Source organism: Pseudomonas sp. zbq_18, assembly GCF_043102245.1.
Lineage (GTDB): Bacteria > Pseudomonadota > Gammaproteobacteria > Pseudomonadales > Pseudomonadaceae > Aquipseudomonas.
Map to the genome: position 1 here is coordinate 113,773 of NZ_JBICIT010000018.1, position 54,988 is coordinate 168,760.

The window sequence follows — 54,988 nt, forward strand, 5'->3', positions numbered from 1 at the left end:
CGCCTGGTGGTGCTGCGCGCCTACCCGCGCAGCGACCTGGTGCGGATCATGGGCTTCGTCACCATTCCCGGCCTGCTCGGCCCGCTGATCGGCCCGACCCTGGGCGGCTGGCTGGTGGAGTACGCCTCCTGGCACTGGATCTTCCTGCTCAACCTGCCGGTCGGCCTGCTCGGCTGCATCGCCGCACTGAAGCTGATGCCGGACCTGCGCGGGCCCGAGCGCAGCCGCTTCGACATGCCTGGTTTCCTGCTGTTCGGCGCCGCCATGGTACTGATCACCATCGCCCTGGAAGGCCTCGGCGAGCTGCACCTGCCGCACCTGCGGGTGATGCTCCTGCTGTTCGCCGGCCTGGCCTGCCTGGCCGCCTACTGGCTGCGTGCCGGGCATATCGAGCAGCCGCTGTTCGCCCCCAGCCTGTTTCGCACCCGCACCTTCGCCGTGGGTATTCTCGGCAACCTGTTCTCACGCCTGGGCAGCGGCGCCCTGCCGTTCCTGGTGCCGTTGCTGCTGCAGGTGGCGCTGGGCTATTCGCCGGCCGAGGCCGGCATGAGCATGATTCCCCTGGCGCTGGCGGCGATGCTGGCCAAGTCCCTGGCGCGCCCACTGATCGAGCACTTCGGCTACCGCATCATCCTCACCGGCAACACCCTGGCGCTGGGCCTTGGCCTGGCCAGCCTGGCGCTGGTCGACGGCGGCTATCCGACCTGGCTGCTGCTGACCCAGCTGGCCGTGCTCGGCGGCATCAACTCGCTGCAGTTCACGGCAATGAACACCGTGACCCTGATCGACCTCGACGACCATAGCGCCAGCAGCGGCAACAGCCTGCTGTCGGTGGTCGCCCAGCTCTCGCTGAGCCTGGGCGTGGCATGCGCCGCTGCCCTGCTCGGTGGCTTCAGCGCCAGCATCGGCCAAGGGGTCAGCAGTGTGCTCGGCGCGTTTCAGGCCACCTTCCTCTGCGTCGGCGTGCTGACCATGCTGGCGGCCGGCATCTTCCTGCAACTGGCCAGCGTCGATGGCCGCCGCGCGCGCATCCTGGCCAGCCGCCCCGAAGACTGAGGCGCCGAATGGTAGTGGCGCCGCTCCGCAGCCGGCCTAGCGTTAGATCAGGCAGAGGCCGGATGCACAGGAGTGCGCCGTCCCTTTCTCCCGCGTTGTTCTGCCCATCGCCGCCACGCTTCGGGAGAACAGCCATGCTCTTCATCACCAACCGCTTCCCCACCGCCTCGATCGAGACGGTGGCCGGTCGCCCCTTCGAGTTCGACCTGCGTAACAACGCCCCCAGCCACTCGGTGTACTTCTGCGAGCGCAAGAGCAAGAAGAAACTGATCGAGGTCGGCAGCCAGGCCTTTCTCGACCGCCTGCAGAAGGCCCCGCGCCGCCAGGTGCTGCTGTACATCCACGGATTTTCCAACCTGCCCGACGACATCTTCGCCGCGGCGCAGGAATTCCAGGATCTGTGCGACCTGAAGGACCCGAAGGAAGTGCTGGTGATCCCGGTCATCTGGCCCTGCGACAACGACCTGGGCATCGTCCAGGACTACTGGGACGACCAGAAATCCGCCGACTACAGCGCCATCTCACTGGCCCGCGCCCTCAGCCTGTTCATGCGCTGGCGCGACCGCCGCGAGGAAGCCGGGGAAGACAGCTGCCTCAAGCGCATCAACGTGCTGGCCCACTCCATGGGCAACCGGGTGCTGCGCGAGACCCTCTGCGAGTGGGACCGCTACGACCTGGCCAACGGCGTGCCCATGCTGTTCCGCAACACCTTCCTGGTGGCGGCAGACATCGAGAACGAGAGCATCCACCGCGGCCAGCGCGGCGAGCTGATCGCCCATGCCTCGCGCAACGTGGTGGTCTACTACGCCTCCGACGACCTGGCCCTGCGCGGCAGCAAGGCCGCCAATATCAAGAATCGCATCGCCTCGCGCCGCCTCGGCCACAGCGGCCCGGAAAACATGGATCTGGCCCCGCACAACCTGTACGCGGTGGACTGCGACGACGTGAACACCCGCTACGACATGCCCAAGGGCCACTCCTACTTCCGCAGCGACGCCAAGGGCCGCCCCGGCGTGGTGTTCGAGCACCTGTTCGAGTGCCTGCGCAACGGCCGGGTGTTTCCCCAGGACGAGGCCAGGCGCTCGACCATCCTGCGCGACCTGTCGCCATAACCTCGCCCGGCATGAATGCGCAGGCAATTGGAGCAGATAAAAAAAGCCCGCCGGGGATGGGCGGGCAAGCTAGGGAATAAACAGGCAGCCGGAGCTGCCAAATGCGCCATTGTCAGCGCAGGAGCATCGGGGGCAGGAACGTCAGAGTGGGCGCAGGTGGCGCTGGAAAAAGCGCTTGGCATCCTCGGCCAGATCGGGGGCAACGAAAGGCCCGGAGCACGCCACGCCGTCGACCAGCACATACCAGCAGACCAGATGGCCGCTGCTACGCAACGCCTCGGGGACGGCGCTGCCGATCATGGACATGATGTCGATACGGGGCATCTGAGTGATCTCCTGTGAACGTGGAGCCACTCTAGGCGGCAGCGGTTTCGAGCGGAAATCGCTGCTTTCGATAGTGCCTATGCCTGCGGCCGATATCAGCCGCTAGTGCCCATGCCGCATGCCGCTGGCCTGAACAATGCGCTGCGCCGGCACGCGCAGCTGGGCCAGCAGGTAGGTGGCGAAGTCAGCGGCATAAGGCTGCTCGGCGATGGCCTTTTCCATGCACAACAACCAGGCCTCGGCCTGAGCCGTGCCGATCGGCCACTGCGCGTGAAAGCTGGGAATGCCGATGGGGCCGTACTTTTCGGCGAACAACCGCGGCCCGCCCAACCAGCCACTGAGAAAGCACGCCAGCTTGTCGCGGGCCGAATCCAGGCTCGCGGGATGCAGGGCGCGAATCTCGACGGCCTCGGGCAGCTCGTCCATGTAGCGATAGAAGGCGTCCACCAGCCGGCGCAAGCCATCGATGCCGCCTGCGGCGCGATAGGAGGCGTCGCCGACGCCGTAGGTTTCGCTCATGTTCTGCCCTCCAGGAAAGGCAGAAATGTTAAGCGACCAAGGCTGCCGAGCCCACCCGCGGATGCGTCGATTGGCAGCGCGTTCGTGAGGTGATGCCCGAATGTCCACGAGAGCCCGAGCCAAGCAGCAGAGGCTTGCCCGATTCGCGGCTGAAGCCGCTCCCACACAAGCCCGGAACGTCCTGTGGGAGCGGCTTCAGCCGCGATCAACTCAGGCGGCACCGTGCCGTAGGAGGGGCCTTGGCCGCGACTCCTGTAGCGCCCCGTCAGGCGCCGATCACCCCACCATCCTCCCGGGTGATCATCACCGTGGTCGAGCGCGGGCGGGTCTGGCCGTCGCTGGCCGGGTAGCTGATGCCGGGGTGCTGGATATTGGCCCACATCGTCCGGCCGTCCGGGCTCCAGGCCAGGCCGGTGATCTCGCAGCCACGCGGGCCGACCATGAAGCGGCGCACCTCACGGGTTTTCGGGTCGGCACAGAGCATCTGGTTGCAGCCCATGGCCTGCATGGCCGTGTCGATATCGTCGTAGTCGGTCTGGATCCACAGGCGCCCGGCGGCATCGAACACCAGGCCATCCGGCGAGGAGAACAGGTCGCCGTCGATAGTGCCGGTGAGGTTGGCCGGCACCACCTTGCCGCCCTGGTCACGCGCGCCCTTGGCCTCGCCGGCCAGCAGAAACAGCTCCCAGGTGAAGGCCGTGGCGGTCGGGTCGGCGTCCTGCTCGTTGAAGCGCAGGATCTGCCCGTGCAGGTTGTGCGGCCGCGGGTTGGCCCTGTCGGTGGGCTGCTTGTCGCCACGCCCGTCGTTGTTGGTCAGGGTGACGTACACCTCGCGGGTCTGCGGATGCACGGTGGCCCACTCAGGGCGATCCATCGGCGTGGCGCCGGCACGGTCGGCGGCGGCGCGGGCGTTGAGCAGCACCTCCTCCTGGCTGGCAAAGCCGTTCTCCGCGCTCAAGCCATTCTGCCCGTGCACCAGGGCCAGCCACTGGCCGCTGCCGTCAGCATCGAAGCGCGCGGCGTACAGCGTACCGCTGTCCAGCAGATCGCGGCTGGCCTGGGGATTGGCCGCATCGAAGCGCCCGGCCGGGACGAACTTGTAGATGTACTCGCCCTTGGCGTCGTCGCCGGAGTAGTAGGCCAGGCGCCCGTCGTCGCCCAGGCTCAGCGCCGCGCATTCGCGGCTGAAGCGGCCGAAGGCGGTGCGCTTGATCGGCTGGCTCTGCGGGTCGAACGGGTCGATCTCCACCACCCAGCCGAAGCGGTGCGGTTCATTGACGTGGCCGCCATGGGGCTGGTCGGCATAGGGTGTGGCATCGAAGCGTGGGTCGGCGGTTTCCCAGGCGTAGTTCTTGCTCGTGCCCTCCTTGGCCAGGCCGTAGCGCTTGTGCGAAACCCTGGCTTCGTAATCCTGCTTATCGCGGTTGATGAAGTAGTTGTGCCAGTTCTCCTCGCAGGTGAGGAAAGTGCCCCAGGGCGTCCTGCCGGTGGAGCAGTTGTTCAGGGTGCCAAGCACTTCCAGCCCGCGCGGGTCGCTGGCGGTTTTCATGGCCTCCTGGCCGGCCAGCGGCCCGGCGATGCGCATCGGCGTGAGCATGCTGATGCGGCGGTTGTAGGGCGATTCCAGCACCCGCTGCCACTGGCCGTCGGCGCCCCGCTTCACCTCGATCACCGACACGCCGTGAGCCGCCTGCTCCTTGCGCACTTCATCCAGCGGGCGCGGCTGGCTCTGGTCGATCTGCCCGGACGGATGCAGCGGCGGGTTGACGTACTCGTGGTTCATCACCAGCAGGCCGCGGTCGGTCTCGCCGGGGAAAGCGAAGAATTCCATGCCGTCGTGGTTGTCGCCGGCCTGTTTGAGCTGGGCCTGCCAGTCGTCGCTGGCGTCCGGGTTCCAGGCCGGCGCGCCGGCTTCCACCGGGTCGCCCCAGGAGAAGAACGGTACGGCGCGGTAGCCCTCGGCGACTAGCACCTGGTCGAACTGCGGGTCGAGCTGTACGGGCACGCCGCGAAAATTCAGCAGCGGGCTGGCGCCGGCCTTGCTGCAGGCGCCGATGCCGCCGGCGAAGAAGCCCAGCGCGGCCAGGCTCAGGCCGCCCTTGAGCACGTTACGCCGGCCGGGATTGATCAGCTCGGCCAGCGGCGTGTTGGTGCTGGGGTTGATGGCGATGTCGTCGTGGGCTTCCAGGCGGGTGTGAAAGCGGCTGTGTTCGTTCATCAGGATCTCGATGGTTTTGTGAGGTCTCCCGGATTGCATCCGGGCTACGGATCTGGCCCTCTCCCCGGCCCTCTCCCATAAATGGGAGAGGGGGTGATCCGAGAGAGCTAGGCGATTTATTCGATGCGGTAGTGGAAGGTGTTCTTCACCCCGTCCACCGCCACCGCCTGGCCGTCGATGACGCGCGGCTGGTAGCGGAAGCTGCGCGCGGCGGCCAGCGAGGGGCGGACGAACAGCGGGTGGCAGTCGCCGACCACCTGCGGGTTTTCCACCCGGCCCTGCGGGGTGACCCGGTAGCTCACCGTGCAGTCGCCCTCGATACCCTTGTCCAGGGCGCGCTCGGGGTAATCCGGCGCTTCCTTGGCAATCGGCAGGTACTGGCGGCTGGCGGCGGCCGCCGCTTCGGCCTGGCGGGCTCGCTCGGCGGCCTGGGCCTGCTCCGCGGCCAGGCGCTGTTGTTCCTGCTGGCGGGCCAGTTGCTCCTGGCGCGCCTGCTCGGCACGCTCACGCTGCAGGCGCTGTTGCTCCTGTTCGCGCTTCTTTTCTTCCACCCGTTTGCGCGCCAGCGCCGCCTGCTCCAGGCGTTGTTGCTCGATGCGCGGGTCGGGCCTGGGCGCTTCCACCACGGGCTCCACCGGCTGCACCGGTTCCGGCACGGCTGGCGCTGGCGGAACCACTTCCGGCTGCGGCGGCGCGGGTGGCGCCAGGGTGATCAATTGAGTGGTCAGGGTGCGCACCTGCGGCGCCTCGGGCACGTCGCTCGGCCACTGCGCCAGCAGCAGGCTCAGCACCAAGGCATGCAGGCCCACCGCCACGACGCCCGCCGCCGCGTTGCGCCAGACCCAGGGGCCGGGCAGAGAGGGCAGGTTCAGGCTCGACGAAGACATCAGCGCGGCACTCACTGCGGCGCCTCGGTGATCAGGCCGAGGTTGCTCACCCCGCCCTGCTGCAGCGCGGCCATGCCGGCCACCACGCGGGCGTAGTCGACGTTGCCGTCGGCGCGGATATACACCTGGGTGTCGCCGTTGGCGGCGATCAGCGCGCCGACCTTGGCGCTCATCTCGGCCAGATCCACCGCGCTGTCGCCACGGCTGTCGATGTCCAGCTCGGGGCCGAGGTTCCAGTAGTAGCCACCGTCGGCCTGCACCGAGAGGGTAAGGATCTGCTGCTGGCTGTCCGTCGGCAGCGCCTCGGCGGCGACCTTGGGCAGCTCGACCTTGACGCCCTGGGTGAGCATCGGCGCGGTGACCATGAAGATCACCAGCAGCACCAGCATCACGTCGATATAGGGCACCACGTTCATCTCGGCCTTGGCGCCGTACTTGCTGTGCGGTTTGCGCATGACCCTGTCCTCAGGCCGCCTGGGACAGGTTCGGCGCGACCTGCAGCTTGCGTTGCAGGCGCCCCTGCAGTTCGTTGCCGAAGGCATAGAAACGCGCGCTCAGGGTGGCCACGCGGGCGGCGAAGCGGTTGTAGGCGACCACCGCGGGAATCGCCGCGAACAGGCCGATGGCGGTAGCGATCAGCGCCTCGGCGATGCCCGGCGCGACGGTCGACAGGGTCGCCTGCTGCACCTGGGACAGGCCGATGAAGGAATTCATGATCCCCCACACGGTGCCGAACAGGCCGATATAGGGGCTGACCGAGCCGACCGTGGCGAGAAAAGGCAGGCCCTTTTCCAGGCGCTCGTCCTGCTCGGCGATGGCCACCAGCAGGCTGCGCTCGACGCCGTCGATCACCGCCTCAGCCTGGGCGCCCGGCTGACGCTGCAGCTGGGCGAACTCGCCATAACCGGCGCGGAAAATCTGCTCCAAGGCCGCATCCTTGTCGGTCTGCTCGCTGCCCTCACGGTGCAGCTGGGCCAGATCGCCCTGCTGGCGGAAACGTTTGAGGAAGTCCCTATACAGGCGCTCGCAGCGGCCCAGCAACAGGCTGCGCTGGATGATCAGGTACCAGCTGGCCAGGGAGGCGGCGAGCAGAGTGAGCATGACCAGTTTGACCAGCAGGCTGGCGTCGTTGACCAGGCTCCAGACGGTCATCTGTTCGAGGGTGGCGTGCATACGTTGACTCCTGTGCATAACGGGGCGCGGCGCTGGCCTTACCCCGGCCCTCTCCTGCGGGAGAGGGTGGATGGGCGCTATTCGATTACGTGGCGGTTACCGGTTGATGACAGTCAGTCCAGCGCCAGGGCGCGGGCGACTTCACTCCAGGGCACCAACTTGAAGTTCTGCGTGGCCTCGGGCATGCGCTTGCGCCCGTCCTGCACCACCAGCATGCCCTGGCTCCAGGGTCCGCCGAGGTTGGCCGAGGTGACTTCCAGGCCGTCGGTCTCGGAGGCGCCGTCGATGCCCAGCGCGCCATTGATGCCAACCCGGAACGCCCCCTTGAGCGCATAGGGCGGCGCGGCATCGAGCACCACGTAGCTGTCGTTGCCCTGACTGGAGATCACCAGATAGTCCTGCTCACCGGCCTGGTAGAGCGCAACGCCTTCAACGTCGGCGTGCAGCACATCGCCGACCTTGAGCACGCTACTCAGCTCGGTCGGGCCATCGGCGCGGGCGTCCACGGCCCACACACCGGCATCCTCCTCACCGAGGAACAGGCGCTGGCGCTGGTCATCGGCGACGCAACCCTCGGGCTGGCTGTCCACCGCGAAACGCCGCACCAGCTCGCCTTTCACCTCGCCGCTGGCGCCGTCCAGGCGGTACTGCAGGAAGCTGCCGTCCTTGCCGTTGGCGAAGGCATACAGCTCGCCGGATGCCGGCTGGAACAGGCAGATGCCGTAGATCTCCTTGATCGGCGTGCGGATCTCGCCAGCCTCGCGCAGCTCCCCGCTAGCGCGGTCGATGGCGAACAGGTGGATGCTGTCGTGGTCGCGGTTGCTGGCCACGGCCAGGTCAACAACGGTGCCGCCGAGGTCGAAACCGGCGCGCACGTCGACGTTGTTCAGGCGACCGACCTGCAGTTCCTGCAGCAGCTTGCCGTCCAGGTCGTAGACCAGCAGGCCCTGCTTCTTGTTGGTACCGAGCACGCGCGACAGCGCCGGCTGCTCGGGGTGCACCCAGATCGCCGGATCGTCGGCGGCGTCGCCGTGGCGGCCGACCGGCTCGCTCTGGCGCAGGGCAGGGACATTCGCCAGCACTGGCGGCAGCTCGACGGCAGCCGGCTGCCAGTTCAGCTCGCCCTGATAGAAACGCCCGGCGCCGTCATCCTGCACCAGCAGTTCCAGGCCTTTTTCGCGGCTGCGCACGGCCAGGCGCTCGGGTTCTTCCAGACCCTTCAGCGGCAGGCTGGATACGGGCTGCCAGGCTTCGCCCTGCTGCTGGTAGAGGTGCAGTGAGGCGGCGCCAGGGTCCAGCGCCAGCAGGCCGCCAGGCACGCTAACCATGGCTCCGGGGCTGTTCTTGAGGCTGCCGAACGGCGCGCGAATATCCACCGGCACGCGGCTGGCATCGGCTTCCGGATGGGCCGGGTAGGCCCACAGGCCGACGTTCTCCTCATTGACGAACAACAGGTTGGCGCCATCGTCCGCCTGGCAGTACTCCGCCTGCGGCGGCAGCGGCAGGCCACGCACGCGCTCGGCGCGGGCGTTCAGCTGATTACCGCTGGCGACGAGCCACTGCTCGCCACGGCCTTCCTCGCCGACCAGAAACAGGAACAGGTTGGCCGCCTCGTCGCGGAACAGGCACAGCCCGGCCACGGCGAAGTCACGCGCCGGTAATTGCAGTGCCTGGCCCCACTGGCGCCCGGCGACATCCAGGCCGACCAGGGTGGCCTGCTGGGTACGGTTATCCAGGCTGGCGACCACGAGACGTTCGCCGGCAACGCGGCTGTCCAGCGCGGCAAAACTACCCGGCAGGCGCGCCAGTTCGGCGCCTTCGCCGTCGACCAGCAACAGGCCGCGCCGCTCGCTGGCGGCGATACGCAGATCAGCGCCGGCCGCCAGTTCGGCCGGCACGAAACGCAGATCCTCGGCCTTGATCTTGGCCGAAGCGCCCCAGGGGCTGAGCGCCAGTTTTGGCGTTGCCGCGGAGGCAGTCGATGGCAACTGCTCGCAGCCGGCGAGCAGCAGACTGGCGAGCAACAGGGAGCGGGAAAACAACGGATTCATGGGTATTCCTTGAGAACAAATCTGTATGCAGGCGCTGCCCCCTCTCCCCACGGGGAGAGGGTTGGGGATAGGGGGTTGTTCCATCCCTCTCCCCCCGCCCTCTCCCGTAAACGGGAGAGGGGGCTTATCGCGCAGCCCGCTGTATGGCCGACGCGCAGCAGGTCAATTTCAATTAGAAGTTGGTGTAGGTCAGGCCCAGCTTGTAGGTGGGCCCGTACTCTTCGTACTGGGCGTTGTAGGAGCGACTGCCGGTGTAGACGTAGTGGCTCTCGTCGGTGATGTTCTGCGCCTCGAAGCGCAGCTGCAGGCCCTTGGTCAGGAAGTAGCCGGCGCTGAAGTCGACGAACACCTGATCATCCACATGCAGGTCGTGCTGCTTGTCGTCGATGCTCGCCACTTCGTAGAGGTAGTCGGACTTGTAGTTGGCCGACAGGCGCAGGCTGAGCTTGTCGTTCTCCCAGCCCAGCATCAGGTTGCCGATCGTGTCGGACTGGAACGGCAGGTCGATGTCGCGTTCGAGGGTGCGGCCGCTGTCGGCATCGAAGCCGCTGATGCTGGCGTCGGAACGGCTGAAGGTGGCGTTGGCACCGAGCAGCAGGCCATTCCACGGCGCCGGCAGCCAGTCGAACTTCTGCGAGTAGGCCAGCTCCAGCCCCCACAGGTCGGCGCTGTCGCCATTGGCAAAGGTGTTGGCTTCGGAGAAGTCGACCCAGTCGCCGGTGCCGGACAGGTCGGCGTTGTAGACGAAGTTGTCGATGTCCTTGTAGAACAGGAAGGCCGAGACCACCCCGGCACGGCCCAGGTAGTGTTCGATGCCGAGGTCGAAGTTGCGCGACTCCAGCGGGTCCAGTTCGGGGTTGCCGAAGCTGGCCTCGTCGCCGTCGATGACGAAGCCCGGCGCCAGCTGGCCGAAGGTCGGCCGCACCACGCTGTTGGTCCAGGCGAAGCGCAGCTGGGTGTCCTTGTCCAGCTGGTAGCGCAGGTGCAGGCCCGGCAACCAGTGGTGATAGTCGTTCTTCGATTCGATGCTTTCGTAGTCACCATCGCGGATGCCGGTGCCCTTGGCCTCGAACTCGGTGCCCTCGTAACGCAGGCCGGCGATGATGCGCAGGTCGTCGATATCGAGGGTGTGCATCAGGTAGGCCGCATTGATGTCTTCGCTCATGTCGAAGTCATTCACCCGCGACTCTTCTTCGTTGTAGTAATCGGCGCGATCCAGGCCGCCGATCAAACTCTCGATGCGGTTGGCCGACAGGCCGGGGCCGAATTTATCCAGGCTGTAGTCGACCTGGCCCTTGCTGAACTGATCCATGTTCAGCTCGGCATCGCTGAACACATCGTCGAGGTCTTCGTAGGTCCAGATATCGGTGTCGTTGTCCTTGTCGCGGCGACTCAGCTTGCCGCCGAACTTGACCTGCGCGGCATGGCCTTGCAGCTCGTAGTCGCGGGCCAGGTCGAGCTTGATGTTCTTCTCGGTGTCGGTGGTGTTTTCCTCGGCCCACTCCACCTCATCGAGGGCGAAGTTGCTCGGATCGTAGAAGTCGTCGCCGATGTTCAGGCGCGGTTTCTTGCTGTCGCCGAAACCAGCGCCGGTGAAGTCGTCGAGCCCCTGGAACACCGCCCCGGCGATATGGCCGGGCGTGTCCTGCTCGGCCTCGCTGTAGCCAACCTGGCCCTGCAGCGTCCACTGGCCGATCAGGCGCTCGCCGCCGAACACGTAGGACTGGATCTCCTGGGTTTCCTCACGGTCCTTCAGCTCGCGCCAACCCTCGGCATCGCCGCTCTCGCCCGGCAGTTGCGCGTCGGCGAACTCGACGCCGGCGGCGTTGCGGGTTTCGGTGTCCTTGAAGCGGCTGTACAGGGTGCGCAGGTAGTAGCTGGAGTAATCGTCCGGGCGGTAATCGAAGTTCAGGCCCAGGCCGCTGCGCTCACGGCGGATGTCGTAGTCGCGCTGCTCCAGTTGTTCCAGACGAGCGCCGTCGTCGAAGTCCCAGTCACCGCCGGTCTCCACGTTGTCGGAGCCGAAGTCACGCTGCTGCCAGCTCAGCGCTGCGGCCACGCCGAAGTTGTCGATACCATCGCCAAGGCTGAAGCGGTCGCTGATCGCGCCGGAGAACTTCGGGCTGGTCTGCTCGGTGTTGTCGTCGTAGCTGGCCTCGCTGGTGCCGGTGTAAAACAGGCCGTCGTGGTCGAAGGCCGACAGGCTCTCCACCTCGATGGTGCCGCCGAGGGAGTTGGCGTCCATGTCCGGGGTCAGGCTCTTGACCACCGACAGCGACTGCACCAGCTCGGCCGGCAGTACGTCCAGGGCCACGGCGCGGCGATCACTCTCCGGCGCGGGTACCAGAGTGCCGTTGATGGTCACGCTGTTCAGGTCTGGCCCCAGGCCACGCACGCTGACGAAGCGACCCTCGCCCTGGTCGCGCTCGACGCTGACGCCTGGCAGGCGCTGTACCGCTTCGGCGGCGTTCTGGTCCGGCAGCTGGGCCACGCCGTCGGCGTGCACCACGCTCTCGATCTGGTCGGCGCGGCGCTGCTCTTTCAGCGCCTTGTCCAGGCTGGCGGCCTGCCCGACCACGTTGACGTGCTCGACCTGAGTCTCTTCCGCCGCCCACAGCGGTGTGGCGGCGATGGCCAACGCCAGGACGCTGATACGAAAGCCCGCCCGACGGGCATTGAGTTGACGCTTGTGCATGCTGATCTCCCCAGATAAGCCGGTTGGCCGGTAGCAATGACCGGCGACTGGGGGCGCAAGCTAGGAGTGACGCATGACGGTTACATGACAGAGCACGGCTACACCCAGCGAAACACGGGCCTTTGCCAGGGTTTACCCAAGCAATTGAACTGAAATGACCTGGCAGCTGGCTGCACAGGTGCGACATGTAGGTTGGGTCGGGCCGCGTAGGTTGAGCGCAGCGAAGCCCAACAGCCGAACACCTGTACAACTCCGCCGTTGGGCTTCATCGCTTTGCGACTCAACCCAACCTACGCCTGAAATATCGGCTCCCACAAGAGCCCTCGACCATCGAATGGCAACAAAAAATCCCTGAGCCAAATCGACCTCCCCCGCTGCAACCATTCCGTCATATGGCTCTGCTCTGCTGACGCGCAACGCTACACGGAGCCCTACACATGCCTTCCCTGCTCAGACTGCACCGCCTGAAACTGGCCGCCCTGCTCGTCGCCGCCAACCTCGCCCTGCTCCTGCACCTGGGCGCCGGACAGATCAAGCCGCTGGCCGAGTGGGTCTGGCTGGACATCCTCGGCGAAGGCGGCTCGGCCCTGCTGTGCCTGGTCTGGCTGGGCCTGGTACTGAAGAGCCGGCCCGCTGGGCGGGTCACCAGCTTCCTCGCCATGGGCCTGGGTCTGGTGTTCTTCTCCTGGTGGGTGGACGCCCTTGACGAGTTCATCAAGCTGCCCGACAGCATCAGCTGGGACCACTGGCTGGAGTCGGCGCCCATGCCTTTCGGCCTGGTGCTGCTGACCCTCGGCATCTATCACTGGCACCGTGAGCAGCTGGCCATCAGCGCGCAGATGGAAAAGCGCGAGCGCCTGTTCCGCGAACACCGTCTGTTCGACAACCTGACCCCGCTGAACACCGCCGAGTACCTGCGTCGTCAGCTGGATCAGGCGCTGGAGCACTCCCGCAGCGCCCAACAGCCGCTGTCACTGGTGATCCTCGACCTGGACGATTTCAGCCGCATCAATCACCTGCACGGCCATGCCGAGGGCGACCGTGTGCTGCAGGCGCTGAGCCAGTTGCTGCTGCTCAATCTGCGCCACCAGGACCTGCTCTGCCGCCTGGCCGGCGACCGCTTCGTAGTGCTGCTGCCCAACACCGGCGAAAGCCAGGCCCGGCAACTGGCCGAGGAGCTGCGCCAGGCCGTCGAGGCCCTGGCACACAAGGCCCGCGCCCATGGCGAGCGCCTGCAACTGCGCGCCAGCGTGGCCAGCGTGATGGCCCTGCAGGACGATGCCGAAAGTTTGCTGCAGCGCCTCAACCAGGCCCTGGCCCGCGCCAAGCAGCCTGCCTACCCACGCAGCGCCTGAGGCCCGAGCATGACGCTTAAGACCTGCTGGTACGAAAACGACAGCCGCTTCATTCCCGGCCACTGGCAGCCGGCGGTGCTGGTCGACCTGGCCTTGTCACGCGGCATCGACAGCCACCGCCTGCTACGCGGCACCGGCCTTTTCCACGAAGACCTGCTCGGTGGCCAGGCCCTGCTAAGCCCGCAGCAGTTCCTGCAGTTGCTCGACAACGGCGAGCGTCTGCTGGCGGCCGACGACACCCGCTTCCTGTTCGGCCAGCGACTGCTGCCCGGCCACTATGGCGCCGCCAGTCATGCGCTGCAGCACGCCGCCAACCTGGGCCAGGCGCTGGACATCCTGCGCCGCCAGCGCGCCCTGCTCAGCCCTCTGCTCAGCCCGCGTCTGCTGTTAGACGAGCAGCGCGTACACCTGTACTGGCTGGACAGCTGCGGCGCCGGCAATCAACAGCGCTTCCTGGTCGAGTCGGCGATGACCGCCGTGCTGGCCATGAGCCGCTGGCTGGCCGGCGCGCCGCTGCCCTGGCAGGTCAGCCTGGCCCGTCCGCGACCGCGCCAGGTGGAGCAGTACTGGGTGCATCTGGGCGAGAACGTGCGCTTCGAAGCGCCGATGGACCTGCTCAGCCTGCCGCGCCAGTACCTGCACCAGCCCTGGCCCGGCGCAGCGCAAACCGCCGGCCTGGTCGCCACCCAGCAGGGCGAGCAGCAACTGCAGGCACTGGGCTTCAGCGCCAGCCTGCTCGATCACCTGTACCGCCACCTGTTGGCCAACCTGCGTCAGCCACCGCAGCTGGAAAGCGTGGCCCTGGCCCTGGGCATGAGCCCCTCGACCCTCAAGCGCAAACTGCACAAACACGGCACGCACTTTCAGGAGCAGCTCGACCTGGCGCGCAAGCACATGGCGCTATATCTCTATCAGGTTCAGGGGCAGAGCAATGACGAGGTGGCGGCCTACCTGCAGTTCCACGACGCCACCAACTTCCGTCGCTCGTTCAAGCGCTGGACCGGCCTGGTGCCCAGCGCCATGCGCCAGCTCTGGCAGATAGGGTAAATGGGGGAGAAAAGAAGCGGGCGACGTTTGCCGTCGCAGAAAAAGAAAACCCCGCTCATGCGGGGCTCTGCAGACTGTTTCCTGACATCCGTGATCGGTGCGCCGTCCTGGCGAACAATCCCTCATGTCCCTGTTATTTCTGGTGCGCTTCCTGCGCTAAGTCCTTGAAAGCAAGATTAATCTTGCAGCTGGCAAGCTGACAGCAGCGTTCGCCGGCACACCGTGTAAGCCAAAGCTTACATTGCCACCGAGCGGGAAAGGGTTCACAAACGCCATGCGCCGGCTATGATCGCGCGCCCTGATCCTGCGCCAGCGCGCAACCGAGCCCGAACATGAAACCGCAACTGATCGCCGCCGCCGAAGTCGACCGCCTGGAAACCTGGAGCAAGTACAACAAGGACATGTGCACCAGCTGCATGTCCACCTGCTGCACCCTGCCAGTGGAAGTGCGCATCAGCGACCTGATCCGCATCGGCCTGGTCGACGAATTCGAGCGCGGCGAGCCGCCGAAGAACATCGCCAAGCGCCTGCAGAAGGACGGCATGATCGAACGCTTCAACGCCAAGTCGGGGATCTTCACCCTGACCCGCATGAGCAACAACGACTGCATGTACCTGGACCGCAAGACGCGCCTGTGCACCATCTACGACAAGCGCCCGGACACCTGCCGCAACCATCCGCGCATCGGTCCACGCCCCGGTTACTGCGCCTGGCGCCCCAAGCAGTCGTAACATCAGAATCTCCGACAGGCGCTGGCGGAATTTCGCCAGGTATTTCCTATCACCTGGCGAAAATCCGCCACCGCAGTGAGCGAGGCCCGCGAAAACAGTGGGCTGCAGGCGTTTTCCGAGCTGGCATCCGGGTTGCTATAGCTACCCCCGATGCCGCCCCGTCTACAGTGTTTAAGTAAGCGAGGCGTGCCACGCGCTTCGACCCAACAATCACAACAAAGGAAAACTCCGCATGTTCAAGCAGACTGCCATGGCGCTCGCCTGCGCCCTGTCCTTCGGCATTTCCAGCCTGGCCCAGGCCGCCGATCCGATTGTCATCAAGTTCTCCCACGTGGTCGCCGACAGCACGCCGAAAGGCCAGGGCGCGATCATGTTCAAGAAGCTCGCCGAAGAGCGCCTGCCCGGCAAGGTCAAGGTCGAGGTCTACCCGAACTCCTCGCTGTTCGGTGACGGCAAGGAAATGGAAGCGCTGCTGCTCGGCGACGTGCAGATCATCGCCCCGTCGCTGGCCAAGTTCGAGCAGTACACCAAGCAGCTGCAGGTGTTCGACCTGCCCTTCCTGTTTGACGACATGGCCGCGGTCGACCGCTTCCAGCAGAGCCCTGAAGGCCAGCAGCTGCTGACCTCGATGGAATCCAAGGGCATCACCGGCCTGGCCTACTGGCACAACGGCCTGAAGCAACTGTCGGCCAACAAGCCGCTGCTCGAACCCAAGGATGCCCGTGGCCAGAAGTTCCGCGTACAGGCTTCCGCCGTACTGGAAGAGCAGTTCAAGGCCGTGCGCGCCAACCCGCGCAAGATGAGCTTCGCCGAGGTCTACCAGGGCCTGCAGACCGGCGTGGTCAACGGTGCCGAGAACCCCTACTCGAACATCTACAGCCAGAAGATGCATGAGGTGCAGAAGTACATCACCGAGTCCAACCACGGCCTGCTGGACTACATGCTGATCACCAACACCAAGTTCTGGAACGGCCTGCCGGAAGACGTGCGCAGCGAGCTGGGCAAGATCGTCGTCGAAGTCACCGCCGAGGTGAACAAGCAGGCGGACGCGCTGAACCAGGGCGACAAGCAGCGCATCCTCGACGCCAAGACCACCGAGATCCTCACCCTCACGCCTGAGCAGCGTGCCAAGTGGCGCGAAGCGATGAAGCCGGTGTGGCAGAAGTTCGAAGGCGAGATCGGTCCTGACCTGATCAAGGCCGCCGAAGCCGCCAACCAGTAAGAGTGGCCCGAGCCACCCGTGTTGCGGGCACCTGCCCGCAACCACAGACCCTGCCGATAGTCCGTCGTGGGGTCTTGCCCATCACGCTGGAGAACCCAACATGACTGCCTTGCGGCGACTCTGGGATCACTTCGAGGAGGCCTTCATCGCCTTCCTCCTGGGGTCCATGACGCTGGTGACTTTCGTCTACGTCATCCTCAACAACCTCTATACCCTGTTCTACAACCTGGCCGACCGCTGGGAAGGGGCCAGCGAACTGCTGTTCGCCATTGGCGACATCATCCTCGAAGCCGCCCAGGCCATGACCTGGAGCAATGCGCTGACCAAGGCCCTGTTTGCCTGGCTGATCTTCTTCGGCCTGGCCTATGGCGTGCGTACCGCCGGCCATATCGGCGTGGATGCGCTGGTCAAGCTGGCACCCAAGCACATCCAGCGCGTGATCGGCGTGATCGCCTGCCTGTGCTGCCTGGGCTATGCCGCGCTGATCGGCGTGGCCAGCTTCGAGTGGGTGCAGACGCTGTTCACTGCTGCCATCGGCGCCGAGGATCTGGGCCACTACGGCATCATGCAGTGGCACATCGGCCTGATCATTCCGCTGGGTTTCGCCCTGGTGTTCATCCGCTTTGCCGAGATCCTGGTGCGCATCCTGCGCGGCCAGCAGACCGGCCTGGGCCTGGCCGACGAGGCCGCCGAAGCCGTCAAACTGTCCGAGCATGAGGAGCACAAACCATGACCGTGCTGTTCCTGTTCTTCATGCTGTTCCTGCTGATGTTCATCGGCGTACCGATCGCCATTTCCCTTGGCCTGGCCGGCTCGCTGACCATCATCTTCTTCAGCCCCGACTCGGTGCGCTCGCTGGCGATCAAGCTGTTCGAGACCAGCGAGCACTACACCCTGCTGGCGATTCCGTTCTTCCTCCTGGCCGGCGCCTTCATGACCACCGGCGGCGTGGCGCGTCGCCTGATCGACTTCGCCAACGCCTGCGTCGGCCACATCCGTGGCGGCCTGGCGATTGCCGCGGTACTGGCCTGCATGCTGTTCGCCGCACTGTCCGGCTCGTCGCCGGCAACCGTGGCAGCGGTCGGCTCCATCGCCATCGCCGGCATGGTGCGTTCCGGTTACCCGCAGGAGTTCGGCGCGGGCATCGTCTGCAACGCCGGCACTCTGGGCATCCTGATTCCGCCGAGCATCGTCATGGTGGTGTACGCCGCCGCCACCGAAACTTCGGTGGGCAAGCTGTTCATGGCCGGCGTGGTACCGGGCGTGCTGCTGGGCCTGACCCTGATGATCGCGATCTACATCGTCGCGGTGAAGAAGAACCTGCCGGCCCTGCCGCGGGCTACTTTCCGCGAATGGCTTGGCGCCGCGCGCAAGGCGATCTGGGGCCTGCTGCTGATGGTGATCATCCTCGGCGGCATCTACTCCGGCATGTTCACCCCCACCGAGGCGGCCGCCGTGGCGGCGGTGTACTCGGCCTTCATCGCCCTGTTCGTGTACAAGGACCTGCGCGTCACCGAGGTACCCAAGGTGCTGCTGGAGTCCGGCAAGCTGAGCATCATGCTGATGTTCATCATCGCCAACGCCATGCTCTTCGCCCACGTGCTGACCACCGAGCAGCTGCCGCAGCAGATCACCGCCTGGGTGATCGAGGCCGGTCTGACGCCGATCACCTTCCTGCTGGTGGTGAACATCGTGCTGCTGATCGCCGGCGCCTTCATGGAGCCTTCGGCGATCATCCTGATCCTGGCGCCGATCCTGTTCCCCATCGCCACGCAACTGGGTATCGACCCGATCCACCTGGGCATCATCATGGTGGTCAACCTGGAGATCGGTCTGGTCACCCCGCCGGTGGGCCTCAACCTGTTCGTCAGCTCCGCAGTTACCGGCATGCCGCTGACCGCCACCATCCGCGCGGCCCTGCCGTGGCTGATGATCCTGCTGGCCTTCCTGATGCTGGTCACCTACGTGCCCTTCATCTCCCTGGGACTGCCCAACTGGATCGGCATGAACTGACCCCGAGCTACTCAGCAACTTTGCCCGGCCTTGTGCCGGGCTTTTTTTGCGTGAGCCATAACGCCTTTCGGGCGACCGACTCTAGTGTGATGCCCGGCCTCCGACCGGCCCACTGAGCGGCGCGGCCCTGACCAACGCTGAAGTTAGCCGCCCACCCCAGCAGCGCCTGCCTTGTCGCTATAACAGCGTGATGCTGGGGCGCGCCGTGAAGAAAGGCGCTGAATTTCCCGGCAGCCAAACGCAGGCCGCCGCGGCGTGGTAGCCGGTTTGGCGCCAGGCACGGATATATCGCTACCGCGCAGCGAGCCCAAAAGAAGGCGCCGCCCTGCACTACCTGCAAGGCGGCGCCCGTTTTGCCGAATGGTGCGAGAGCCTGAGCCGCCACAGCGAACAGGCGCCAGCCCTGGCCGCAGGCTGGCTCAAGCAGTGGCTGCAGGACAGTTTGCTGGTTACCAGTCGAGCACCAGCCCCAGGCTGATGCCGTGCTGATCGTCATCGCCGCTGTGCTGGTAGCTGTAACCCAGCTGCCAGGCCAGATCCTTGGCCAGCTGCTGGCGCAGGCCGAGGGTGGCACGGGTCACATCGGCATCCGGCTCGTAGCCCTTGAGCTCAAAGTCCAGGCCGGAGACGCTGTTCAGCTGCATTTCCACGTCCTGCTGATCGTTCTCGAACTCGTACTCACGGGCGATCTCGCCGAACAGCTCGGCATCGGCCGCCAGGGCGAAACGGGCCTGCAGGCCAACCCCCAGTCGCTTGGACTCCAGTGTCTGGTCGTCATAGCTAAGCGCCGTAGAGCTGGCGCCGCTCTCGCGATAACCCTTGACCTCGGTGTGGGCGTAGTCGGCGCTGATGAAAGGGCGCAAACGCAGGCGCTCGCTTGCCGCCAGGTCGATACCCAGCCGACCGCCGATCGCCAAGGTCTGGCCATCGGTATCGCCCTCTTCGGTACGGGTAGTGATACCCAGGGCGAAGCGGCGCTCCAGGCTGTGATAGTCCAGGTAGCCTGCGCTTAACGTCAGGTCGCCCCACAACTGGCCATCGTCATACTGGGCGAAGGCACTGGCCAGGTAGCTGCGCAGACCGTATTCGGAATCCCGCGCCCCCAGCTCCAGATCCTGATCCTCCACCGCCAGCGCCAGGCCCAGGCGCCAGTCCTGATCCAGACGATAGCTGGCGCCCAGGTTCAGGGTCTTGCCCTTGCCATCCCCTTCGGCACTGGTATCGGCACCGTCAAAGTCGCTACGGCTGACGCCGCCGTCAGCGAAGCCACGCCACTGCCCGATCGCCTGCCAGCGCCCCCAGTCGCCTAGCCACTGCTGCTGGAGCTTGCCGCGCGCGTTATCCAGCGCGGTATCGGCGGCCTGCGGCAGCAGGCTGACTTCCCAGGGAGCAGCCAGAATCGACAAGCCCTGGTCAGCGAGGATCTGCTGCATCGCGGTAGTCGGGTGCACCAGATCGGCATAGATCAGCTTGCTTGGATCAGGTGTCGCACTCGTTGAGCCCCAGGTCGCGTTTTGGCAACCCGTGGCACCGGTAATTGCAGCTGCGTAAAAACAGGTTGCCGTCAGGTTCTGCCTGGCATCGAAACCGAAGGCAGCCGGACTCGCCAGCACCTCGCGATAGAGCAGCGGTACGTTGAGCGGAATCACCTCGGCGTCGACACTCACCATCTGCCGCACCAGCTCGGCATTGTAGGCCTGCGACAAGGCGAACTGGGCCTGGTTGAACGCTCCGCCCGTGCTCGGGTTAGGCACGTCGACCAACAGCGGCGTCATGATGTAGCGAGCACCGGCAGCCTGCAGCGCGCGCAGCGAGTCGCCCAGCCGAACAGCAGCGGCCTCGGCCGTCGGTACGCTGACCACCAGCCCCTGCAGGAAATCGTTACCGCCGCCATTGACGTAGAACAGCGTGTCGGCGTTCGCCACGCGCCCACCGACCAGATAGCCATCACGGGTACGCAGCGGAACGCCACCGGAAGCGACGACCGAGCCACCTGGCTGAGTAATGGAGCGATAGATCTGTGCAGTGGTGTAGCCGCCGACCGCCCAGTTGTCACCGTCGGCCAGCCCCTGACTCTGGCGCAGGGCACTGGTGGAGGCCGTTTGCTGGCCCAGACCAAGCCCTTCCCCTATCAGCATCGGTGAGGAGCTGCCGAATGCTTCACTGGAGAAGTAGCTATAGGAGGGCCCGATCTGCGTGGTGAAGCGGATCGGATTGCTACCGATGGCGAACTGTCCGGCATCACTCAGGCTGTCGCCGAATACCACCATGCCGTTGTATGCCGCGGCATGAATCGAAGAGGGGCCTGCCAGCAGGCAGGCGAGCGCCAGCGGCGTCAAAACTCGCTTCATGATCAGTGTCCCCGATTGTTCTTGTTGTGTTGGCTACGCCGCCGCGACTTTATGGACAGAACAACGAGAACGCACGATCACTCCACGCAAATTACCTACTAAGACTGACAGCACCAGCACCGAGCTAATCCCCGACGCAGTGGGGCTCACAGAGGGTGTACGCCACCCTCTACCGGCGCCTGTAGGACCAGCCCGCCCGCGGTGGTGGCCTTCGGTTTGATCAGGCTGAAGTCGATCAGGTTCTGTGGCTGGTGCGGATCGCCGATCAGCAGCGGCATCGGCTTGAAGTCACGGCTGACCAGGCTTTTGCTGGAGTCCAGCTCGGCAAAGCGCAGCCCGGCCAGCTCGGCCCAGGTGTGGATCAGGTTGGCGCTGCTGTAGGGGCGCTGCCGGGCAAAGCGATAGTCCTTGCCCTGCCATTTCGGCGACTGCCAGAGCATGAAGGGGATGGTGTACATCGGACTGGTCGGCGCAGCCTCGTTGCGCCCCAGCACCTCGGGCCTGGCGGCATCGAACACCGCCTCGCCATGGTCGGACAGGTACAGCAGGAAACCGTTGGGGTCGCTGGCGGCAAAGCGCTTGATCAGGCTGGAGACCACGAAGTCGTTGTACAGCACCGCATTGTCGTAGCTGTTGTAGGTGGGCAGTTGGTCATCGGTGACGTGCGCCGGCGCGCCGCTGCGGTCGGTGAAACGCTCATATTCCGGTGGATAGCGGTACTGGTAGCTCATGTGGGTACCGAGCAGGTGCACCACGATGAACTTGCGCGGCGCGGCGTCGGCCAGCACCTTGGCGAAGGGGTCGAGCACATCACCGTCATACTGGCGGGCGTTCTGCTCGCGGTTGTTGTTCAGGTAGACCTGCTCGTCGGCCTCCTTGGAGAAGGTGGTGAGCATGGTGTTGCGCTTGGTCATGGTCTGCTGGTTGGTGATCCAGTAGGTGCGATAGCCGGCCTGCTTCATCAGGCTGACCAGCGACGGCGTCTTCAGGTAGGCATCCGGGTGCTGCTGGTCGGCAAAGGTCAGCACCTGCTGCAGGGCCTCGATGGTGTAGGGGCGCGGCGTAACCACGTTATCGAACCGCTGCAACTGGTCGCGCAGCTTGTCCAGTTCCGGCGTGGTTTCACGACCATAGCCATACAGGCTCATGCGCTGGCGGTTGGTCGATTCGCCGATGACCAGCACCAGCGTCGCCGGCTGCCCCGCATGGGCATCCTGCAACGCGGTCAGCGGGGCGATCTTGCTGGCGCCGTCGAGCAGATCCTGCATGTTGGCCAGCTGGCTGCGGTACTGCTGATAGCCCACCAGCAACTGCCAGGGCGTAGCCGGCTCCAGACGTGCGGCAAAGTGATCGAAAGCGCTGCGGGGATCATCCTGCTTGATGAACTGGCGCATCGCGGGGTAGCCCAGCGAAAGGGTGAACAACGCCACACTGGCCAGCAGCGCCACGCGACGCGGCAGATAGACCGGGCGGACCTTGCGCCACAGCAGCCAGGCACCGAGACCATAGGCCAGGTAGACCGGCACCATCCACCAGGCAAAGTACTGCGTCAGGTATTCGCTGCCTTCGCTCAGGTTGGACTCGAAGAGAATGAAGATGACGCTCTGCGAGAACTCCTGACCGTAGATCAGGAAGTAACCGAACGCCGCCAGCGAGCACAGCCACAGGGGCACGCCGATCAGCGCGGCCAGCAGACGTGCACGCGCGGGGAACAGCAGCAGCGGGATCAGCCACAGGCTGCTCAAGAGGAAAGCCTGGCGAAAACCGGTAAAACCGGCTGTGCCGGTCAGCTGGATCAGCCCCTGGGTCACGCCGGAGAAGTACCAGAAAAACAGGAAGGCCCAGCCCAGGCCGGCCCAGTCGACCCGGCCAGCAGGCCCGGCAGGCGTTTGCACAGTGCTCATCGCGGCTCACCCATGAGAGAAAACCACGCCACTGTGCCGCGGCCATTGTTAAAAAAGCGTCAAACCGCCAGGCCCTACTCCAGATGAAAATGCGCGGTATTGTGCGCCAGACTGCGGCTGCCCTGCCCCAGGCGGTCAGCCACGCCATGCACCGTCTGCGCCCCCTGCAACAGCTCGGAGGCGGCCTGGTCGACGCGCTGGATATTGCCGCTGACCTCCTCGGCCGTGGCCGCCTGCTGCTCCACGGCGGCGGCGATCTGGGTAAGCATGTCACTGACCCGCTGCACGGCACCGGCAATCTGCCCCAGGTGTTCGCCCAGCTCGGTCACCGAGCCGGCCTCGACCTCGGCCTGGCCGCAGGCGGCCTGCATCAGCTCGACAGACTGCAGCACCACCCGCTGCAGGGCTTCGACCGTGGCGCTGATCTCGCGGGTCGACTCCTGGGTGCGCTGCGAGAGCGAACGCACCTCGTCGGCGACCACGGCAAAGCCGCGGCCGGCCTCGCCAGCGCGGGCAGCCTCGATGGCGGCATTCAACGCCAGCAGGTTGGTCTGCTCGGCGATGCTCTTGATCACATCCACCACCCGGTCGATCTGCTGCGCCTGCTCCCGCAGTTCGCCCAGCGCGGCAGCCGTGTCGCCCAGCCGCGCGGTCAGCTGATGCATGCTGGCGGTGGTCTGCTGGCTGCGCTGGTTGCTCTGCTCGGCAATCTGCCGGGTCTGGCTGGCATCCTGCGCGGCCATCTCGCAGTTCTCCGCCACGCTCTGCGCGGTGGCCGCCATCTGCGTGGCGGCTGCGGCGATCTGGCTGACCTGCTGCTGTTGTGCCTCCACGGCGGCAAGGGCACGCCGCGCCTCGTCGCCAAGTACCAGCACGGTGTCGCCCAGCTCGGCGCTCTCACGGTTGACACCCTGCAGCGACCCTCGCAGTTGCGCCACGGCATCGTTCAAGGCCGCGCCGATCAGGGCCAGTTCATCCTTACCGTGCACAGACACATGGCGGCGCAGATCGCCATCGCGCAACGACTGCGCCAGCGAGGTGATGCGCCAGCTGCTGCCGCGGATCGACGCCTGCAGGCAGGCCAGGGCATAGAGTGCCAGCAGTACCAGTACACCGAAGGCACTGAGGGTCAGAATCAGTGCCTGCAGCGCCTTGCTGCGATACTGCAGCAAGCGCTGATCGAGCGCCTGCAGGGTGGCCTGTTGCAGCTGCTCGACCTGGCGATGCGCTCCGTCCATGCCCTGCTCGAACGCCGCCACGTCGAGCGTCAGGCCGGCATCGCCGTACATTTTCTGATCCAGTTCGGCGAGCCAGGCATCCAGCGCCTCAAGGCTCTGCGCATAGCTCTGCGTCCAGCTGGACAAGGACTTCGGCAGCTCGTCCCGCAGGCGCTCGCCAAGCTTGCCCAGCTGCTGGCGCGAGACGCCGGTGGCAGTGCGAATTTCCCGCAGCTGCAGGCGGCTCTGCAGGCTGAACTGACCGGCCGCCACCGCGCCCTGACCGACGCTGGCGAGCACGCCGAGTTGCTGCTGCAGGCGCGGCGCATCCTGGGTGGCCAATTGCATCAGCAGGTAGGTTTCCAGCCAGGGGTCGAGAATCAGCCCGCTCTCGGTCGCCACCAGCTCGCGCAGCACGTTGAGCTGCTGCAGAGCCAGGCTGTAGCGGTCGTAGGCATCCGGCCACCAGCCGACGCTGCTCAGGGCCTGGGCGCGCAAGCCATCGCGCTGCCCGCGCAGGGCCTGCAGGCTGTTCAGCAGCGCTTCACTGGCCCCCTCGTCCGTGAGGGTCTGCTGCAGCTGGTCGAGTGCCTGGTCCAGATCACTCTCGCGCTGCTGCAGGCGGGCCATGGCGGCCTGGGTTTCATCCGTGGCCTGACGGCCACGCTCGGTGGACTTCCAGCGGGCCGTAAAGTTGCGCTGCTCCACCAGGGCTCGCTCGACACGATCCAGCGCCTGCAGCTGGATCACCCCGGAATGCTCGCTATCGACCACGTCGAGCTTGCCCAGGTAGTTGTCGCCAATCGACCAGGCGGCGTAGCCAAGCGGCAGCAGGAACAGCAGTGCCAGCAGCTGGAACTTGCGGGCGAAGCTGAATTTTTCCAGGGCTCCGACCCCGGGCAGCAACAGCGCATTCATCGTCGAACTCCTGAATCGGACGAAACTGCGAAAGGTCTGGACTAGCAAATGCCGAGCCACGCACCTCGCAGTTTGCAGCTATCCGCCAATCGTCGCGCGCATCAGGCGAGGACGCCGGAGGGTTAAGCAAGACTGGCTGACTTCACAGGGTTAACGATAGAAGCATTGCGCCATCGAGGTGCGAAAAGGCGTCACGTTGAAGGTCGCACGCACACAAGGGCAACCTCCGCGCGCCACAGGACGCATTCACCACGAAGGGGGCTCACACCGCCGCGCGTGAGGCTATCCGGTTGAATCGCGCCCCAGCTCCTGCACCAGAAAGTCGACAAATGCCCGCACCTTGGGCTGCAGGTAACGGCGTGACGGGTAGATGGCATAGAGCTGCGTCTGCACCATCTGCCAATCCTTCAGCACCGCCTGCAGACGCCCCGCGGCCAGGTCTTCGCGGACATAGAGCTCCGGCACCAGGCTGACGCCATGCCCGCCGCGCAACGCCGTGCAGAGTGCCAGGCTGGAGTTGACCCGATAGCGCCCGCGCACCGGCACGCGGCGCGTTTCATCGCCACGCTTGAACTCCCACTCCGCCGCATGCCCAGACAGAGTGAACTGCACGCATTCCAGCCGGCGCAGGTCATCCGGTTCGGATGGCTCGCCGTGGCGTTGGAAATACTCCGGCGAGCCGCACAACACATGGTTGAGCGTGGTCAGCTGGCGCGCAACCAGGCTGGAGTCCTCCAGGCGATCGCTGCCGCGCAACGCCAGGTCGAAGCCATCCTTGATCAGATCGACTCGCCGATCCTCCAACTGCAAATCCAGCGACAACTGCGGATAGCGCTCGAGAAAGCGCGGCATCAACTCGGCCAGGCGCACCAAGGTGAATGACATCGGTGCGCTGACCCGCAGCAGTCCGCTCGGTTGCTGCTGGAGCGGCCCCAGCGACTGGTCGGCCTCGCTCAGGTCATCAAGCACCCGCGCCACCTGCTCGTAATAGCGGCTACCCGCCTCGGTCAGGCTCAGTCGCCGCGTGGTGCGATGGAGCAGGCGCGCCGCCAGATGCGCCTCCAGCTCGTTGATGTTCTTGCTCACCGCAGCCGGCGACAGACTCAACTGACGCGCAGCGGCAGCAAAACTGCCGAGCTCGACGACCTGGCGAAAGACATTGAGGGCCGTGAAGCGGTCCATGCATTCAACACTCCGAGTAAATAGAGCGTTAATCCTAACGCCAATTATCAATCCCAGAGTGACGAATTAGCCTGTCCTCAATCCCACTCGACAGGTGTCACCCATGCATCCATTGCTCGCAGCCATCGCCCAACGCAGCTCCCTCAACCACTTCGATCCCGAGACGCACCTGGATGACGCCGCCATCCATGAGCTGATCGGCTGGGCCAGCCGCGCACCGAGCGCCTTCAACCTGCAGAACTGGCGCTTCATCGCGGTACGCAGCAACGCCGGCAAACAACGCCTGCGCCAGCTGGCCTGGGATCAGCCCAAGGTCAGCGAAGCGGCCGTGACCTTCATTCTCTGCGGCGTTCTGCCCGACACCGAGCAGCTGCCAGAGCGCCTACAAAGCTCGGTCGAGGCCGGCTTCATGCCGGCGAACATGCCTCGCAGCTGGCAGCTGGCCGCCGAACAGCTGTACCGCGACTCACCACAGGCGCGCCGCGACGAGGCCGTGCGCAGTGCCACCCTGGCCGCCGCCACGCTGATGCAGGCCGGTCAGGCCCTGGGCCTCGGTGCCTGCCCGATGACCGGCTTCGACGCTCCGGCCGTGGCCACCAGCTTCGGCCTCGGCGCCAACGAGATCCCGGTGATGCTGGTGGCCATGGGCCGCGCCGCGCCCGGCAACTGGCCGCAGAAACCGCGCCGCCCGCTGCAGCAGATTCTCGAACTCGCCTGAGGTAACGTCATGAGCCGCTCGACCGATCTTCTGCTCACCGCCCTGGCCCCGGCGATCTGGGGCAGCACCTACGTGGTGACCACCCTGCTGCTGCCACCGGGCTATCCGCTGACCATGGCCCTGCTACGCGCGCTGCCGGCCGGCCTGTTGCTGCTCCTGCTGGTGCGCCAGCTGCCCCAGGGGCGCTGGTGGGGCCGGGTGCTCCTGCTCGGCGCGCTGAACTTCTCGCTGTTCTGGAGCCTGCTGTTCGTCGCCGCCTACCGCCTGCCCGGCGGCGTCGCCGCCACCCTGGGTGCCCTGCAGCCGCTGCTGGTGATCGGGCTGGCGCGCCTGAGTCTGGGCACGCCGATCCGCAGCCTGGCCATCGTCGGCGCACTGGCCGGAATGCTCGGCGTGGCGCTGCTGGTGCTGACACCACAGGCGACGCTGGACCCGCTGGGCATCGCCGCCGGTCTGCTCAGTGCCCTGTCCATGGCGCTGGGCGTGGTGCTCAGCCGCCGCTGGCAGCCGCCGACCTCGACCCTGACCTTCACCGCCTGGCAACTGGTGGCCGGTGGCGTGCTGCTGATTCCCCTGGTTCTGCTGCTGGAGCCGACGCCACCGAGCCTGTCACTGCCCAACCTGGCCGGCATCGCCTACCTGAGCCTGATCGGCGCCGCCTTCACCTACCTGCTGTGGTTCCGCGGCATCGCCCGTCTGGAGCCGGCAACGGTATCCTCGCTGGGCTTCCTCAGCCCGGTCAGTGCCGTACTGCTCGGCTGGGGGCTGTTGCAGCAGAGCCTCAGTCCGCTGCAACTGCTGGGCATGCTCGTGGTGCTGGGCAGCGTCTGGCTCGGCCAGCTGGCGCAACGCGCCACACCCCAACCGGTGCTGCAGCGCAGCTAAAGAAAAAGCCCCCGCCGGATCACTCCGACGGGGGCTTTTCATTCACTGCGCGAGGATTAGACCTTGCTGCGCTCGTAGCGCTTGCGGTCGTTCTCGTTGAGCATCTTCTTGCGCAGACGGATCGACTTCGGCGTCACTTCCACCAGCTCGTCTTCGTCGATGAATTCCAGCGCCTGCTCCAGGGTGAACTTCAGCGCCGGCGTCAGGGAGATGGTCTCGTCCTTGCCGGAAGCGCGCATGTTGTCGAGCTTCTTGGCCTTGGTCGGGTTGATCACCAGGTCGTTGTCGCGGCTGTGGATGCCGGCCAGCTGGCCTTCGTAGACTTCGTCGCCCGGGCTCAGGAACAGCTTGCCGCGATCCTGCAGGGTTTCCAGGGAATAGGTCAGTGCAGTACCGGTAGCCATGGAGACCAGCACGCCGTTCTGGCGGTGAGCCACGTCACCGGCCTTGACCGGACCGTAGTGGTCGAAGGTCGAGGTCAGGATGCCGGTACCCGAGGTCATGGTCAGGAAGGCGTTACGGAAGCCGATCAGGCCGCGCGCCGGGATGATGTATTCCAGGCGGATACGGCCCTTGCCGTCGGGGATCATGTTGGTCATGTCGCCTTTGCGCATGCCCATCTGCTCCATCACCGGACCCTGGTGCTGCTCTTCGATGTCGATGGTGACGTTCTCGTAGGGCTCCTGCTTCTCGCCGTCCTTCTCGATGATCACCACTTCCGGGCGGCCCACGGCCAGCTCGAAGCCTTCGCGGCGCATGGTTTCGATCAGTACCGACAGGTGCAGCTCGCCACGACCGGAGACCTTGAACTTCTCGGCGGAATCACCGGCCTCGACGCGCAGCGCCACGTTGTGCAGCAGTTCCTTGTCCAGACGGTCCTTGATGTTGCGGCTGGTGACGAACTTGCCTTCCTTGCCGGCGAACGGCGAGTCGTTGACCTGGAAGGTCATGCTCACGGTCGGCTGGTCGACGGTCAGCGGCGGGCGCGCCTCGACGTGCTGCGGGTCGCACAGGGTGTCGGAGATGAACAGCTCGTCCATGCCGGAGACGCAGACGATGTCGCCGGCTTCGGCTTCGGCCACTTCCACGCGCTGCAGGCCGGAGTGGCCCATGATCTTGAGGATACGACCGTTGCGCTTGGTGCCGTCGTCGCTGATGGCGACGACCGGGGTGTTGGTCTTGACCTTGCCGCGTGCGATGCGGCCGATGCCGATCACGCCGAGGAAGCTGTTGTAGTCCAGCTGGGAGATCTGCATCTGGAACGGGCCGTCGACGTCGACGTCCGGGGCCGGCACGTGGTCGATGATGGCCTGGAACAGGGCATCCATGTTGTCGTCCATCTTCTCGTGATCCATGCCGGCGATGCCGTTCAGGGCCGAGGCGTAGACGATCGGGAAGTCCAGCTGCTCGTCGGTGGCACCGAGGTTGTCGAACAGGTCGAAGATCTGGTCGATGACCCAGTCCGGACGCGCGCCCGGACGGTCGACCTTGTTCACCACCACGATCGGACGCAGGCCGGCCTTGAACGCCTTCTGGGTCACGAAGCGGGTCTGCGGCATCGGGCCGTCCTGGGCGTCGACGACCAGCAGCACGGAGTCGACCATGGACATCACGCGCTCTACTTCACCACCGAAGTCGGCGTGGCCGGGGGTGTCGACGATGTTGATGTTGTAGCCGTTCCACTTGATGGCGGTGTTCTTCGCCAGAATGGTAATGCCGCGCTCTTTTTCCTGGTCGTTGGAGTCCATCACGCGCTCGGATTCCGCTTCTTTGCGGTCGAGGGTGCCGGAGAGCTTCAGCAGCTTATCTACCAGGGTGGTCTTGCCATGGTCGACGTGGGCGATGATGGCGATGTTTCTCAGTTTTTCGATCACGATGTCGTCTCGATTAGGGATTCTGAAAGCTGTGGCCTGGCAGTGTGCCTGGCCGTTGTGAATGGGCGATTACGTCAGGCGCGGGTCGGGAGGCCGCCGGCGGCGGACCTCGGCCAGCAGGCGCGTGGTTCTAGCGAGGGCGGTAGACGCGCACATTGGCATGCCCCTCGCTGAGCAAATGGTGAGCATGCAGGCGACTCATCACGCCCTTGTCGCAATACAGCAGGTACTGGCGGGTCTCATCCAGTTCCTTGAACTTGTTGTTCAGCGCATAGAACGGCAGAGGCTGTACCTCGATGCCCGGCAATTCCAGCGGCTCATCCTCGGCGGCATCCGGGTGGCGGATGTCGATAATGATCTGCCCGGCCAGCGCCTCGGCCACTTCCTCGACCTGCACATCCTGGCCCAGCTCGTCGATCACCTTGTCCACGGTCACCCGTGTGGCACGCTCCAGGGCGCGTTCGAGCACGGCCATATCAAACAGGCTTTCTTCATGCTCGACACGTCCACGCTTGGCGCGGGTAGTGGGGTTGACCGAGATCACCCCACAGTACTCGGGCATGTTCTTGGCGAACTCGGCGGTGCCGATGGCGGTGGCGGTATCGATGATGTCCTGCTTGTGCGCGGTAATCAGCGGGCGCAGCACCAGGGTGTCGGTCACCGCGTCGATCACCGAGAGGTTCGGCAGGGTCTGGCTGGACACCTGGCTGATCGCCTCGCCAGTAACCAGGGCATCGATGTGCAGCTCTTCGGCGATGCGGCTGGAGGCACGCAGCATCATGCGCTTGAGCACCACGCCCATGTGACTGTTGTCGACCTTGGAGAGGATCTCGCCGACCACTTCCTCGAACGGCACACTAATAAAAAGTACGCGGTGCGAGCTGCCGTACTTCTGCCACAGGTAGTGGGCCACCTCCATCACGCCCAGCTCATGGGCACGACCACCGAGGTTGAAAAAGCAGAAATGGGTCAGCAGGCCGCGGCGCATGATCTGGTAGGCGGCGACGGTGGAATCGAAGCCGCCGCTCATCAGCACCAGGGTCTGCTCGATCGAGCCCAGCGGGTAGCCGCCCAGGCCTTCGTGCTGGGCGTGGACGATCAGCAAACGGTCGTAGCGCACTTCAAAACGCGCCTCGACTTCGGGCTTCTTCAGGTCGATACCGGCGGCGCCGCACTCGCGGCGCAGGCGGCTGCCGACATGGGTGGCCAGCTCTACCGAGGAAAAGTCGTGGGTATTGCCGGCGCGCTTGCAGCGCACGGCGAACACCTTGCCGGCAATCTGCGCACCGAAATGGGCGCGGCATTTCTCGAAGGTGTCATCGAAATCGACGTAGGGATATTCGTGCACTTCGAGGAAGTGGGCGATACCCGGCGTGTTGCGCAGGCGCTCGAACATCTCGGCCTGCACCTTCGGTGAGCTGACCTGGCTGATCAGATCAAGATTGTCCCACTCGCCCTGCACGTCCAGCGCCGGATCCAGATCGCGCAGCACCGTGCGGATGTTCTTGGCCAGCTGGCGGATGAACTGCTTGCGCACCGGCCGGCTTTTGATGGTGATTTCCGCGAAGGGTTTGACGATGAGTTTCATGGGAAAACGGGCGCCGGGAGCTAGGCCAAAAAACAGGGGCGCGGATTATAGCGGAAATTGCTCAAGCTTTGACCAAAAACCGCAAAAGCAGGGTTAACGCACCAAATTGGCGCCTATTGATTTTTTAAAGCACCAGATGAGTGCATAAAAGCGCTCAAAAAAACGCCACAAGCCCCGCCACCCTTGCGCCGCAGCCCTTCTGCCCATTCCGGGGCACTGGCACGCAATTTGCTCCCTTGTGAGGCAGTCAGGTCTGGTCGACTATCGCGCCCGGCCTTTCGCCAATTTTTCGGAGACAGGTAAGTGCCTGTTTCCTTTCCACCTGGAGGACAGCATGTCGAAGGCGATTCAACTGATCAAAGAACACGACGTGAAGTGGGTTGACCTGCGCTTCACCGACACCAAGGGCAAGCAGCAGCACGTGACCATGCCGGCCCGTGACGCCCTGGACGAAGACTTCTTCGAGCACGGCAAGATGTTCGACGGCTCCTCCATCCACGGCTGGAAAGGCATCGAAGCCTCCGACATGATCCTGCAGCCGGTCGACGAAACCGCCGTGCTGGATCCGTTCACCGAAGAACCGACCGTCATCATCGTCTGCAACATCATCGAGCCGAGCACCATGCAAGGCTACGACCGTGACCCGCGCTCCATCGCCAAGCGCGCCGAGGAATACCTGAAGACCACCGGTATCGGTGACACCGTATTCGTCGGCCCGGAGCCTGAGTTCTTCATCTTCGACCAGGTGAAGTTCAAGTCCGACATCTCCGGCTCCATGTTCAAGATCTACTCCGAGCAAGGCTCGTGGATGACCGATCAGGACGTGGATGGCGGCAACAAGGGCCACCGCCCGGCCGTCAAAGGTGGCTACTTCCCGGTTCCGCCGGTCGACCACGACCACGAAATCCGTACCGCCATGTGCAACGCCCTGGAAGAAATGGGCCTGGTCGTTGAAGTGCACCACCACGAAGTGGCCACTGCCGGTCAGAACGAAATCGGCGTGAAGTTCAACACCCTGGTTGCCAAGGCTGACGAAGTTCAGACCCTGAAGTACTGCGTACACAACGTGGCCGACGCCTACGGCAAGACCGCCACCTTCATGCCGAAGCCGCTGTACGGCGACAACGGTTCGGGTATGCACGTACACATGTCCATCTCCAAGGATGGCAAGAACACCTTCGCTGGCGAAGGCTATGCCGGCCTCTCCGATACCGCCCTGTACTTCATCGGCGGCATCATCAAGCACGGTAAGGCCCTGAACGGCTTCACCAACCCGTCCACCAACTCCTACAAGCGTCTGGTGCCGGGCTTCGAAGCTCCGGTCATGCTGGCCTACTCGGCTCGCAACCGTTCCGCCTCGATCCGCATCCCGTACGTCTCCAGCCCGAAAGCCCGCCGCATCGAAGCGCGCTTCCCGGACCCGGCTGCCAACCCGTACCTGGCCTTCGCTGCACTGCTGATGGCTGGTCTGGACGGTATCCAGAACAAGATCCACCCCGGCGATGCTGCGGACAAGAACCTGTACGACCTGCCGCCGGAAGAAGCTGCCAACATCCCGCAGGTTTGCGGCAGCCTGAAGGAAGCGCTGGAAGAGCTGGACAAGGGCCGTGCGTTCCTGACCAAGGGCGGCGTATTCTCCGACGACTTCATCGATGCCTACATCGAGCTGAAGTCCGAAGAAGAAATCAAAGTACGCACCTTCGTACACCCGCTGGAATACGACCTGTACTACAGCGTCTAATCCTTCGCGGATAGAGAAGAGGCCTCCTTCGGGAGGCCTCTTTTTTTCTGCCATTTTGTTGCACCAGACCACGCCCCACCGCAGCGCCGCTTGCCAACCCGCAGCGGCGATGCAACTCTTGCCGCAGGATCACTCAGGAGCCCGACGATGCGCCTGCTTACTGCCTGCCTGCTCTGCGCCCTGGCCTTGCCGGCCGCCGCCCAGATCTACAAATACACCGATGCCAACGGCAACACGGTGTTCACCAACCAGCCACCGGAAGGCCAGAGCACGGAAGCCGTGAGCCTGCCGCCGACCAATACGGTGGAATCACAGAAGCCCGTGGTTCCGGCGCAATCGGCAGAGCCCGAGGCCAGCGGCCCACCCTACCAGACCCTGGAGCTGACCGACCTGCCCAGCGAAGAAGCCCTGCGTGCCAACAACGGCACCTTCAGCGTTAACGTCAACATCGTTCCACGCCTGATGCCGGGCCATCGGCTACGCCTGCTGCTGGATGGCCAGCCCTACGGCCAACCGAGCAACGTACCGCGCCTGCAGGTGGTCAATGTCGACCGCGGCGAACATAGTCTGGCTGTAGAAGTACTCAGCGGTGAACGCCAGGTACAACAGAGCGCACCGGTGATCTTTACCGTGCAGCGCATCAGCACCAACAGCCCGGCACGCGTCCCGCCACCCAAACCCACACCCCGCACGCCCTGATCACCAAGGAACCCCATGCCCCGCCTGCTGTTCTGCCTGCTAGTTGGCCTGTTCTGCCTGCCCGCACACGCCGGGGTCTACACCTATATCGACGCCGAGGGCAACCGGGTGTTCACCGACCAGCCGCCCTCGGAAAAGGCGCAGCGGGTGGAGATTGCACCCAGTAATAAAATGGCGCCCACTCAGGCTCCGCCAGCCGCCATACCGGCCTACCCAACCACTCGGGTCGAGCCGGCCTATGACGTGCTGCGCATCCTGGTGCCCGAGCCCGATGCCACCATCCGCGATGCGGCCGGCAACCTGATCGTCACCGCCAGCAGCGACCCCTCCCTGCACCCTGGACACAGCTTCCGCCTGATCCTGGACGGTCAACCCGCCGGCGAGGCCGGCCGCAGCCCGGTATTTCCGCTGGAAAACATCGACCGTGGCACCCACCAGATATCCGTGGAAATCATCGACAGCCAGGGCCGTATCGTCGAGCGCACGCCCAGCCAACCCTTCCACATGAAGCGCATCTCGCTGGCCGAGAAACGCCGTACCAATCCGTGCAAAAAAGGCGACTGGGGCGTACGCCCGGAGTGCCCGATCGCCGACAAACCCAAAGAACCCAGAGACATCCCCTTCGTGCCCTTCATTTGATCGAGCACCAAATCGGTGCATAAGAATGCACCGAGATCTATGCTCTCCCTGTTTTGGTTCACTCGCAGCGCCAGCAGCTGCGCCGAAACATGGCCTGACCCGCGCCTGCAGCAAAAACCACGCGTCTTTTCGGGGCTTTGGTTTGCTTCTTGCATTTTCCTGCCCATTGCCAGGACCCTGCCATGATCAACGACGCACTGCATCGCCTACTGCTGGACAACCTGACCACCGCCACCATTCTGCTCAACGCCGAGTTGTGCCTGGAATACATGAACCCGGCCGCGGAAATGCTGCTGGCGGTCAGCGGTCAGCGCAGCCATGGCCAGTTCATCAGTGAGCTGTTCACCGAATCGCCGGAAGCACTCAGCTCACTGCGCCAGGCCGTCGAGCACGCCCATCCGTTCACCAAGCGCGAAGCCATGCTCACTGCGCTGAACGGCCAGACGCTGACGGTCGATTACGCCGTGACGCCGATTCTCAGCGCCGGCAAGACCCTGCTGCTGCTGGAGGTGCACCCCCGTGACCGCCTGCTGCGCATCACCAAGGAAGAGGCGCAGCTGTCCAAGCAGGAGACCACCAAGCTGCTGGTGCGTGGCCTGGCCCATGAGATCAAGAACCCGCTCGGCGGCATCCGTGGCGCGGCCCAGTTGCTGGCCCGCGAGTTGCCCAACGAGGGCCTGCGCGACTACACCAACGTGATCATTGAGGAAGCCGACCGCCTGCGTAACCTGGTTGACCGCATGCTCGGCTCGAACAAGCTGCCGAGCCTCGCCATGACCAACATCCACGAGGTACTGGAGCGCGTCGGCAGTCTGATCGAGGCCGAAAGCCAGGGCAGCATCACCCTGGTGCGCGACTACGATCCGAGCATTCCGGACGTGCTGATCGACCGCGAGCAGATGATCCAGGCCGTGCTCAACATCGTGCGCAACGCCCTGCAGGCGCTGTCCACACAGAGCGATCTGCGCCTGGGCCGCATCAGCCTGCGCACCCGTACCCTGCGCCAGTTCACCATCGGCCACACCCGCCACCGCCTGGTGGTGAAGATGGAAATCATCGACAACGGCCCCGGTATTCCGCAGGACATGCAGGAAACCATCTTCTACCCCATGGTCAGCGGTCGTCCGGATGGCACCGGACTGGGTCTGGCCATCACCCAGAACATCATCAGTCAGCATCAGGGCCTGATCGAGTGCGAGAGCCATCCCGGCCATACCGTGTTCTCGATCTTCCTGCCGCTGGAACAAGGAGCCATGCACACATGAGCCGCAGTGAAACCGTCTGGATCGTCGATGACGACCGCTCCATCCGTTGGGTTCTGGAAAAGGCCCTGCAGCAGGAGGGCATGACCACCCAGAGTTTCGACAGCGCCGACGGCGTGCTAAGCAAGCTGAGCCGCCAGCAGCCGGACGTCATCATCTCCGACATCCGCATGCCAGGTGCCAGTGGCCTCGACCTGCTGGCGCAGATCCGTGACCTGCACCCGCGCCTGCCGGTGATCATCATGACCGCCCACTCCGACCTGGACAGCGCGGTCGCCTCTTACCAGGGTGGCGCCTTCGAGTACCTGCCCAAGCCGTTCGACGTCGACGAGGCCGTATCCCTGGTCAAGCGCGCCAACCAGCACGCCCAGGAGCAGCAGGGCCTGGAAGCCCCAGCGGCATTGAGCCGCACTCCGGAAATCATCGGTGAAGCACCGGCGATGCAGGAGGTGTTCCGTGCCATCGGTCGCCTCTCCCACTCCAATATCACCGTGCTGATCAACGGCGAGTCGGGTACCGGTAAAGAACTGGTCGCCCACGCCCTGCACCGTCACAGCCCACGCGCATCCGCGCCGTTTATCGCGCTGAACATGGCGGCCATCCCCAAGGATCTGATGGAGTCCGAGCTGTTCGGCCATGAGAAAGGCGCCTTTACCGGCGCGGCCAACCAGCGCCGCGGGCGCTTCGAGCAGGCCGACGGCGGCACCCTGTTCCTCGACGAGATCGGCGATATGCCGGCCGACACCCAGACCCGCCTGCTGCGCGTGCTGGCCGATGGCGAGTTCTACCGGGTCGGCGGGCATACCCCGGTCAAGGTTGATGTGCGCATCATCGCGGCCACCCACCAGAACCTCGAATCCCTGGTGCAGGCCGGCAAGTTCCGCGAGGACCTGTTCCACCGCCTCAACGTGATCCGCATCCATATCCCGCGCCTGGCCGATCGCCGCGAGGACATCCCCACCCTGGCCCGCCACTTCCTCGCCCGCGCCGCGCAGGAACTGGCCGTCGAGCCCAAGCTGCTGAAGAGCGAGACCGAGGACTACCTCAAACACTTGCCCTGGCCCGGCAACGTGCGCCAGCTGGAGAACACCTGCCGCTGGATCACCGTGATGGCCTCCGGGCGCGAGGTGCATGTCGATGACCTGCCACCGGAACTGCTGACCCAGCCGCAGGAAAACGCCCCGGCCACCAACTGGGAGCAGGGCCTGCGCCAGTGGGCCGACCAGGCGCTGGCGCGCGGCCAGTCCAGCCTGCTGGACAGCGCCGTGCCGGCCTTCGAGCGGATCATGATCGAGACTGCCCTCAAGCACACCGCCGGGCGCCGCCGCGATGCCGCCGTACTGCTGGGCTGGGGCCGCAACACCCTGACCCGCAAGATCAAGGAGCTGGGCATGAAGGTCGATGGCGGCGACGATGACGAGGGCGACGACTAAGCCATTGCAACTGAAACGGGCCTGCGGGCCCGTTTTTCATGGTGCAGCAATTGGCCTGGCAATTGCGTTTTCCCGCGCCCCGATCGTGGCTTCAGACGCGGCGCTCCAAGGTGGCGATGCCGCCATACGCCCACAACATTCGCCAAGCATTGGCTGCCACGCAAAAACTCAAGAGGTTATCCTCTGAGCGAAAGGTCAATAAAAGAGTGCCTCATGCAGGCCCATTGCCGTCTTCTCGCGGCACCCTCTCTTTTTCTATCAGGCTGCCATGTCCTCATCGCTGAATGACACCCTGCGCCAACTCTGGGCGCGCGAGAAGTTCACCTATGGCGTTAGGGTGTTCATCGCCCTCGCCGGTGCCATGGCGCTGTGCTGGTACCTGGAACGCATCGAGTTCGTCATCCCGCTGTTCCTCGGTTGCATCGCCAGCGCGCTGGCCGAGAGCGACGACCACTGGCGCGGCCGCCTGCAGGCGCTGATCGTCACCCTGATCTGCTTCGCCGCCACCGCCAGCGCCGTGCAACTTTTGTTTCCCACCCCCCTGCTGTTCGGCGCCGGCCTGGCCCTGGCGGCGTTCGGCATGACCCTGCTCGGCGGCATTGGCGAGCGCTACGCGGCGGTCGCTTCGGCCACTCTGATTCTGGCGATCTATACCGCGATCGGCCTGGAGCATCGCGGCGGTGCCCAGGGCATCTTCTGGCAGGAGCCTTTGCTGCTGATCTGCGGCGCGGCCTGGTACGGCCTGCTGGCGGTACTGTGGAGCGCACTGTTCAGCCAGCAGCCCGTACAACAGGCGCTGGCGCGGGTGTTCGACGAGCTGGGCACCTATCTGCGCCTGAAAGCCTCACTGTTCGAGCCGGTGCGCAAGATCGATATCGAAGCCCGCCGCCTGGAGCTGGCGCGACAGAACGGCCGGGTGGTGAGCGCGCTGAACCTGGCCAAGGAAATCATCCTCAACCGCATGAGCCGCAAGCGCAGCGGGCAGAAGACCAACCGCTACCTCAAGCTGTATTTCATCGCCCAGGACATCCACGAGCGCGCCAGCTCTTCGCACTATCCCTACAACGCCCTGGCCGAGGCCTTCTTCCACAGCGACGTGATGTTCCGTTGCGGCCGTCTGCTCAGCCAGCAGGGCAAGGCCTGCCAGGCGCTGGGCCGTGCCATCCGCCTGCGCCAGCCGTTCGACTACAACGACAACAGCCAGGCCATGGCCGAGCTGGATGCCTCGATGAGCTACCTGCGCGAGCAGAACAACCCGGCCTGGCGCCGCCTGCTGCGCGCCCTCGGCGCCCTGGCCGGCAACCTGGCGACGCTGGAACGCAAACTGACCAGCGCCAGCAACCCGGACGCCCTGGCCGATGAGCAGGACAGCGCCCTGCTCGACCGCTCGCCGCAGAACCTCAAGGACGCCCTCACGCGCCTGCGCCAACACATCACGCCGACCAGCCTGGTGTTTCGCCACGCCCTGCGCCTGTCCATCGCCCTGCTCGCCGGCTATGGCCTGCTGCACTGGATCCACCCGCAGCAGGGTTACTGGATTCTGCTCACCACGCTGTTCGTTTGCCGTCCCAGCTATGGCGCCACCCGACTGCGCCTGGTGCAGCGGGTCAGCGGCACCATGCTCGGTCTGGTGCTGGGCTGGGCGCTGATCCGCCTGTTCCCCGATCCGTTGCTGCAGTCGCTGTTCGCCGTGGTCGCCGGCGTGGTGTTCTTCACCAACCGGGTCGACCGCTACACCCTGGCCACCAGCGCCATGACCCTGGTGGTGGTGCTGTGCTTCAACCAGATCAGCGATGCCTATGCCCTGCTCTGGCCACGCCTGGTGGATACCGTGCTGGGCACGGTGATCGCCGGCCTGGCGGTGTTCTTCATCCTGCCCGACTGGCAGGGGCGCAAACTCAACCAGGTGCTGGCCAGTACGCTCAGCAGCAACAGCCGCTACCTGCTGCAGATCATGCAGCAGTATGAGTCTGGCGCCCGCGACGACCTGAGCTATCGCCTGGCTCGGCGCAACGCGCACAACGCCGACGCTGCGCTGTCGACCACCCTGTCCAACATGCTGCTGGAGCCCGGCCACTTCCGTAAGGATGCCGAAACCGGCTTCCGCTTCCTGGTGCTGTCGCACACCCTGCTCAGCTACCTGTCAGCCCTCGGCGCCCACCGAGCCAGCCTGGCCGACGATGCCAGCGATGCCCTGCACGACCGCGCCGTGGCCCATATCAGCCAGACCCTGGACGCCATCGCCGGCAACCTGCGCGACGGCCAGCCCGTGGCGGTGTATGACGAACAGGATCAGGCCCTGGCCGAGGAGCTGGAGCAACTGCCCGATGAGATGGACGAGGGCCATCGCCTGGTGCAGGTGCAGCTCGGCCTGATCTGCCGCCAGCTGGCGCCGCTGCGCACCCTGGTTGCGCACCTGCAGAAACAGCCGCAGCAGGGTGAGGCCAAGGCGGCTTGAGCTGTGGCAGGACCTGCTTTTCTGTGGGAGCGGCTTCAGCCGCGAAAGCCCTCCCTGCAAAAGCGCTACGCAGGGGCAAATCCTGGGCAACACCTGAGCCGCAGAGCCATCGCGACTGAAGTCGCTCCTACAAAAGCGCCTGAACACCGCGCTACGCGACGACTACCCTCAGGCACTGCAGCGCTTTCCGCTAGAATGCGCGCCTTCTGCGAACATCCGAGGTGCAGCCCTTGTCCTTCTTCCCGGTCATCATCATCGGCGCCGGTGCCGCCGGCCTGATGTGCGCGGCCAAGGCCGCCGCACGCGGGCGTGGCGTGCTGTTACTGGATCACGCCAACAAGCCGGGCAAGAAGATCCTCATGTCCGGCGGCGGGCGCTGCAACTTCACCAACCTGTACTGCGAGCCGGCCAACTTCCTCTCGCACAACGCGCACTTCTGCAAATCGGCACTGGCCCGCTACAGCCAATGGGACTTCATCGAGCTGGTGGTCAAGCACGACGTGCCCTACCACGAGAAGAAACTCGGCCAGCTGTTCTGCGACCGCAAGGCCAGCGACATTCTCAACATGCTGCTGGCCGAGTGCGACGAGTACGGCGTCGATCTGCGCCTGGACACCAGCGTCGAACGCATCGCCAAGCAGGATGCCGGCTACGCCCTGCGCACCAGTGCCGGCGAGTTCCACTGCGAGTCGCTGGTGATCGCCACCGGCGGGCTGTCAATTCCCACTCTCGGCGCCACCGGCTTCGGTTACCAGGTGGCCAAACAGTTCGGCCACAACCTGCTGCCAACCCGCGCCGGCCTGGTGCCGTTCACCATCACCGAGCCGCAGCTCAAGGCGCTGTGTACGGAGCTGTCCGGCACCTCGGTGGAAGATTGTGTCGTCAGCTGCAACGGCCAGAGCTTCAAGGAGAACATCCTGTTCACCCATCGCGGCCTGAGTGGCCCGGCGATCCTGCAGATTTCCTCCTACTGGCACCCCGGTGATGCCATCGAAATTGATCTGCTGCCGCATATCGATCTGCCCGAGTGGCTGGCCACCCAGCAGCGCGAGCGTCCCAATACCGAACTCAAGACCCTGCTGGCCGAACTGTTCACCAAGAAGATGGCCACCCTGCTGGCCGAGCAGTGGTTCGCCTCCAAACCACTCAAGCAGTACACCCCGGCCGAGCTGGGCGCAATCGCGAACCGCTTGAGCGAGTGGCGCCTGGTGCCGGCCGGAAACGAGGGCTACCGCACCGCCGAGGTGACCCTGGGCGGTATCGATACCCGCGAGGTGTCTTCGAAAACCATGGAATCGAAGAAGTCGTCAGGGCTGTACTTCATCGGCGAGGTGCTGGACGTGACCGGCCACCTGGGCGGCTTCAACTTTCAGTGGGCCTGGGCCTCGGCGCATGCGGCGGCCGAGTACGTTTAAGCCTCACAACAAGCACGGCGGCCAGCCGCGTACGGAGCGCCCGCACCGGCCCCGGGCATGGCTGCGCCCTCAGGGCCAGGGCTGCCAGTGTTCCTGTTCCAGCAAGGCGGGAGCGACGCGTTCGAGTTCACCATTGGCCCTGAGCACCCTGAGCGCCGCGCTGAAACGCTGCTCGATGGCGGCGCCACGCGCGCTATCCGCCACCAGCCAGAGAGCCTGGTAGTCGGCAAAGCGAACCGCCTGCAGCTGTTCACGCCGCAATGGCTCCATGCGCCGACTGTAGAGGGCAAAGCTCACCTGTCCCAAGGGCTGCCGGCCATAGCGTAGCCCTGCAGGTGCCTGAGGCAGGCCGATATAGGGCATCTGCAGGTCTGCCTGCCCCTGACGTACCAACAACAAGGAACGCGCGAAGGGCACTACACGCACCTCCAGACTCACCCCGTCGAGCTGGCGATCCAACAGCTCCAACTGCGCCAGCAGCGGGCCACTGGCATCGCGTTCAGCCAGCCCCGGCAACTCTGCCACGGCCACCACCCAGCGCTCTTCGGCTTGAGCCGGCAGCCAATAGAAAAACCCCATAAGCAGGGGAAGGAGAACGCTAGTGCAGGGTTTTGGCAATCTCATCGATGTCCGCCCGGTGCTTGATCAGCAACTCCAACTCGCCACGCGCATTGATCAAATTGAGTGGCGGTGCCAGCTTCTGATAGGCCGCCAGGGTCTGCAGCTGAGGTAACTCCGGTTCGGCATCGTTCACCCTCGACACGTGGTAGTGAGCCAGGTTGACCAGATCGATCAGATCCAGGCCAGGCCCGCCGCTGTATTGCCAGTTACCCGTGCAGCGGATCACCTGGATGTACTCGTCATCCACCGTCCACTGCTTCAACAGAATCACGCCCAGCGACCCGCTGTATTCTCGGCACAACTTGGCGTACAGCTGGGCGGAGGGAATCTGCGCCCCGTCCTTGAACGCCGACAGCACTGCCAGGGAACCGACCTCTCCCAGCAGGCAAGCCAACAAGGCGTGCTCCGGCGTCACCCGCCCCAGTAGGCGCGAAAGTACAACGCATATACCCGCCTTGAGCGTGAGGCGCCCCCAAACATCGGTAAACAGCTGCTTGTGCCCGGGGCTGTGCAGGGTGAACAGGCTCTTGACGCTGTGCACCATGGTGATGCGATCCACCTCGCGCAGGCCAAGCTGGGCAATCACGTCCTGCAGGGATCTGGGGGCTACCGGATGACGATAGAGGGCGCACGAGGCATGCTTCATCAGCAGTGCCGACAAGGCCGGATCACGGCCGATCAGGCGCGCCAGAACTGCAGTATTCACCGCGCCATCCTTTAACGCGCGACGAATCTCCAGCGTCAGCTTCGGCAGGCTCGGCAGCTGCTCCTGCCCCTGCATGAGCTGGGATATCACCCGCCGGTAGATCGCATACTCGGACACTTCACCCGCCAATCTGCACCTCCGCATCTCCCCATCGAGTGTAGGTGGAGGCACGCGTCACGGCGGCACAAATAAAAAGGGCGGATCAAAAAGTCCGCCCTTGGCTGGTGGTTCGAACAGTCCTCAGTATGGGCAGTTCTGGCGGTACTCGGAGATGCTGTAATCCGCCGTGTGGTTGGGGCCGCAGAGGAACTGGCTGTAGCGCGTATCGAAGTCGATGAAACGCTTCATCCAGGCGATACCGTACATACCCAGCAGACGCTCGTCCGGGTAGCCGGAGTTGGCGCAGAAGTGCGAGCCGTTGTTGATTTCCAGGAAGGCCTTGGGCGTCGAGTTGGGAAGACGGTTGTAGAACGGCGAGGCATGGATAGCGACAGGTGCGACTACATCGGACTCGCAGGCCAGGATCAGGGCCGGCGTCTTGATTTCGTCAAAGCGGTTGAAACCCGCATAGTAAGGCGCCTGCGGGATGATGGCGTTGATCGAGCGCTGGGTGGACAGCTTCAGCGAACCGCCACCGCCCATCGACCAGCCAATAGCGCCCAGACGGGTACTGTCGATCTTGTTGTACAGCGGACTGGTGCGTGAGTTGCTTTGGCTGATCAGGTAGTCCAGTGCGCTGCTGAGCTGATTAGCGCGGCTGTCGGGCTGGTCGTAAATGGTATTGGTGTTCATGGTCATGACCACGAAACCATGGGACGCCAGGCGCGGCCCCCACCATTCGATGCTGCTCTCGTAGGACAGATAGCCGGGAATGACAGCGATGGCCCCCATCTTGCCGGTGGTATTGGTCGGGTAATACACCGTACTGCTACCAAAACCGCGCAGGAAGCCGGACACACTGAAGCGGGAAACACTGAACGGTCCGGAGTTGGCCTTCAACGAGGCTTCGGTGGGGTTGGGGCCGCGAGTGCAGTTACTGCAAGGAGCCGATGGGCTGGGAGCAGAAAAGGCGTAGGTGCAGGCCAGCAGAGACGCTGTAAAAAGGGCCAGCCTAGCCAGGGAAAGTTTGCCGTTCATCACAGTCACCTTCATTAGTTTTTGTTGTTAAGAAGCCGTTGCCCTAACGCCATCAGCATAAGGCCGCGGACAAAAAAACTAACAAGGCAGGTGGATGACAACAATCTGCAATCACGCGCAGTTCATACAAGCGCACCACAGCGAAAGTTTCAGACTAAGAGAGGGGAAGCCGAACGGCCTCCCCCGACCAGGCCGATCAATACGGGCAGTTCTGCCGATATTCGGAGATGCTGTAGTCGGCAGTGTGATTGGGACCGCAGAGGAACTGACTGTAACGGGTATCGAAGTCGATGAAACGCTTCATCCAGGAAATACCGTACAGCCCCAACAGCGCTTCATCCGGGTAACCGGAGTTGGCGCAGAAGTGCGAACCGTTGTTGATCTCCAGGAAGGCCTTGGGCGTGGAGTTGGGAATGCGGTTGTAGAACGGCGAGGCGTGAGACGCCACCGGTGCAACCACGTCGGACTCACAGGCGAGGATCAGTGCCGGGGTAGTGATCTGGTTGAAGGTGTTGTAACCGGAATACCAGGGGGCCTGCGGGATGATGGCGTTGATCGAACGCTGGGTGGACAGCTTCAGCGATCCGCCGCCGCCCATCGACCAGCCAATGGCCCCCAGACGGGTGCTGTCGATCTTGTTGTACAGCGGGCTGGTGCGTGAGTTGCCCTGGCTGATCAGGTAGTCCAGCGCGCTGCTGAGCTGGTCGGCCCGGCTGTCCGGCTGGTCGTAGATGGTGTTGGTGTTCATGGTCATGACCACGAAACCGTGGGAGGCCAGGCGCGGCCCCCACCACTCGATACTGCTTTCGTAGGACAGATAGCCCGGAATGACGGCAATGGCGCCCATCTTGCCGGTGGTGTTGGTCGGGTAATACACGGTGCTGCTACCGAACCCACGCAGGTAACCGGAGACACTGAACTTGGCCGTGCTGAAGGGGCCGCTGGACGCTTTCAGCGAAGCCACGGTCGGCGCCGGACCGCGGGTGCAATTCGAGCAGGGAGCGGACGGAGCCGACACCGCATAGGAGCTGACTACCAGTGAGGCGGCCAACAGGAACGTCTTGGCAACTGAGACTCTGAAAACCATGTTCTATTCCTTCTTGGATTTGTTATTACGGAAAACCTGATCCAGCCCCCGTACAACAAGATTGGAGCTGTGGCGGCGAGAAGCTAGCAAGCGCCCAATCGGCCAACAATCACCACTCAAGCTCAATTCATACAAATATATCGAGGCTGTAGAACGCCCCATCAATAAACACTTAAAGCCCGCATCGGGAATATAAGTAACAATAAAAACAGCTACTGAAGACGCTCTGAAAAAACCTAATCGGAAAGCCCCGGAAACCCCGTTAAAACCAATTAAAAGCCACTTAATTAGCCGAGGTATTAATACCTTTAGATGACATACGAAACGCACAAACCCGAGATAGGACAATTGACAGCTTTTACCCATCCCCTATCCTGCAGCAGACCCACGGCAAAAAGGACTTAAGCCGCCCCCAGCCCAGGGACGTTACAACTTTCATATAGAACAAGAATTAAATATGAAGACTGTAACCATAAGCCCCACCACCCCTCCGGCCCTCATCTATATATCCAGAACTCGCTACACCTACCTGGGCCGCACGCAACTGCGCATTCGCAACTTCCACTCGGGTGCCGCCTCACTGGTCACCAGCCTGGAAGGCAGCATCAAGTTCCAAACGGCAGACGACAGCCGCTGGGTCAGCGTCAAGAGCATGCTGATTCCGGCGGGCGCGCGCATCAGCATCGACAACCGGAATGCGGTCATCTCCTCTTGTTACCTGGACGCCGCACAGCCCGACTTCCTGACCCTGAAACGACAGATGCGCGCGTCGCACGGCGGGGTCTACTACCATCACGCCGACGAACAGCGCCTCATCGACAATCTGCTCAATTTGCGCGAAGACGCCCCCAGCCTTGGCGAAGCAGAGCAGCGCGTCGCGTCGATCATTTATCAGGGGGCAAGTGCCGAGAGCATGCCTATCGACCCGCGCGTTCGTCACGTTGTCGAACGCATCAGATGTACCGCGGCACAAAACATCTCGGTCAGCTCGCTGGCCGAGGAGGTTGGCCTTTCCGAATCCGGCCTGATCCGTCTCTTCAGCCAGCAGGTAGGCGCACCACTGCGCAAGCACCGGCTCTGGTATCGGCTCATCGACTTCATCATCCTGGCCTTGGCAGGAATGCCGAACAGCGCGGCCATCAAGGCCGCCGGCTTTACCGATGCCGCCCACCTGTCACGTTGCTACAGCGGTTTCTTCGGTGTGAATTTCTCCTACGCCTTTTCGAAGAGCACTCACGTGCGCTACATCTTCGCGGATACCCCAGCGCCCACGCTCCAAACCGCTGTACCCGTGGAGGTCTGCAAGGCAATGTAAGCGGGTGGAAATAACTGGCGAGCCCGCTCAGGCCAGCGGGTTAAAGTAACGGTTTGAAACAGTGCAGAAGTCCCCGATGAACCTTCACTGGTCCTGCAAACACCACAAGCAGCTGAGCAAGGAAGAACTGTACGCCCTGCTGGCCCTGCGTACCCGCGTCTTCGTGGTGGAGCAGAATTGCCCCTATCTGGAAGTGGACGGCCAGGATCTGCAGGGTGATACCTGCCACCTCATGGCCTGGCACGCCGACGAACTGCTGGCCTACCTGCGCCTGCTCGACCCAAGGTTTCAGGCCGGCGAGGTGGTGATCGGCCGCGTGGTGATCGCCCCGCATGCGCGTGGCATCGGCCTGGGGCACCAGCTCATGGAGCGGGCCCTGCAAACCTGCACCGAGCGCTGGCCGGGGCTGTCTATCTATCTGTCGGCCCAAGCTCACCTGCGCCAGTACTACGCGCACTATGGTTTTCTGCCCGTTACCGAGGTCTATCTGGAAGACGGCATCCCGCATATCGGCATGCGCCGCCCCTGAGCATTCAGTGGGCGAGTGAAGACTCCTCAGGCAGTGTGATCAGCCCGGGCGGGAGGTCGGAGCCAGGTAACCAGCGCCGGTAAATCAGGGCGAAGCTGCCGTCGGCCTTCATCGAATCCAGCGCCTGCTGCCACTGCGCAATCAGGCGGTCATCGGTTGCCGGCGAGAAAGCAATGTAGGCCTCGCTGCGCAAAAAGCCATAAAGCGGCTCGACCTCCTCAAGACGCAAACCACCGAGAGCCAGAAGGCTCTCCAGCGTGACATTGTCGGCGACGACCACCGGCACCCGGCGATGACGCAGCATATCCATCATCTGCTGCGGCCCACTCACTGCATAAAGATTGTTCAGGCCGCGCGCGCGCAACTCCTGATAGCTGTACCACTGCCGCGGCACGGCAATGCTGCCCAACTTGCCGGCCTGCTCCAGACTCTCGACGCGGATGCCTGAGCCCTTCAGGGCATAGAAGCTGGTGATCACCACGGCCACCGGACCGACCCACTTGAACAACTTCTCGCGCTCGGCGGTGCGCATGGTCACGAACACGCCGTTACCCGCCTCGCCTTGTGCCTCGCGGTAGGCCCGCGCCCAGGGCACCAGATGAATGCGCGCCCCATCTCCCGTACGCGCCAGCAGCTCGCGCACCAGATCGACAGCCATGCCTGTCGGCCGTCCTTCGCGCGCGAAGTTCATCGGCGGGTATTCCTCGGTATAGAGCTGCAGCGTGTCACCCTGCGACACGCCTGACAGGCAGAAAGCGAAGAGGCATCCCAGCCAACGCCAACGCGCGCCATGCATTGCCATGCACCTCATCTTGCCGTACTGCAGGCAGTCTAGTTCGCGACGACTCTCGAGACGACTGTTAACCTGCACGCTCATCCCCTGCCGATACAGCCATGAACAAACTCCTGCTCCAGCAACAGGTCTGCGATCGCCTCGAAGCCGATCTGGCCAGCCTGATCGCTGCCGCCGAGGCCGCTCACCAGGCCGCTACCCACGAAGAAAGCAAGGCGGAGAACAAGTACGACACCCGCGGCCTGGAAGCCTCTTATCTAGCCGCTGGGCAGTCGCGCCGGGTAGCCGAGATACGCCGCGCACTGGCCGCGTGGCGCGCCATGCAGCTACGCGCCTATGACGACGAAAACGGCATTCAGCTCGGCGCGCTGGTCTGCCTGCAAGGCACTGACGGGCGGCGCCAGCGCCTTTTGCTGGGACCGGACGGCGCCGGCCTCAAGCTGCACGATGCGCAGGGCGAGATCCTGCTGATCAGCCCGCACGCGCCACTCGGCCAACAGTTGCTGGGCCAGGGCCCTGGCGACTGGGTGCAGGTCGGCCAGGTGCGCTGGCAGGTGCTGCAGGTAGAGTGAGCCGCAGACGTTGCGCCTAGGGCACGCTGACCTGCAAAGGCTCTGCCAGGCGGCGCAGCGCACCGTTGTCGACCAGTTGCTGAAACACCTCATCGAAACGCTGGCGCAACTGAACATGGGCGGCATCGCGCGGAAAAGCAAAGTAGCCGCGCTGCACATCGATCAAAGGCGACAACTCACGCACGCTCACCTGCTGCTTCAGCGCTACCAGGTGAGGCAGGGTATTGCGCTGATTGCTGGCCAGCAGTTCGATACGCCCGGCCATCAGCATCCGCAGGCCGTTCTCGACACTTTCTACAGGAATGGGCTGCAACCATTCTCGGGCCGCCTCGAACTGACCGCCGTAGACCCAGCCGCGCACTACGGCCACGCGTCGTCCCTGCAGATCGGCGTAGTTGCCGTTCCAGGCAACATCAACGTCACTGCGCGCGTAGAACAGGATGCGGTCCTGATAGAAAGGCTTGGCGGCAAAGGCAAAACGCAGCTCACGCTCAGGGGTGCGATAAGGGCCTACCAGGATATCCGCTTCACCCCGCTCCACCATGTGTTGGGCGCGTGCCCAGGGATGAAGTTCGAAGTGCAACTCGCTGCGCAGCGATCCCGCCATCGACTCCAGTACGGCCGGCCCAAGACCGGTGAAACGACCATCCGCGCTCTGCTCGTAAATGCGAGGGAAATAGGTACCCACCACCTGCAACTCGCGCGCCGTGACTTGGAAGGCAAACAGGCAACTGAGCAACGCACAGACAACCCGCGCAGCATGCAGGGGAAGACGGATCAACCTGTGACGCCCCGCCAGCTTCATGCTCAAGAGACACCCTCGCAAGACCTGGAAAGCAAGGCGACCCACAACCTCGGAACTTCGAGCAGATTGCTCCCCATGCGGCTTGTCTCCAGACACGATTGACGACGGTGGCCGCATTAACCTTAGCCGTGACGGCTGCATCTGGCGACCGCAGTTGCCCACAGCAGACGGGGATGAGTCTGTGGATAAGGCGGGGATAGCGGACTGCAGGCCAGGCGCTCAGCGGGCTGCATACACCTGCTCAGTAAACGCGCAGTCGCTGGCCTCAGGTCAGCTCGCGCCAGGTCAGGTACAGACGCAGATCGAACTCCAGTTGGTGATAGTCGGGCAGCATGTGCTGGCACAGCTTGTAGAAGGCCTTGTTGTGCTCGCTTTCCTTCAGGTGCGCCAGCTCGTGGACGACAATCATGTTGAGGAACTCCGGCGCTGCCTCGCGGAACAGGCTGGCCACCCGAATCTCCTTCTTCGCCTTGAGCTTGCCGCCTTGTACCCGCGATACGGCGGTGTGCAGACCAAGAGCCCGGTGAGTCAGGTCGAGACGATTGTCGTAGAGAACCTTGTCGATGGCAGGCGCGCTGCGCAGGAACTCCTGCTTGAGCTCAAGCACATAGCCGTAGAGTGCCTTGTCGCTTTGCACCTGATGGCGCTGTGGATAACGTGCGGCCAGGTAATCGCCCAGGCGATTTTCCGCCACCATCTGCATCACCTGCTGCTGCAGGTTCGCCGGGTAGCCTTGAAGGTATTTGAAGGGAGTACTCATGCGCGCCAGTGTAACCGCCGGGGCGCCGATGGCGCATGACCCTGGCCGATGGGCTCAGGCAACCGCCACGCGATCATCACCCAGCAGGTAGGCATCGAACCCCAGCTGGTTGAGCAGGTGCACCGCCAGCTCGCTGCGAATTCCGCCTTCCGGCGTCACCACATAACAGATGGAACGGTCGAGCACCGCCGCCTGGGTACGCAGGCTCGCCACCGGCAGGCTGAGGCTCTCCGGCAGATGACCTAAGCGGTATTCCGCAGCCAGTCGCACATCCAGCAGCAGGTGCTTGCGCTGCTCGCGCTGCTGCCAGCGCTGCAGATCCTGCGTACTGATGCGTGGAATCAGTGTCGGGCGTACCAGCTCGACGAAATCGTCACGGTGCAGACGCGCCAGCTCGCCGTCCTCCAGCATGGTCACGCTGGCTGAGCGCACGGCACCACTGATCAGCGCTTCCTCACCAAAGAAGTCGCCCCGCTCCAGTACCAATGCCGGTTGTTCACGACTGGCAGAGGGCAGCCCAACCTGCACCCGCCCGTGCTTGATCACGAAGAAGTGCTCACCCGGTTCGCCGTAGCGCACCACCGTCGTCCCGGCATGGCATTCAACGTATTCGAAACGGGCTAGCAAAGCATGCAGGTGCGAGGGCGGCAGGCGGCCAAACAGGGGGGTCGCCAGCAGACGGGTCAGCCAGTCGTCTTCAGCCTGTTCCTCCTGTCGATCCGTCAGGCTGCTGACTTCATAGGCCGCCTCCTGGCTCCAGCTCAACAACCGCTCCAGCAGCTGATGCTCGACGGCGAACAGGCAGACATCGGTGATGGCGCGAACCGTGACGGGATTGCTCGGCCCCGGATTCAATGGCAAGTGCGCCTCGGGCGAGCCACCTTCAAGCGCACGCTTGCCTGTGCCATCCTCGACACTGACCTTGCCGGCCAGCAGATAATACTGCGCCAGGGAGCGCTCCCCCCTGCGCAGCAGCGGCGTCCCCGCCGGGCGCTGCAGATAGTTGAGGCTGGCATGCAGCTGCTGCCGGTAGTGCGGGGTCAGGAAATCCATCGGACTGAAGCCACTCAACTGCTCGCAGGTCAGCCTGGAGAGTTCGTTAGGCATAGCAAGCACCTCCGCAATGAAACGCAACCCTGCGCACAGTGGGCGCTCCATTGCCAAGGATGTATTAACGATAGCGCCAGGCCAGCATCCCGGCACTGACATTGGTCGGATCGCCTAGCCCGCTGAATAACGCATTGCCATTCAAAGCGTTGCGCACAGAAACCGGGGATGAATCTGTGGATAACCGCGGGAGCAAACACGCCAGCCCAGAGAGCCCGCGAGCTGCACGGCCCCGCTCAGTTTTCGCTCAGCGCTGCGGGCAAACCCGTACTGCACTGTCCAGCAGCAGCGAACAGGGCTGATCGGCCAGGTAGCTGCGGTAGACCCGCAGCAACTGCTCGGGGGTGTAACGACAGGATTGCCGCCTGCACTCGGCGCTGAACGCGAAGCGACCGTCGACCGGCTCGGCCAGGTGAATGCGAATCGCAGGCCAGTCGCTCGGCGCAGCCTCCGCCGGCGTGAACAACAGGCGCTCGCGTCGCCGTACCAGGTCGCCACCAGCTGCGGCATAGTCGAAGACGAACAATAAAGTGCGCGAAACCTTGGTCGTGCACTCGGCGCGCGTGATGCAGTGCTGCGGATCACTCGGCACGACGACAGGAGTGCTCCCCTCCTCGATCGGCGCCTGGCCGGCACAGCCGGCCAACAGCAGTACCGCACCTAGCGCCAGGCTACGTGACGACATATCTATCTCCCCAATACGAGAAAGCCCCGCGGAGCGGGGCTTTCGGTGCAACAGGTCGCTTAGTTGACCTTGGCGGCCAGCTCGCCACTGGCGTAACGCTGGTACATGCCCTCCAGGGAGATCGGCTTGATCTTCGAGGCATTGCCGGCGGTGCCGAAGGCTTCATAGCGGGCGATGCAGATGTCGCGCATGGCAACGATGGTCTTGGCGAAGAACTTGCGCGGGTCGAACTCGCTCGGGTGCTCGGCCATCATGCGGCGGATGGCGCCGGTGGAGGCCAGGCGCAGGTCGGTGTCGATGTTGACCTTGCGCACGCCGTGCTTGATGCCCTCGACGATCTCCTCGACTGGCACGCCGTAGGTTTCCTTGATGTCGCCGCCAAACTCGTTGATGACCTTCAGCCACTCCTGCGGCACCGAGGAGGAGCCGTGCATCACCAGGTGGGTGTTGGGGATGCGCTTGTGGATTTCCTTGATGCGCTCGATGGAGAGCACGTCGCCGGTCGGCGGTTTGGTGAACTTGTAGGCGCCGTGGCTGGTGCCGATGGCAATCGCCAGGGCATCGACCTGAGTGGCCTTGACGAAGGCCGCGGCCTCTTCCGGGTCGGTCAGCAGCTGGCTGTGGTCCAGCACGCCTTCGGCGCCAACGCCGTCTTCTTCACCGGCCATGCCGGTTTCCAGGCTGCCCAGGCAGCCCAGTTCGCCTTCCACGGACACGCCGCAGGCATGGGCGAAGGCCACGGTCTGCTGGGTGACGCGCACGTTGTAGTCGTAGTCGGCCGGGGTCTTGCCGTCTTCCTTCAGCGAGCCGTCCATCATCACCGAGCTGAAACCCAGCTGGATCGAACGCTGGCACACGTCCGGGCTGGTGCCATGGTCCTGGTGCATGCACACCGGGATGTGCGGGAATTCTTCGATGGCGGCGAGGATCAGGTGGCGCAGGAAGGGCGCACCGGCGTATTTGCGCGCGCCGGCGGAAGCCTGGACGATCACCGGGGAATCGGTCTTGTCGGCCGCTTCCATGATCGCGCGCATCTGCTCGAGGTTGTTGACGTTGAAAGCTGGTACGCCGTAGCCGAACTCGGCGGCGTGGTCCAGCATCTGACGCATGCTGATCAGTGCCATGTGTTCCTGTCTCCCGGAAAAAGGGTCGTTAATCGTGCAGCCTGCCCCACGGGCGGCCTGGTTCAAGTTCTCCGGAAGGTACGGCTTCGCCCGCTTCCGGTGCGCGCGGCCAGTTGGCCACGCGGTGTTGCAAAATCCTCGCCGCTCAGCGCGCCTTGCAGTTGCGCCCGACGATCTGCTCATTGCCGACCCGGTAGACCAGCCCTTCCTCACCCTTGGTGTGGAAGGCCAGTAGCGGATCGCTGTACAGCTCCCCCGAGCCCGCAGGCTGGCGCTTGAGGCGGTGGGCGATATCGCTGCCGCCCAGACGCAGGTCGATGGCCTCTTCGCCCGCCGGGCGCCACAACACTTCGGTGTGATTGTCGCAAACCCAGCGGGTCCACTGATCATGGGCGACGGGCTGATCGGCGCACGCCGATAGCCACAGCGGCGCAGTGAGCAACCCAACAAGCCACAAGCCTTTCATTCGCTCTCCTCAATCGCAACGCTGGCTGGGCATGCCGCCATTGGCGCCGCCGCCCTGCCCGTCCATGCGCTCCGCGCCCTGGCTACTCGGCGTTTCAATCTGCGCGGGGCTGAAGACCCTGCAAGCCTTTTCGCGGGCATCACCCGCGCAACCCGCCAACAGCACAGCGACAACCCCCAGCAGCATCCACCTGGTCATGGCCTTACTCCTTGCACGAGAAATCGGACAACCCGATCTGCCCAGGGTTTAACCGGGGCAGTACCGAGGCTCGTCTTTCACCCTAGCAGGACAAGACCGGCAACGCGCTGCATCAGGCCTTGGCGCGCGCTTCCAGCACTTCCACCGCCGGCAGCACCTTGCCCTCGACGAACTCGAGGAAAGCACCACCGCCAGTGGAGATGTAGGAAATCTGCTCGCCCACGCCGTACTTGTCGATCGCCGCCAGAGTGTCGCCACCACCGGCGATGGAGAAGGCCGGGCTCTCGGCGATGGCCTGGGCCAGCGCCTTGGTGCCGTTGCCGAACTGGTCGAACTCGAACACGCCGACCGGGCCGTTCCACAGAATGGTCTGTGAGGCCTTGAGCATCTCGGCGAACTGCGCGGCGGTCTGCGGGCCGATATCCAGGATCATGTCATCCTCGGCAACGTCCTTGACTGCCTTGACGGTGGCCTCGGCGTCTTCGGCGAAAGCCTTGGCGACCACCACATCGACCGGCAGCGGCACGCTGACCTTGGAAGCTATGGCCTTGGCGGTGTCGACCAGATCGGCTTCGTACAGCGACTTGCCCACCGGCAGGCCGGCAGCGGCGAGGAAAGTGTTGGCGATACCGCCGCCGACGATCAGCGAGTCGCAGATGTCGGCCAGCGAGTTGAGCACGTCGAGCTTGGTCGACACCTTGGAACCGGCGACGATCGCCAGCATCGGGCGGGCCGGCTTGTCCAGGGCCTTGCCCAGGGCTTCCAGCTCGGCGGCCAGCAGCGGGCCGGCCGCAGCGACCTTGGCGAACTTGGCAACGCCGTGGGTCGAGCCCTCGGCACGGTGGGCGGTGCCGAAGGCGTCCATCACGAACACGTCGCACAGGGCGGCGTACTGCTGGGCCAACTCGTCAGCGTTTTTCTTCTCGCCCTTGTTGAAGCGCACGTTCTCGAACAGCACGAGCTCGCCGGCCTTGACCTCGACACCGCCGAGGTAGTCCTTGACCAGCGGCACGTCGCGACCCAGGGCCTTGGACAGGTAGGCGGCGACCGGCGCCAGGCTGTTCTCTTCGCTGAACTCGCCCTCGGTCGGACGCCCCAGGTGCGAGCAGACCATCACTGCCGCGCCCTTCTCCAGGGCCAGCTTGATGGTTGGCAGCGCAGCGAGGATGCGCGCATCGCTCTTCACCACGCCGTCCTTCACCGGCACGTTGAGGTCTTCGCGGATCAGCACGCGCTTACCGGCGAGGTCGAGATCGGTCATCTTCAGAACGGTCATGGTCAGTCCTTCACGGGGGCTGGTTACTTGGAGGAATTGGCGGCGGCGAGGAAATGTTCCGCGACGTCGAGCATGCGGTTGGCGAAGCCCCATTCGTTGTCGAACCAGGCCAGCAGGTTGACTAGGCGCGGGCCGGAAACCCGGGTCTGGCTGCCGTCGACGATGGCCGAATGGGCGTCGTGATTGAAATCGCAGCTGGCGTGGGGCAGCTCGGTGTAGGCCAGCAGGCCCTTGAGCGGGCCGGCTTCGGCGGCCTGGCGCAACAGCGTATTGATCTCGGCTGCGCTGGTGTCGCGTGCCACCTGCAGGGTGATGTCCAGGCAGGAGACGTTGACCGTCGGCACGCGGATGGCCTTGGCCTGCACCCGCCCGGACAGCTCTGGCAGCAGACGCTCGATACCGCGCGCCAGGCCGGTGGACACCGGGATCACCGACTGGAAGGCCGAGCGCGTGCGGCGCAGGTCTTCGTGGTGGTAGGCGTCGATCACCGGCTGGTCGTTCATCGCCGAGTGAATGGTGGTGATGGAAACGTACTCCAGCCCCACCGCCTCGTTGAGCAGTTTCAACAGCGGCACCGCGCAATTGGTGGTGCAGGAGGCGTTGGACACCAGTTTTTCGGCACCGGACAGGCGCTGCTGGTTGACGCCGAACACCACCGTGGCGTCGACATCCGCCTCGCCGGCCATCGGCTGGGAGAACAGCACCCGCGGCGCACCGGCAGCGAGGAAGCGTTCGCCATCGGCGCGGCTGTGGTAGACGCCGGAGCACTCCAGCAGCAGGTCGATGCCCAGGCCGGCCCAGTCGATGGCCTCCGGTTCGCTCTGGCGCAGCACCTTCACGCAGTCGCCATTGATGTGCAGGCAGTCACCGTCGACCTGCACCTGGCCGGGGAAGCGGCCGTGGGTAGAGTCGAAACGGGTCAGGTATTCGATGCTGGCCTGATCGGCCAGGTCGTTCAACGCGACGATCTCGAAGCCCGCCGCGGCGCCACGCTCATGCAAGGCGCGCAGCACGCAGCGACCGATACGGCCGTATCCGTTCAGGGCGACTTTGTAGGGGCGGGCGTTGGGCATGGGTTCTCTCGGCGTCTGCGGTGTGCCCCCTCTCCCATTCATGGGAG

General features: G+C 64.4%; 48 protein-coding genes (1 of these 48 cut by a window edge). 20 read left to right on the forward strand and 28 right to left on the reverse strand.

Features of this window, described 5'->3' with window-relative positions; genetic code table 11:
- On the forward strand, positions 1–1,056 hold the 3' portion of the coding sequence (gene mdtD, locus ACF8C6_RS15110) for a multidrug transporter subunit MdtD (protein ID WP_392500037.1). It extends 369 nt beyond the left edge of the window; the window shows 1,056 of its 1,425 coding nt (coding positions 370–1,425); its start codon lies beyond the left edge, outside the window; it ends in the stop codon at positions 1,054–1,056.
- A 134-nt stretch (positions 1,057–1,190) separates the two neighbouring features.
- On the forward strand, positions 1,191–2,168 hold the full coding sequence (locus ACF8C6_RS15115; RefSeq protein WP_392500038.1) for an alpha/beta hydrolase: 978 nt from the start codon (positions 1,191–1,193) through the stop codon (positions 2,166–2,168).
- A gap of 141 nt (positions 2,169–2,309) precedes the next feature.
- Here ACF8C6_RS15115 and ACF8C6_RS15120 read toward each other — a convergent pair whose 3' ends face one another.
- From ACF8C6_RS15120 to ACF8C6_RS15155, 8 genes are all read right to left on the reverse strand, one after another.
- The gene (locus ACF8C6_RS15120; RefSeq protein ID WP_277688273.1) at positions 2,310–2,492 is read right to left on the reverse strand and encodes a hypothetical protein; all 183 of its coding nucleotides are present in this window, start codon (positions 2,490–2,492) and stop codon (positions 2,310–2,312) included.
- Positions 2,493–2,594: 102 nt separating this feature from the next.
- The gene (locus tag ACF8C6_RS15125; protein ID WP_392500039.1) at positions 2,595–3,011 is read right to left on the reverse strand and encodes a group II truncated hemoglobin; all 417 of its coding nucleotides are present in this window, start codon (positions 3,009–3,011) and stop codon (positions 2,595–2,597) included.
- A 265-nt stretch (positions 3,012–3,276) separates the two neighbouring features.
- Positions 3,277–5,232: a PhoX family protein gene (locus ACF8C6_RS15130; RefSeq protein WP_392500082.1), complete on the reverse strand. Its 1,956-nt coding sequence runs from the start codon at positions 5,230–5,232 to the stop codon at positions 3,277–3,279.
- A 113-nt stretch (positions 5,233–5,345) separates the two neighbouring features.
- The gene (locus tag ACF8C6_RS15135; RefSeq protein WP_392500040.1) at positions 5,346–6,131 is read right to left on the reverse strand and encodes a TonB family protein; all 786 of its coding nucleotides are present in this window, start codon (positions 6,129–6,131) and stop codon (positions 5,346–5,348) included.
- Complete coding sequence (gene tolR / locus ACF8C6_RS15140; RefSeq protein WP_392500041.1) at positions 6,128–6,571, reverse strand: protein TolR; 444 nt, start codon at positions 6,569–6,571, stop codon at positions 6,128–6,130. The genes ACF8C6_RS15135 and tolR overlap by 4 nt, the downstream gene beginning before the upstream one ends.
- 10 nt (positions 6,572–6,581) lie before the next feature.
- Positions 6,582–7,289 carry a protein TolQ gene (gene tolQ, locus ACF8C6_RS15145; protein ID WP_392500042.1) on the reverse strand — a complete coding sequence of 236 codons (708 nt, stop codon included), beginning with the start codon at positions 7,287–7,289 and terminating at the stop codon, positions 6,582–6,584.
- Positions 7,290–7,402: 113 nt separating this feature from the next.
- On the reverse strand, positions 7,403–9,340 hold the full coding sequence (locus tag ACF8C6_RS15150) for a phytase (RefSeq protein ID WP_392500043.1): 1,938 nt from the start codon (positions 9,338–9,340) through the stop codon (positions 7,403–7,405).
- Between the two features lie 172 nt (positions 9,341–9,512).
- Entirely contained in the window at positions 9,513–12,035 is a 2,523-nt protein-coding gene (locus ACF8C6_RS15155; RefSeq protein WP_392500044.1) for a TonB-dependent receptor, read from the reverse strand.
- 437 nt (positions 12,036–12,472) lie between these two features.
- On the opposite strand from ACF8C6_RS15155, the gene ACF8C6_RS15160 reads away from it, so the two are divergent.
- The 6 genes from ACF8C6_RS15160 to dctM all read left to right on the forward strand — a co-directional run bounded on the left by ACF8C6_RS15160 (position 12,473) and on the right by dctM (position 18,403).
- Positions 12,473–13,390 (forward strand): GGDEF domain-containing protein, encoded by a 918-nt coding sequence (locus tag ACF8C6_RS15160; RefSeq protein ID WP_392500045.1) that lies wholly within the window; start codon positions 12,473–12,475, stop codon positions 13,388–13,390.
- Between the two features lie 9 nt (positions 13,391–13,399).
- Positions 13,400–14,437 (forward strand): AraC family transcriptional regulator ligand-binding domain-containing protein, encoded by a 1,038-nt coding sequence (locus ACF8C6_RS15165; protein WP_392500046.1) that lies wholly within the window; start codon positions 13,400–13,402, stop codon positions 14,435–14,437.
- A 332-nt stretch (positions 14,438–14,769) separates the two neighbouring features.
- Positions 14,770–15,168, forward strand: a complete 399-nt coding sequence (locus ACF8C6_RS15170; protein ID WP_392500047.1) for a YkgJ family cysteine cluster protein — start codon at positions 14,770–14,772, stop codon at positions 15,166–15,168.
- A 232-nt stretch (positions 15,169–15,400) separates the two neighbouring features.
- The gene (gene dctP / locus ACF8C6_RS15175) at positions 15,401–16,390 is read left to right on the forward strand and encodes a C4-dicarboxylate TRAP substrate-binding protein DctP (RefSeq protein ID WP_392500048.1); all 990 of its coding nucleotides are present in this window, start codon (positions 15,401–15,403) and stop codon (positions 16,388–16,390) included.
- A 100-nt stretch (positions 16,391–16,490) separates the two neighbouring features.
- On the forward strand, positions 16,491–17,123 hold the full coding sequence (locus tag ACF8C6_RS15180) for a TRAP transporter small permease (protein WP_392500049.1): 633 nt from the start codon (positions 16,491–16,493) through the stop codon (positions 17,121–17,123).
- Positions 17,120–18,403: a C4-dicarboxylate TRAP transporter large permease protein DctM gene (dctM, locus tag ACF8C6_RS15185; protein WP_392500050.1), complete on the forward strand. Its 1,284-nt coding sequence runs from the start codon at positions 17,120–17,122 to the stop codon at positions 18,401–18,403. Before ACF8C6_RS15180 ends, dctM begins: the two co-directional genes overlap by 4 nt.
- Positions 18,404–18,852: 449 nt before the next feature.
- Here the strand turns inward: dctM and ACF8C6_RS15190 are convergent, their stop codons facing one another.
- The 4 genes from ACF8C6_RS15190 to ACF8C6_RS15205 all read right to left on the reverse strand — a co-directional run bounded on the left by ACF8C6_RS15190 (position 18,853) and on the right by ACF8C6_RS15205 (position 25,975).
- Positions 18,853–20,754, reverse strand: a complete 1,902-nt coding sequence (locus ACF8C6_RS15190) for an autotransporter domain-containing protein (RefSeq protein WP_392500051.1) — start codon at positions 20,752–20,754, stop codon at positions 18,853–18,855.
- A gap of 146 nt (positions 20,755–20,900) precedes the next feature.
- A complete protein-coding gene (gene cptA / locus ACF8C6_RS15195; RefSeq protein WP_392500052.1) occupies positions 20,901–22,658 on the reverse strand; it encodes a phosphoethanolamine transferase CptA in 1,758 nt (585 codons plus the stop codon).
- Positions 22,659–22,732: 74 nt separating this feature from the next.
- Positions 22,733–24,793: a methyl-accepting chemotaxis protein gene (locus ACF8C6_RS15200; RefSeq protein ID WP_392500053.1), complete on the reverse strand. Its 2,061-nt coding sequence runs from the start codon at positions 24,791–24,793 to the stop codon at positions 22,733–22,735.
- A gap of 282 nt (positions 24,794–25,075) precedes the next feature.
- Positions 25,076–25,975: a LysR family transcriptional regulator gene (locus ACF8C6_RS15205; RefSeq protein ID WP_392500054.1), complete on the reverse strand. Its 900-nt coding sequence runs from the start codon at positions 25,973–25,975 to the stop codon at positions 25,076–25,078.
- Positions 25,976–26,078: 103 nt separating this feature from the next.
- On the opposite strand from ACF8C6_RS15205, the gene ACF8C6_RS15210 reads away from it, so the two are divergent.
- Both ACF8C6_RS15210 and ACF8C6_RS15215 read left to right on the forward strand, forming a co-directional pair.
- A complete protein-coding gene (locus ACF8C6_RS15210) occupies positions 26,079–26,693 on the forward strand; it encodes a nitroreductase family protein (protein WP_392500055.1) in 615 nt (204 codons plus the stop codon).
- A gap of 9 nt (positions 26,694–26,702) precedes the next feature.
- Positions 26,703–27,578 carry an EamA family transporter gene (locus tag ACF8C6_RS15215; RefSeq protein ID WP_392500056.1) on the forward strand — a complete coding sequence of 292 codons (876 nt, stop codon included), beginning with the start codon at positions 26,703–26,705 and terminating at the stop codon, positions 27,576–27,578.
- Between the two features lie 56 nt (positions 27,579–27,634).
- Here ACF8C6_RS15215 and typA read toward each other — a convergent pair whose 3' ends face one another.
- Together typA and thiI are read right to left on the reverse strand one after the other, a co-directional pair.
- Positions 27,635–29,452: a translational GTPase TypA gene (gene typA / locus ACF8C6_RS15220; RefSeq protein WP_392500057.1), complete on the reverse strand. Its 1,818-nt coding sequence runs from the start codon at positions 29,450–29,452 to the stop codon at positions 27,635–27,637.
- A gap of 130 nt (positions 29,453–29,582) precedes the next feature.
- Entirely contained in the window at positions 29,583–31,040 is a 1,458-nt protein-coding gene (thiI, locus tag ACF8C6_RS15225) for a tRNA uracil 4-sulfurtransferase ThiI (protein ID WP_392500058.1), read from the reverse strand.
- A 334-nt stretch (positions 31,041–31,374) separates the two neighbouring features.
- Here thiI and glnA point away from each other — a divergent pair, with 334 nt between their 5' ends.
- From glnA to ACF8C6_RS15260, 7 genes are all read left to right on the forward strand, one after another.
- Positions 31,375–32,781, forward strand: a complete 1,407-nt coding sequence (gene glnA, locus ACF8C6_RS15230; RefSeq protein ID WP_392500059.1) for a glutamate--ammonia ligase — start codon at positions 31,375–31,377, stop codon at positions 32,779–32,781.
- Positions 32,782–32,928: 147 nt separating this feature from the next.
- On the forward strand, positions 32,929–33,480 hold the full coding sequence (locus ACF8C6_RS15235; RefSeq protein WP_392500060.1) for a DUF4124 domain-containing protein: 552 nt from the start codon (positions 32,929–32,931) through the stop codon (positions 33,478–33,480).
- A gap of 15 nt (positions 33,481–33,495) precedes the next feature.
- A complete protein-coding gene (locus tag ACF8C6_RS15240) occupies positions 33,496–34,119 on the forward strand; it encodes a DUF4124 domain-containing protein (protein WP_392500061.1) in 624 nt (207 codons plus the stop codon).
- Between the two features lie 182 nt (positions 34,120–34,301).
- Complete coding sequence (gene glnL, locus ACF8C6_RS15245) at positions 34,302–35,384, forward strand: nitrogen regulation protein NR(II) (protein ID WP_392500062.1); 1,083 nt, start codon at positions 34,302–34,304, stop codon at positions 35,382–35,384.
- The gene (gene ntrC / locus ACF8C6_RS15250; RefSeq protein WP_392500063.1) at positions 35,381–36,814 is read left to right on the forward strand and encodes a nitrogen regulation protein NR(I); all 1,434 of its coding nucleotides are present in this window, start codon (positions 35,381–35,383) and stop codon (positions 36,812–36,814) included. The genes glnL and ntrC overlap by 4 nt, the downstream gene beginning before the upstream one ends.
- 268 nt (positions 36,815–37,082) lie before the next feature.
- Complete coding sequence (yccS, locus tag ACF8C6_RS15255; protein ID WP_392500064.1) at positions 37,083–39,272, forward strand: YccS family putative transporter; 2,190 nt, start codon at positions 37,083–37,085, stop codon at positions 39,270–39,272.
- Positions 39,273–39,502: 230 nt separating this feature from the next.
- Positions 39,503–40,687: an NAD(P)/FAD-dependent oxidoreductase gene (locus ACF8C6_RS15260; RefSeq protein ID WP_392500065.1), complete on the forward strand. Its 1,185-nt coding sequence runs from the start codon at positions 39,503–39,505 to the stop codon at positions 40,685–40,687.
- Positions 40,688–40,756: 69 nt separating this feature from the next.
- Here ACF8C6_RS15260 and ACF8C6_RS15265 read toward each other — a convergent pair whose 3' ends face one another.
- The 4 genes from ACF8C6_RS15265 to ACF8C6_RS15280 form a co-directional block, all read right to left on the reverse strand.
- Positions 40,757–41,266: a hypothetical protein gene (locus tag ACF8C6_RS15265; protein WP_392500066.1), complete on the reverse strand. Its 510-nt coding sequence runs from the start codon at positions 41,264–41,266 to the stop codon at positions 40,757–40,759.
- Between the two features lie 19 nt (positions 41,267–41,285).
- Complete coding sequence (locus ACF8C6_RS15270; protein ID WP_392500067.1) at positions 41,286–42,131, reverse strand: HDOD domain-containing protein; 846 nt, start codon at positions 42,129–42,131, stop codon at positions 41,286–41,288.
- A gap of 123 nt (positions 42,132–42,254) precedes the next feature.
- On the reverse strand, positions 42,255–43,013 hold the full coding sequence (locus ACF8C6_RS15275) for an alpha/beta hydrolase family protein (protein ID WP_392500068.1): 759 nt from the start codon (positions 43,011–43,013) through the stop codon (positions 42,255–42,257).
- A 334-nt stretch (positions 43,014–43,347) separates the two neighbouring features.
- A complete protein-coding gene (locus ACF8C6_RS15280) occupies positions 43,348–44,238 on the reverse strand; it encodes an alpha/beta hydrolase family protein (protein ID WP_392500069.1) in 891 nt (296 codons plus the stop codon).
- Between the two features lie 457 nt (positions 44,239–44,695).
- On the opposite strand from ACF8C6_RS15280, the gene ACF8C6_RS15285 reads away from it, so the two are divergent.
- Both ACF8C6_RS15285 and ACF8C6_RS15290 read left to right on the forward strand, forming a co-directional pair.
- Positions 44,696–45,553 carry a helix-turn-helix domain-containing protein gene (locus tag ACF8C6_RS15285; protein ID WP_392500070.1) on the forward strand — a complete coding sequence of 286 codons (858 nt, stop codon included), beginning with the start codon at positions 44,696–44,698 and terminating at the stop codon, positions 45,551–45,553.
- Positions 45,554–45,629: 76 nt separating this feature from the next.
- Entirely contained in the window at positions 45,630–46,082 is a 453-nt protein-coding gene (locus tag ACF8C6_RS15290; protein ID WP_392500071.1) for a GNAT family N-acetyltransferase, read from the forward strand.
- 4 nt (positions 46,083–46,086) lie between these two features.
- Here the strand turns inward: ACF8C6_RS15290 and ACF8C6_RS15295 are convergent, their stop codons facing one another.
- Positions 46,087–46,884, reverse strand: a complete 798-nt coding sequence (locus ACF8C6_RS15295) for a substrate-binding periplasmic protein (protein WP_392500072.1) — start codon at positions 46,882–46,884, stop codon at positions 46,087–46,089.
- A 92-nt stretch (positions 46,885–46,976) separates the two neighbouring features.
- On the opposite strand from ACF8C6_RS15295, the gene ACF8C6_RS15300 reads away from it, so the two are divergent.
- Positions 46,977–47,447: a transcription elongation factor GreAB gene (locus tag ACF8C6_RS15300; protein ID WP_392500073.1), complete on the forward strand. Its 471-nt coding sequence runs from the start codon at positions 46,977–46,979 to the stop codon at positions 47,445–47,447.
- A gap of 16 nt (positions 47,448–47,463) precedes the next feature.
- Here ACF8C6_RS15300 and ACF8C6_RS15305 read toward each other — a convergent pair whose 3' ends face one another.
- From ACF8C6_RS15305 to epd, 9 genes are all read right to left on the reverse strand, one after another.
- A complete protein-coding gene (locus ACF8C6_RS15305) occupies positions 47,464–48,252 on the reverse strand; it encodes a substrate-binding periplasmic protein (protein ID WP_392500083.1) in 789 nt (262 codons plus the stop codon).
- Between the two features lie 265 nt (positions 48,253–48,517).
- Positions 48,518–49,012 carry a YgjP-like metallopeptidase domain-containing protein gene (locus tag ACF8C6_RS15310; RefSeq protein WP_392500074.1) on the reverse strand — a complete coding sequence of 165 codons (495 nt, stop codon included), beginning with the start codon at positions 49,010–49,012 and terminating at the stop codon, positions 48,518–48,520.
- Positions 49,013–49,066: 54 nt separating this feature from the next.
- On the reverse strand, positions 49,067–50,119 hold the full coding sequence (locus ACF8C6_RS15315) for a cyclic nucleotide-binding domain-containing protein (RefSeq protein ID WP_392500075.1): 1,053 nt from the start codon (positions 50,117–50,119) through the stop codon (positions 49,067–49,069).
- A 247-nt stretch (positions 50,120–50,366) separates the two neighbouring features.
- Positions 50,367–50,804: a hypothetical protein gene (locus ACF8C6_RS15320; protein WP_392500076.1), complete on the reverse strand. Its 438-nt coding sequence runs from the start codon at positions 50,802–50,804 to the stop codon at positions 50,367–50,369.
- Between the two features lie 59 nt (positions 50,805–50,863).
- Complete coding sequence (gene fba, locus ACF8C6_RS15325) at positions 50,864–51,928, reverse strand: class II fructose-bisphosphate aldolase (protein ID WP_021698963.1); 1,065 nt, start codon at positions 51,926–51,928, stop codon at positions 50,864–50,866.
- A gap of 145 nt (positions 51,929–52,073) precedes the next feature.
- Positions 52,074–52,394: an MliC family protein gene (locus ACF8C6_RS15330; protein ID WP_392500077.1), complete on the reverse strand. Its 321-nt coding sequence runs from the start codon at positions 52,392–52,394 to the stop codon at positions 52,074–52,076.
- 9 nt (positions 52,395–52,403) lie between these two features.
- Positions 52,404–52,592 (reverse strand): hypothetical protein, encoded by a 189-nt coding sequence (locus tag ACF8C6_RS15335; protein WP_392500078.1) that lies wholly within the window; start codon positions 52,590–52,592, stop codon positions 52,404–52,406.
- Between the two features lie 112 nt (positions 52,593–52,704).
- Complete coding sequence (locus ACF8C6_RS15340) at positions 52,705–53,868, reverse strand: phosphoglycerate kinase (protein ID WP_392500079.1); 1,164 nt, start codon at positions 53,866–53,868, stop codon at positions 52,705–52,707.
- Positions 53,869–53,891: 23 nt separating this feature from the next.
- A complete protein-coding gene (gene epd / locus ACF8C6_RS15345) occupies positions 53,892–54,941 on the reverse strand; it encodes an erythrose-4-phosphate dehydrogenase (protein WP_392500084.1) in 1,050 nt (349 codons plus the stop codon).
- Positions 54,942–54,988 lie beyond the last annotated feature (47 nt).

Coding starts and splice junctions, on each gene's coding strand:
- ACF8C6_RS15285 (WP_392500070.1), top strand. CDS start 44,696: ATGAAGACTGTAACCATAAGCCCCACCACCCCTCCGGCCCTCATCTAT.
- ACF8C6_RS15200 (WP_392500053.1), bottom strand. CDS start 24,793: ATGAATGCGCTGTTGCTGCCCGGGGTCGGAGCCCTGGAAAAATTCAGC.
- ACF8C6_RS15320 (WP_392500076.1), bottom strand. CDS start 50,804: ATGTCGTCACGTAGCCTGGCGCTAGGTGCGGTACTGCTGTTGGCCGGC.
- ACF8C6_RS15170 (WP_392500047.1), top strand. CDS start 14,770: ATGAAACCGCAACTGATCGCCGCCGCCGAAGTCGACCGCCTGGAAACC.
- ACF8C6_RS15310 (WP_392500074.1), bottom strand. CDS start 49,012: ATGAGTACTCCCTTCAAATACCTTCAAGGCTACCCGGCGAACCTGCAG.
- ACF8C6_RS15265 (WP_392500066.1), bottom strand. CDS start 41,266: ATGGGGTTTTTCTATTGGCTGCCGGCTCAAGCCGAAGAGCGCTGGGTG.
- yccS (WP_392500064.1), top strand. CDS start 37,083: ATGTCCTCATCGCTGAATGACACCCTGCGCCAACTCTGGGCGCGCGAG.
- fba (WP_021698963.1), bottom strand. CDS start 51,928: ATGGCACTGATCAGCATGCGTCAGATGCTGGACCACGCCGCCGAGTTC.
- ACF8C6_RS15290 (WP_392500071.1), top strand. CDS start 45,630: ATGAACCTTCACTGGTCCTGCAAACACCACAAGCAGCTGAGCAAGGAA.
- ACF8C6_RS15155 (WP_392500044.1), bottom strand. CDS start 12,035: ATGCACAAGCGTCAACTCAATGCCCGTCGGGCGGGCTTTCGTATCAGC.
- ACF8C6_RS15120 (WP_277688273.1), bottom strand. CDS start 2,492: ATGCCCCGTATCGACATCATGTCCATGATCGGCAGCGCCGTCCCCGAG.
- ACF8C6_RS15215 (WP_392500056.1), top strand. CDS start 26,703: ATGAGCCGCTCGACCGATCTTCTGCTCACCGCCCTGGCCCCGGCGATC.
- ACF8C6_RS15115 (WP_392500038.1), top strand. CDS start 1,191: ATGCTCTTCATCACCAACCGCTTCCCCACCGCCTCGATCGAGACGGTG.
- epd (WP_392500084.1), bottom strand. CDS start 54,941: ATGCCCAACGCCCGCCCCTACAAAGTCGCCCTGAACGGATACGGCCGT.
- ACF8C6_RS15315 (WP_392500075.1), bottom strand. CDS start 50,119: ATGCCTAACGAACTCTCCAGGCTGACCTGCGAGCAGTTGAGTGGCTTC.
- ACF8C6_RS15330 (WP_392500077.1), bottom strand. CDS start 52,394: ATGAAAGGCTTGTGGCTTGTTGGGTTGCTCACTGCGCCGCTGTGGCTA.
- ACF8C6_RS15295 (WP_392500072.1), bottom strand. CDS start 46,884: ATGGCAATGCATGGCGCGCGTTGGCGTTGGCTGGGATGCCTCTTCGCT.
- tolR (WP_392500041.1), bottom strand. CDS start 6,571: ATGCGCAAACCGCACAGCAAGTACGGCGCCAAGGCCGAGATGAACGTG.
- ACF8C6_RS15150 (WP_392500043.1), bottom strand. CDS start 9,340: ATGAATCCGTTGTTTTCCCGCTCCCTGTTGCTCGCCAGTCTGCTGCTC.
- dctP (WP_392500048.1), top strand. CDS start 15,401: ATGTTCAAGCAGACTGCCATGGCGCTCGCCTGCGCCCTGTCCTTCGGC.
- ACF8C6_RS15210 (WP_392500055.1), top strand. CDS start 26,079: ATGCATCCATTGCTCGCAGCCATCGCCCAACGCAGCTCCCTCAACCAC.
- ACF8C6_RS15160 (WP_392500045.1), top strand. CDS start 12,473: ATGCCTTCCCTGCTCAGACTGCACCGCCTGAAACTGGCCGCCCTGCTC.
- ACF8C6_RS15300 (WP_392500073.1), top strand. CDS start 46,977: ATGAACAAACTCCTGCTCCAGCAACAGGTCTGCGATCGCCTCGAAGCC.
- ACF8C6_RS15240 (WP_392500061.1), top strand. CDS start 33,496: ATGCCCCGCCTGCTGTTCTGCCTGCTAGTTGGCCTGTTCTGCCTGCCC.
- ACF8C6_RS15340 (WP_392500079.1), bottom strand. CDS start 53,868: ATGACCGTTCTGAAGATGACCGATCTCGACCTCGCCGGTAAGCGCGTG.
- ACF8C6_RS15180 (WP_392500049.1), top strand. CDS start 16,491: ATGACTGCCTTGCGGCGACTCTGGGATCACTTCGAGGAGGCCTTCATC.
- ACF8C6_RS15190 (WP_392500051.1), bottom strand. CDS start 20,754: ATGAAGCGAGTTTTGACGCCGCTGGCGCTCGCCTGCCTGCTGGCAGGC.
- glnA (WP_392500059.1), top strand. CDS start 31,375: ATGTCGAAGGCGATTCAACTGATCAAAGAACACGACGTGAAGTGGGTT.
- ACF8C6_RS15165 (WP_392500046.1), top strand. CDS start 13,400: ATGACGCTTAAGACCTGCTGGTACGAAAACGACAGCCGCTTCATTCCC.
- glnL (WP_392500062.1), top strand. CDS start 34,302: ATGATCAACGACGCACTGCATCGCCTACTGCTGGACAACCTGACCACC.
- tolQ (WP_392500042.1), bottom strand. CDS start 7,289: ATGCACGCCACCCTCGAACAGATGACCGTCTGGAGCCTGGTCAACGAC.
- ACF8C6_RS15305 (WP_392500083.1), bottom strand. CDS start 48,252: ATGAAGCTGGCGGGGCGTCACAGGTTGATCCGTCTTCCCCTGCATGCT.
- ACF8C6_RS15205 (WP_392500054.1), bottom strand. CDS start 25,975: ATGGACCGCTTCACGGCCCTCAATGTCTTTCGCCAGGTCGTCGAGCTC.
- ntrC (WP_392500063.1), top strand. CDS start 35,381: ATGAGCCGCAGTGAAACCGTCTGGATCGTCGATGACGACCGCTCCATC.
- dctM (WP_392500050.1), top strand. CDS start 17,120: ATGACCGTGCTGTTCCTGTTCTTCATGCTGTTCCTGCTGATGTTCATC.
- ACF8C6_RS15280 (WP_392500069.1), bottom strand. CDS start 44,238: ATGGTTTTCAGAGTCTCAGTTGCCAAGACGTTCCTGTTGGCCGCCTCA.
- ACF8C6_RS15335 (WP_392500078.1), bottom strand. CDS start 52,592: ATGACCAGGTGGATGCTGCTGGGGGTTGTCGCTGTGCTGTTGGCGGGT.
- thiI (WP_392500058.1), bottom strand. CDS start 31,040: ATGAAACTCATCGTCAAACCCTTCGCGGAAATCACCATCAAAAGCCGG.
- cptA (WP_392500052.1), bottom strand. CDS start 22,658: ATGAGCACTGTGCAAACGCCTGCCGGGCCTGCTGGCCGGGTCGACTGG.
- ACF8C6_RS15235 (WP_392500060.1), top strand. CDS start 32,929: ATGCGCCTGCTTACTGCCTGCCTGCTCTGCGCCCTGGCCTTGCCGGCC.
- ACF8C6_RS15125 (WP_392500039.1), bottom strand. CDS start 3,011: ATGAGCGAAACCTACGGCGTCGGCGACGCCTCCTATCGCGCCGCAGGC.